We start from the raw sequence: 53,810 nt of genomic DNA on the forward strand, positions 1-53,810 counted from the left end.
CCCGGGCCGGCGTGGTGACCTCCAGCAGCCGCTGCCCGTCGAGCGAATCCACCTCGTGCATCACCTTTGTAAACAGGTCGGCCAGATACTCCGCGTTGCAGCCCAGCGGGGCCGGCACCCGGCTGGTGGGCCCGGTAATTTCCTCCCCCTGGATGTAGTAGATGATGGGCTTTCCGCCCCACCGCTCCCCTTCGGGGTAGGCATACACCAACAGACGGGACTGGGTGGGCGTGCTCACCCAGTAGTAGCGGTAGGTCGGCTCCAGCGTGTGGCCCGCCCCGCCGCTCAGGATACGGCCGCCGGCTGCCAGCCGCGACAGAGTGGATTGGCAGGCTTCCATTCGGGCACAGACGGCGTTCATTTGAGCTACAGTTTTCATCGTATTTCGAGCGGCTGGTTACTACTGATTATACGAACTTCCCCCTGCTTTTGATTCAATAATTAAATCAAAAACCGGGGGAAGTGCCTTATTTCACGCAAAAAGTTTACCCCTCTTCCGGCACCGCTTCCACCGCCTTTCCACAACCTGGGCACCAGGCCAGCCCCTGGGGAATGTCCAGTGGTATTTCCGTGTGGTTTTCGACCTGGTGCGCAGCCTGCGCGGCCTCCGCCAAATACGCCTCCCCCTCACAGAAAGGGCACGTACCGCAGATGGGACTGTCTATTTCATCGTACACGAAATAGATGTTTTCAATGGGGGGAGCTGCTTTCTGTTCCATGGGAAAGGGGGGCCGCTTAGCGGCGGTTAGAGTTGCGGCCGGTGTAGCCGGCATCGTTAATGGTTTCCCCGCGCAGCGTGCGCAACTGCCGGGTGGCGTGGTAGATATCCCAGCCCATTGCCTGGCTGCGCTTGCGCGCCTTCGGCGTTAGCAGGTGAATGCCCTTGCCCTGCTGGCGGTTCTCCGGCTGGTTCTCGTACTCGACGAGCCGGGCCGCGAGCTGGCGCACATGCTCGGCCAGCTCCGGTTCCGTCATCTGGAAAATATCGGGAGCCTTCTTGCTTCTGCGCATGGCTAGAAGGGGTAAAAGGGGGCCTGCTGCAAGCGTTTCCGGCGGCGGTTTTCGCGGCGTAGAAACAGATACTCCGCCTTCCGGGTGAACTGGAACTCCACCCGCCGGTACACGGTGCTGCTGAACTCGTCATACTCCACGTCCCAGCCGTAGCCGTACACGTAATAGTCCTTTTTTCGCCAAGCCTTCCAACCCTCGGTAGCTTTCAACCGCTTTTTGAGCTTACGCGGTATTTTTACGTGCGGGCGGTACCATTTCGGGCTGTCGGGATGCAAGTAGTCGGGGTGCATAACCTGTCTTTTGTTATACTTCTTATACGATATAACGCCGGGCATTGATGCAGTAATTACATCATCATTTCGATCCACCCACCTTTCTCCCCCACGGCCCCGCTTTCTGCAACTCCCCTGGCCGGGGCGGGGCTCGATGCCCCGCCCCGGCCAATCGCGGAACCGCGCCCGGCCCCTTTCGGAGCCGGGCCGGTGCCGGCCTACTCGCCGGCCTCGCTGCTGGTCTGCTCTTGGTCCTCGTCGCTTTCGGCAACCTCGGGGGCCAGCATGAACCGGACGGCCTTTTCTGCTTGCGAAGCGGCCTGAATCACTAGCTTGTTATCGTTGCGCAGGGCCTGCAGCCAGTTGGCGATATAGGCGGCATTGTGGGCCATAATGCCGGGATCAATGCCGGCCATCCCGCACAGAAACGACGCACCCATTTCTGCAATCAGTTCCTCCTTGGCGTAGTTCTCCGCGCCGAAGCCTACCCAGTTTACGATTCCGTCCCGGTTCAGGCGTTTCTGGTGGCCGGTGCTGTGCACCAGCTCGTGGTACAGCGTGCTGTAGTACGTGCCGGAATTTGTGAAGCTCTCGCGGGTGGGCATATTCACGTAATCGAGGCCGGGGGAGTAGTACGCCCGCTGCTGCATGAAGCGGATAGCGGGCTTGGTGGTGTAAGCATCAACCAGCGCCTCAGCCTGCTCAATGGTGGGTACCTGTGCTTCTTCGCGGGGCTGGGGCAACTCGAAGTCGATCCCGTCAATCTGCGAATAGTGGAAAACGGTAAAGTATTGCAGAGTTCCGCGCTGCTCCTTCTTCTTGCCTTCGGGCTGGGGCTGGCCTTCGGCGGCGGGCTTGGTGCGCTCGGCCGGACGGAAAAAGGTAATCAGGTGGCCCTTCTCGCCTCGGCGAACCTGCCCCCCGAGTGCCTTTGCCTGATTGTACGTCAAATACAGCGCTGGGCGGCCGGCGGCTACCAGATTCAGGTAAAACGCATTGAAGCCGGAATACTCGCGCTTAGTGGCGTAGTTGCTCGGCCAGATGCCGTTGGCCCCTTGGCTCCACGGCTGTTTCCATGCTACCACGCCCTTTTCGAGCTGGTCGATAATCAGGTTGGTTACAACCTCATACACATTGCGCTTGGCAGTGGTGGCGGCGGGGGCGGTGGCGGGCTTCTTGCTCATCGGAGTAGGGGATTAAGAATCGGGCTTTGTTGCCTGATTTCTAAGTATATATACGTCTTACCCCGTCTTTTTGATGCAATGATTAAATCAAAAAAGTGACTTTCTCGTCCGGCCCGATCTTTCTCCCCACTGCCCCGAATTTTGGATCCCCCCCCCCCCCCCCGCCAGCCCGTAAAAAGCAATGAGGTGGCCCGCCAGATTCGGCGGGCCACCTCGCCCTGAGTATTCCGTTCCCGGCCCCGAGCCGGCCGCTCAGACCGTGCGGCGGCCCGTGCGGGCGGCCCACCCGAAATAGTAGTTGTGCGTCCGGGCGGCCAGATGCTCGACGATGGCCTCCACGGGCCAACCCATCTGCTCGCGCGACAGGAATATTTCGAAGGTGGGTTTGTCCCGGTACTCAATCAGGAAGTAGCCGCTTCCGTCCAGTAGATGTTCTTTCGCTACCAGCCGGTAGCCGGTGCGGGCCTGCAGCCGGGTAGTGATCTGCGTAATGAGGGGGACGAGGGGGGCAATAACAGGGGCCATATTCAAGTCATTAATCAGCCGGCATGTATCCGCTGGCAGCTACGTATATATACGGATTTACGCCGTTTTTGATCCACTTATCAGATCATTCCGCCACCTACTTTAAGCAGCCGGGCCTTTCCCCCTTACCGCCCGATATTTCATCTAATCAACTCGGTAGAAACGGACGCAGCATGGCACTTTTTCAGTGCGATGCTGCGTCCGTTTCGGCCTTGTTTCATCGGGGGGGGGCTAACCCGGCCACGGTGGCGTTTTCAGCCACGGTGGCCGGGTTGTGCGGGGGGGCGCGGTGCCGGGGAATTTCAGGGCTTACCGGGAGGGTATGTCGCGTGAGATACTGTGATGAAATGCAAGCAAAGACTGCGCTTTAGCTTAAAAAGAAGAAACTTTTTATTTTAGCAATTGCTTAAATTCGCAAGTAGTACCTTTGCATAACCATGACTAAAAAAGCTACTGCCTGCATCCGGGTATTCGCTGATACGGCCCGTATCGAGCAGTGCCAGGCGCGATTGGCGCACGTTGAGCCGGCCCTTCAGTCCCTGGCCTCGGTCCTAGCCCTGGCCGGCAACGAGGTGCGCCTAAAAATTCTGCTGCTACTGGCCGACGAACAGCAGTTGTGCGTGTGCGACATCGCCGACGTGCTGCAAATGACCGTCTCGGCCGTGTCCCAGCACTTACGCAAGCTCAAAGATGGGGGCGTGCTGCACGCCCATAAGGTCGGCCAGACCGTGTTTTATGCCCTCAGCCAACCGCATTTACCCATTCTGCAACCGCTATTGGCGGGCTTAGCGGCCACTCCTTCGCTTCAATCGGCCTTATGAATACTTCCCCTTCTTCCAACAAACCCCTGCTCGGGGCCGGCTTGGTGGCGGCGCTGGCCGCGTCGCTGTGCTGCATCACGCCGTTGCTGGCGGTCCTGGGGGGCCTGGGCGGCGTGGCCTCGGCCTTTGCCTGGCTCGAACCCCTGCGGCCCTACTCAGTAGCCCTTACCGTGGGTGCACTGGGCTTTGCCTGGTATCAGCAACTCAAACCAGCGCCGGCCGCCGATGCCTGCGGCTGCACAGTGGACACAAAACCCACCTTTATGCAGTCCAAGGTCTTCCTAGGTGTGGTAACGGTACTGGCGGCGCTGCTGCTGGCCTTCCCTTACTACGGGGCAAAGTTGTACCCCACCCCAGTCGCACCCGTTCCAGTGGCCGCAAGTGCAGCCGGACCGGTCTGGCAAACGGCGAACTACCGCATCGGGGGCATGACCTGCGACGCCTGCGCGAAACACGTCGAGCACGCGGTGCAGCAGCTGCCGGGCGTGCAGGCCGTGACCGTTTCCTACGACCAGGGCACAGCGCAAGTCCGCTTTGATGCGGCCAAAAGCCCCGCCGCGCAGGTCGCCCAAGCTATTAACGGCACTGGCTACAAAGTGCTGGCCACGAACTAACCTCCCCCTGCTCCATGCTTACGCTCGAACCAAAGGCCCCGTTGCTTACTTCCGTCCTAACGTGCCCGGTATGCGGCCACGCGCAAGCGGAGCAAATGCCGACCGACGCTTGTCAATATTTCTACGAATGCACGAGTTGCCACACGGTCTTGAAACCGCTGGCCGGTGATTGCTGCGTGTACTGCTCTTATGGCTCGGTGCCCTGTCCGCCCATTCAGGAACAAGGTTCAGGAAGTTGCTGCGGCTAAACTGGTGCTTTCTCGTTGGTTTCGGGGTGAACGGATTCGAGCGCTGCTGCTAATTCGTTAACTGCGGGGTGGTACTGCGGGTCGTACATCCGGTCATTTTTCCACAGAGAGTAGCAAAGCAGGAGGAGTTTGCGCATGACCGCAATCACACCAGGCTTGCCGTTGGGGTGTCTCGCCCGCAGTCGGGTATAGAAGGCCATCTGCTGCGGGTTGTAACGCAAGCTGCTGATAGCCGGTAGATAAAGGGCCGTACGCAAGCGTACGTTCCCTCGGCGCGAGATGCGCGTGGCTCCGGCAAACAGCCCACTTTGGCGTTGCACTACATCCAACCCGGCGTAGGAAGCCAGTTGCCGCTCGTTATCCACGAGCACGAAGCCGCTGGTTTCGGCGACGACCACGATAGCGGTGGTCAAACCGATGCCAGGCACACTCGTCAGCTGTCTCAACTTGCGACCAAGTTCGGGTTCCGCTTCCAGCAAGGCGGCGAGGTCCTGGTCAACGGCGAGCAACTGCTGCTGAATAAGTGTTTGTTGGGTGGCCAAGCGGGACAGGGAACGGGCATCGGGTTGATAGCTGTGCTGATAGGCATGGATTTTCACCTTGAGGCGTGCCCCATGTCCGGTTAAGCTTTGCCGCTCGCGGGCCAGCGCCCGTAATTGCCGTAAGGCTGGTGAGGGCGGTTGCCAGGCAGGCAAGGCACGCTCCAACCCGAGCCGGCAGAGTAAGCGCGCATCAAGTTGGTCCGTTTTGCTCTTTTGCTCGGTGCTCTGTGCAAAATGCTTCGCCTTGTTGGGGAGGAGCACGCTGAGTGCTTGCGCCTTATCACTTAGAAAATAGGCCAGTTCTTCGTAGTAGACGCCTGTGGCCTCTACTACAAACCAAATGGGAGCCGGCAGCACCGCTTGTTTTTCAGTCCAACTAAGCAAAGCAGCAAAGCCAGTCAGCGTGTTGTCGAATGATGTCTGTTTGCCGAAGCGCAGGTGCTGGCGGGCATCAATTTGCCCAAAACAGGCGACGAAAGTATCTTTCGCAATGGCGATGCCCACGACAAATTTGAGTGGGCTGGTGCAGGGATGGGCGGTAGGCATAAGGAAATGAAAAAAGGGGAAGAACTAGCCAGTCCGGTTTTTACCGCAACTCTCCTTGCACAAATGCGGGATGCCAACGCCGGGCTCCCTCCATACTGTTCAGTCTTCAGGCAAAAACGGGAAACGAGGCACAGTCTCTAACGCGCAATGTCAGGGCCGAAGCCCCGCATTTAGGGATAGTTGGTGACCTCGTTTCCTTTTCTGGCTACCCTTCTACGAAAGGCACTGCAATCATACAAGGGATAGGAGGGGTTTAGTCCGAAGGACCGCAGCGGCAGCGGAGCCCCGGATAGCCCGGCCCGAAGGGACACGCCCGCCACGCACCGAAACCGCATAATCGGTAGCTACCTAAAGAAAAAGGCCCCCATCGTGCCGTGGGAGCCTTTTTCTCATTCAGGATGGACCCTTACTTAAAAGGGAAGATCATTGTCATCGTCGCTCCCGACGGGCTGGGCGGCAGGTTGAGCGGTCCGGGCGGGCTGCTGTTTCTGCTGCTGGGCCGGTGCCGCATTGGAAGTTTTCTCGATGCGCCAGGCCTCCAGGTTGGTGAAGTAGAGAATCTGGCCATTTTTGCTGAAGCCGCGGCCGCGAAGGTTAAAGGAGATCTTCGCTTCGTCGCCGATTTTGAAGCTATCGACCAGAGAGGTTTTATCCTGGCTCAGCTGAAACTTGATGTGCTCCGGATACTGTCCTTCAACAACTTCAAGCACAAATTCCCGCTTGCGGAATTTCTCGCTTACCTGTTGCTCGTCGAAGATTTCGTGAATGCGGCCAACGGCCTCGTAGGAACTGGTCATACAGAAGAAGGAAAATAAGGACGATTCGTCCGTGAAAAAAAGTTACAGGGTGAAAGCGGGTAATGCCCCGGAGCGGGGGCGCGGGCTGGGGCTGCAGCCCCAGGCCATTAGCAGCGGCCCGTTGTGGGCCTCAGTGCCGGCCTGGCCCCAGATGTCAAAACTGACCTCGACGTGCGTACCGATTTCGGGTAACACGATGGGGAGCTTATCGTCAACGTGGAATACCAGGTAGGGACGTGGGCTGTACGAGTCCGTAACGCGGAGGCGGAAGGCGGGCCGCTGCGAATCGGCGGCGGAATCCTGCCCGGCGGCGGGCGGACAGGGAAGCAGATAGCCATGCAGATGAAAGCGCATAAGATGGGCGGTTGGGAAGAAAGGGTTAGCGTTCGATTTCGCTGGCCTGCCGCTGGGGCTGCGCTTTCTCAGCGCGGGCGGCCGCCTGCTGGCGAAGCGTCTGGGCCTCACCGGTTTCCTGCACCTGCACGCTGTTGGAGCGGGCGGCCCGCTCGAACGTGGTGTTGATCTCGCGGATGCTTGGCGAATCCGTGCGGTAGCTGACATCGTATTCGGTACGCCGGATACCGTTGTCGGCCACTACGGCCTTGGCTTCCCCGGTCTTGGCTCCTGCGGCCTCGAAGGCATCCGCCACGCGCTGGGCCCGTTCGTTTGGCACGTCCTTCAGGGCCTGGTCAGGCTTATCCTCGACGACTACTTTGGCCTGCAGGCTGGCGCCACTCTCGGCCGTGCGGGCCTTGTCGGCGGCTTGCTGGGTTTCCTGCCGTCCTTCCGCTCCGTGGGCACTGGCCTGCAGCTGCTGCTGATCGGCTTTGGAAGTGAGCGTACGGCTTTCCTCGGCCTGCTGGCGGGCATCTACCTGCTGCTGGGCTACTGCCGGGGGGACGGGCTGGCCCGGGCCCTCGGCGGTGCGCTGCTGGTCGTTCTGCCGGTTTTCCACCTCGCGTCCCCGTTCCCAGCCCTGGCCGTTGCGCTCCCGGATCAACACGACGTCCTGGCTGCGGGCGTCGCTGAGCTGCTGGTGAATCTGCGGCAGCTCCGGTTGATCTACGCGGTAGCCGACCATCATGCCCAGGCGGGGCTGGTCGGCCACGCCGGCCACGGGCCGGATTTCATCGACCGTCGCCCCGGCCTCCTGCAACTGCTTGCGCAGCAAGCGCAATGTATCCTCATTGTAGCCGCGGTCAAGTACCGAAATCTCCGTGTAGCGCACCTGGTGGCTCGTGTCGGGCTGGCGTAGCGCCTCGGAGGCCTCCGAGTACAACGGAGCCCGCAACGGAGCGGCCGGGGCTTCGTTCGGGGCGCTGGCCGGGGCGGCAGTTACCTCAGCGCCGCTGCCCTGCGCCCGGGGCGCGGCTTCCGCAGCCGGCGTGGCCACGTCGGCGTAGCGGCCCTGCTGCTGCTGCTGAGCCTGCTCCCAGTTCACGCCTGGCTCGCGCTGCAGCCGGGCGGCTTCTATCGTGCGTTCCGCCACCTGACCGGCCCGGTCTTTCACCTGCACGTCGTCCGCGCCCTGGGCCAGCTGCTGCAGCTGCTGGTGCACCTGCGGCAGCTCGGGCTGGTCGATCCGGTAGCCGATGCGCAGATTGAGCGTAGCCTGCTGCTCACCGCCTTCCGTAATGGCACCCGGCGTTGCGCCGGCGGCCTGCAATTGCGCGGCTGCTTGCTCCAGACGCTGCCGGCCGGCAGGGGAGTCGGCCACGACCAATTCCGTGTAGCGTACGGGATGATCCGCCGCCGGGAAGCGCAGGGCCTCCGGCGCGGCTTCGAAGGCAGGGGCGCGCAGCCCCTGGCCAGCCTCCCAGGGTAAGGGCTCCTGCTCCCGCTGCGGCGCAGCCGGTGCCAGCGGAGCCAGATTGGGCACAACTTCGTGCAGCTGCTCTCGCTGCTGGATGTAGGTGCCCGTCCACAGATTCAGGGAGCCGTCGGCCGGGGCATTTCGACTGATGGTATCGAAAGCCTCCCGGATACCCTCGATGCGCGGGCTGTCGAGCTGATACGTGACGGGCACCGTAAACCGCTCCGGTCCGGCATATACACCCTCCACCCGTTCGGGTACCCCAACGATAGCGCCCTGCGCTTCCAGGGTCGTGCGGATTGGTTCGAGGGCGGGCAATTTCTCTTCCGTCACCGTCAGCACTGCCTGCCGCTCCAGCAACGGCCGGTCGCGCTCCGGCAGATTCTCCCACGGCATATTGCCGGCCGGATACCGCTGGTCGATGTCCCGCCAGGCATGATCCGGGGTGGATGTTTCGAGCTTCACGCCGGGCTGCTGGGTTATCGTATCCAACAGGTTGACCAACTGGGCCTCGTGCCGCCCATTGACGGGAATGGCAAACTCAATCCGATTTTCCACGAGCCCGGCCTGATGAGCGGGGGAGCTGGCTGCGGCCGTGCCGGCAACTACCTCCGTGATGGCTCCCAGCTCTGCCAGCTTGCCACTGAGCTTCTCGGTGTATTCCGTGCGGGCCGGATCATTAAGGCTGGCCGTGCGGGCTTCCTGCACCGTGATAACGCCAAGGGCCATTTCCGGCCCCAGCTGCTGATCAGCCATATGCTGACGGGCTTCCCGGGCCATCGAGTTTTCGTAGACAACACCGGCTTTCAGTACACCCACACCGCTGCCGGTTTGATCCTTGTACTCCTCTTCTACCTGGCGGTCCAGGGCGCGGCTGACCAAGGCGACAACCTCCGGCGCATTCAAGGGATACTTAATCAGCAGGGCCTGCTCCTGATCAGTGGTGCGCACGCCTTCTACCCGGGCCCCGGCCCGCTCGAACGACTCCCGGTTGTCCGGCGTGTCGCGCAGCAGCACGACGGCCGTCCCCTCGTCCCACTGACGGCCCCGCTCCGGCATCTCCACGGCCACGGTCGTACCCCGGGCCGTGGCTGCGGCCTGCCGCTCAGCGGTTCCGTTATCGGTCACGGTTACACCTGGTTCTTTTTCCAGCCGCTGCAGCAGTTCGTGCAGCTGCGGCTGCCGCTCATCGTCGATTTTGTACGCGAAGTGAACCCGCGTTGATTCCAGCCCGGTCCGGACCATGTCACGTTCCGGCCAGTCGGTATTCTTCACCTCGGCCCCGTATTTCTCCAGCGAATCCAGCACCTTATTGGCGTAGGAGCTGCTTTCCCGCTGGCCAGCCGGCCCCTCGATGATGAATGAGGGGATGGCCGGGGCCTCGCGCACCTCCACGATGCCGACGCGGGTATCCCGTTCGTTGAGCCGGGCGGCCAGCTGAGCGAGTGCCTGCAGGTCATCGGCCGCCTGGACCGGCGCAAAGGCCTTTTCTACCGGCGAAACTTCCGGCCGGCTACTACGTGCAGCCGTTTCCGCCAGGGTTTGCGCCAGCGCGGCCCCGTTCACCCCCTGGTACGCGCCCTTCAACTGGTTGTATGCTTCGTTAGCGCCCTCGGAAACCTCGGTGCCCGCTGCCGAACCCACTTTACCGGTTCCCGCAACACCTACCTCCGCCTGGGCCTGCGGCCGGGGCGTCAGCGCATCGGCAACCGCAATGCCCAGCAGGGCGTTGCCGAAGGCCTTGTCCTCCTGCTCGTGCTGTTTCTGGGCCTCGGGCGTGTTCTGCTTCCGGGCTTCCTCTTCCTGGCGGCGCTGCTCGGCCTGCTGGCGGCGCTCTTCGTCGCGGGCTTCCTGCTCCTTCTGGGCCTGCAGGTTTTTCTGGCGGGTCATTTCCTCCTTGTGCTGTACCTCCAGCTGGGCCTGGGCCGACAGCTGCTCGCCTTTCAGCCCCTGGTTCATCAGCTCCAGGTCCCGGGTAAAGTCCTTGCTCTGCGGGTACTCGATGCGCAGGAAGCCCGGATTACGCGCCGGGTCCAGCTGCTGCAGCTTGTCCTCCCGCTGCTGGTGCAATTCCCGCGACAGCAGCTCCAGGGCCGGCATATCGGCGTTAAGTGCCGTCACGCGCACGACCGTCTGCGTGGACGAAGTGCGGATTACGTCCATGCTCAGCGGGGGCTGATCCCGCTGCTGGTCGCCGCTGTTGAGCTGGGCAATACGGTCGGCCAGATTGCTTACGGCCGTCCGGCCCTCGTGGGCTTTTTCGGTATTGAATTCAATTTTCAGGTTGGTCGAGTACTTGCCCGAGGTGCCGGCGTGCCAGGCTACCGGCGGGGCCAGCTGCTCAATGAGCGGCAGCTCGTTGGTGCTGCCGGGCTGCCGGGTGCGCGGGGGCTGCAGGTCGTTCAGGTAGTTGATGTTGAAGCGCCGCCCGCCCGGATCATTGTCCTGGCCCAGTACCACTTCCTTTGGCTTCTGGCGGTCGATGATGAGCTGAATCAGCTCAACCTGCCGCTCGGTGACGGTGCCGGCCGTGGCCAGGTACATCGTGTTGGGCTGGGGCTTGCCGTCGCGCCGGTCCAGCTGGTGCTTGCTCAGCGCGTCGATGGCGGACTCCGTTACGACCAACCGATCCAGCGGTTTGCCCGGCTCCGTCATCTTGCTGACCCACAATCCCTCTTTGGGCAACGGCAGCATGTGCTTATAGCCCGTGTTCTTCTCCTCGACCGAGATGATACCGGTCTGGTTATAGAGGGGAAAGGCCGTGTTTTCGTATTTGCCCCGGGCCGTGAACACGCGGCCCTGAAAGGCGGGATTGTCGATGGTCTGGTCCGAGATGCCGCGCGAGTGCAGGTAGCTGCGGTTTTCCAGCTTGGGCTGCACGCCCAGCGCGTCGGCAATGAGCACGTTGCGGCGCTCCTCCAGCGAAAGACCCTGGGGAATCTCCTTCAGCGACGCGATGCGTTCGGGTTTGGGAGCTTCCGCCAGGGTCTTCTGGTCACGTTGCGGCCCATCTTCGTTCAGGTACTGGCGCAGCTGCTGGCGCGTCTGTCCCAGGTTCAGGCCCTGGCCGTACGCGCCGCCCCGCGATTTCACGAAGTCGATGATGGAGCCCCGGTCGTTATCGTCACCGGTATTCATGTACACCTGGTGGTCGCCCTTGCGGGTAACAATCAGGGTTTCGCCCTCCTTGGAGAGCTTCTGCCAGTCGCCGCGGCGACTTTCTTCCTTTACCTGGTAGCCGTGCTGGGCAACGGCATAAGCGGTCAGGTCAATGTTGCGTTTGAAATGATCCAGCTCACCGGAATCATTCGGTCGGTTCTGTTGGGGGTTGTTCGACATAGAGTTTTTTGAGTGCATCGAAGGCACCCGCCTGCTCTTTGTCCTTGAACTGGTACACGTACTGGTCGTCTTCCCGGTGATACTCCGTTTCCAGGCCCATACCGTCGCGCAGAATTCGCTGGACAATGAGGGGGGCTGGACGCTTCGCTTTGTTGTTGCGCAGGGTGATCAGGGCCTGGTAGTTCATGCCCCGTTCACCCTCATTTTCCTTTTCCACCTCTTCGACAAAGGCTTTAAGGCGGCCGTGGCCTAGTTTTTTCAGGAAGCCCTGAGCCAAACCAAGCACCTCCTGGTAGGAAACGGTGAGTTTGCCCAGCTCTCCCTGAAGGAGTGCTTTTCTGAGTTTCTCGTTCATGCTGCGTTGGATTTTGAAGAGGTCGGTTGTGCTCTGAAGGACGCCCAGCTACATGGCCAGTTGCACCCGTCGTTTGCAACAACAAATTAAACATGATTTTTTGATTATCTACGAAATAGCTTTTGGCGCTATTCTGATTATGTCTTCAGACCTCTGCCAGCACACCCGGCCGGCCGGTAAATGTACTTGGAAACTCGATGAAAAATTAACTTTGGGTGAGTTTTTGAAAATTTAATTATGATATAAAAACGAATTATTGATTAAGTTTGGCACCGCTGAGCCGGACGAATGAATCGCCGGTATGCTTTGGTGCCACATGGTCTGCTTTACCCTCCTGCATGCGTTACTTCTGGCGGCTTCCCTAATGGGAGTGCTGCGCGTGTTGATGGTGGCAGCAATCGCTGGCTCCCTGGCACTGGTGGGGCTCTGGTACCGCCGCCGCCGGAAAGAGGCCAGCCCAGCAGCAGCCTCCGATGCCCCGGCCCCGTCGGCTCCCCTTAAAGTGTATTCGGTTGAGCAAGTAGTAGGCAAGACGGGCACGCCCTATGCCCAGCAGCTACAGATGACGCTGCAGCAACTGCAAGCAGCTCTCGGGGAACCCAAGCCGCTGTCGCTGCCCACTGCCCCGCCCGATACTGACGCAGCTGCCGACGCAGCTGCCGAACAACCCGAGCAGCCGGCTACCGCCGTTTCCGAAAGCGCCGAAGCAGCCCCCTGCCCGGCCGACGCACCCACGGCCGACGCACCCACGGCCGATACCGGCTCGGCGGAAGCGGCCGAAGCAGCTGCCGCTCCGGCTGCCCCGGCCCAACCAGCTGCGGCCCAACCAGCTGCCGGCGGCAGCGGGGATCAGCAGATCCAGGAATTCTCCCAGCAGGTCAGTGCGCCCCCGGAGCTGCGCCTGGCGCCCGCAAAACGCTTCTCCTCCCGCAAAGCCGCAGTCAATCCGGCCGCCCTGGCCCAAGTGCAGAAGTCCCGCACCACCATGTTCGTCGAAACCGATACGGGCCAGCACATCCCCCTGCTCCAGCAGCAGATGGCCTGATATGCGCCCTCACTTTTTGCGCAAACTCGGGTGTAGCGCGCCCGGCTTTATTCACCCTTCACCACTTTTTTATGCTTACCAAATCTAAAAAACTCGTCGCAGCCCTCTTCGGCCAGGCCGTAGCCCTGCGAAACGCCACCACGATGGCCGTGGTGCAGGCTGACGCCGCCCTGGACAATGTGGGCGACAAGCTCGCCCACATGAAGCAGTCGGAGCGCACGTTCTGGATGGCCTTCTTCGCCCTGGCCGCCGCGCACGGTGCCAACGCCCAGAGTGTCAAGGCCAAAGCCGCCATGCAGAACGTGCAGGAAACGGCTATCGGCATCGGTCAGGTCGTCTTCTTAATCTTCCTGATGGTAGGTCTGGTGCGGACCGCCAAAAAATTCATCGACGGCGCTCCCGATGCCATGACCAGCGGCCTGTGGCTGCTGGGTGGCATCATCATCTTCGCGGGCTTCCAGACCTTCAAGGATGATATCTTCTCCAACATGGGTGCCACTTCCGGCGGTGGTGTGAAGTAAGCCCCACTGGCTCGCTGCTTTTCTTGACGCCATGCGCACGTTCAAAAGCATTGAGCGCCCGGCCCAGGTCCTGGGGATTCCCATCCAGGATCTGGGCTTTGTTGCTCTCTTACTCATCGGTGGCGGCATTCTGCTCGGCGTGCTGAGCATGCTGCTGCCCGTCCCCAGCAAGTCGTACCTGGTCCTGCTGCTGCTGACAGCCATCCTCTTTTTCGGCTTACGCTGGCTGGCAAAACATAAGCCACCAGGCTACCTCATGGGCTGGATTTCCTACAAAATCCGCCAGCCCCGCCGCCTGACGCTCGGTCCGATTCACTCGCCTGTAACCCCTCAGACTCATGAGCAAAACAAAACCGCTGATCACCGCTAGTCCGGTGCATCAGTTTCTGGATAATTGCCTGGTATTGCGCGACGGCCGCGTGGCCATAGGCTTTGAGCTCCGTAACCCGGAAATGGAATCCTGGAGCGGGGAAACGTACGAGCAGGCCTTGAGCACGTTTCAATCGGCTCTGCGTCCGCTGCCGGCCGGCAGCGTGCTGCAGAAAACCGATGTGTATTACGAGCGGCCCTACCTGCATCCAACCAAGCCCGGCGCCTACATTGATCAGCGGCGCGCGGCCTTCCATGACGGCAACCTGGTTCTGTTTCACAAGAGCTACCTGTTTCTATCCATTCCCCCGCAAAAGCAGGCCAAGCAGCAGCCCAAGCGGGTGAATCCGCTGAACGCGCTGATCAATCAAGCCGCTTCCGCCCTGCTGCCTGACAATCCCTTTCCCGGCATTCAGCTGTCCTTGGAACGCATCGAGCGCGTGGGCATGGAGCTGGTCCAGACCATGCGCAGCCTGCCCGGTCTGGATCTGGAACGCCTGCGGGATGAGCACTTAATGCAACTGGTGCACCAGTACTTCAACCTGGAATTCTCCACTACGCCTACTTCCTTCGAGCGGGAGATTCTCAACGAAGGAGGCATTGTTTCGGTCGGGGAGAAGCAGCTCAACATCGTCTCGCTGTCGGGTCAGGGCACGGAAACTTTCTCCCACGTCACCAACAGCTACGGCGTGGCTTCGCCCCTGGTCTACCCGCTCACGCACTTCCTGCAGGCCCCGCACATTCTCACCCAGTCGCTGTACGTGCACGACACCCGGGAGCAGCTCAAAAGCTTTACCCGGGACAAAAAGCTCAATTCCTCGCTGAGCACGTTTGCCACCGCCGACAACCACCTGCGCGTGGCCGAGCTGGAGGAACTGGAAGCCGAAGCGGTGGCCGACAACAAGCTGCTCGTGGATATGCACCTGTCGGTGCTACTGTGGGACAGTAACGCCGAACGGCGCATGGAAGCCGTCCAGAAAACGACGGCCGCTATCCGGGCCATGCTCGGGGCGGAACCCGTCGTTGAATCGCACCTCACCTTGCCGCTGCTGATGGCTTCCATGCCTGGCAACGGAGCGCAGCTGCCGGAACGCTGGCTGCCGACGCTGGCCGACCGCGCCGGCAGCTACTGGCACTGGACGACTACCTACCGCTCGACCAAGTCCGGTGAATACCTGGCCGACCGCTCCCGGAATCTGGTTCTGGTCAACCTGTTTGATACCAACCAGGACAACCAGAACACCCTGACCATCGGTCCTTCCGGCACCGGCAAATCGTTTACCATGGGCAACTTCATTGCCCAGCGGTACGAGAACAAGGCCCGGCAGATAATCATCGACGTGGGCGGCACCTACGAGGGCGTTGCCCGTTCGCTCACCGGGGCGGACTTCGAGAATTGCTACTTCAAATACGATCCGCAGAACCCGATTGAGTTCAACCCCTTCTTCATGATGCGTGACCCGGAAACCAACCGCTGGATTCTCGGGGACGACAAGCTCAACTTCCTGCTGGAACTGCTGCAAGCTATCTGGAAAGGCGGGGGCAATGGGGGGAAAGAGGAAACGCTCGATAAGGCCGAACGGACGCTGCTCACCCGTTTCCTCCGCAATTTCTATCGCAGCCTCAACGAGGACCCACAGCTCGGCCACGACGCCATCGAACGGTTCCCGCGAATGCAAACCTTCGTGGACTTCATCCGGGACTACCACAACCGTATGCACACGCCCGCTTCGCCCGACTTCAGCCCCGCGGAGCTGGCCGAACGGAAGCAGTACGCCAAGGACATTCAGTTCATCGACATGGACCAATTTTTCCTGGTGCTGAGCGAATACTGCAAGGGCGGGCGCTACGAGAAGGTGCTGAACGCCGTGCGCGACCGGGACTTGTCGGAATACCGCCTGATCGTGTTCGATATGGTGAACATCAAGACTGATCCGACCCTGTATCCGGTAGTGGCCATGCTCATTACCGAACTGGCCATGGACCTGTTCCGGAAATACCCCCGCGACATCAAGTATATCCTGATGGATGAGGCCTGGTCTATGATGACCGGCGGCCTGAAAAACTTCATTGAGCTGATGTACCGCACGATCCGCAAGCTCAATGGCAGCATCGGGATCATCACGCAGGGCATCCAGGAAATCGAGTCCTCGCCCATCGGGTCGGCCATTATCAACAACACCAGCACCCGCATCATTCTCAGCCACGCCGCCGTGCCCGGCGTACTGCCGCAACTGCAGCGGGCCTTGTCGTTCACGTCCCATGACATTGACCTGATCCGCTCGCTGCGCAAGGCCAATGGCCCGGACGGCAACTACCGGGAGTTCTTCATCAAACAGGGGGACCGGGGCCGCGTGTACACGCTGGAAGTGTCGCCCGAGCTGGCCGCTATTCTGTCCTCGACGCCGACTGACCGGGACTATCTGCAGGCCCTGGTAGAAATGTACCAGTTTGAGGAGCGCGTACCGGAGCGGGACGAACAGGGCAAGCTGCTGCTCAATGAGGACGGCACCCAACGCTTCGTGCTGCGGAAAGTCCCCCGGCTGGCCCCGGCCGTAGATGAATTCGTGCTGCGGAAAAAGGCCGGCCTGGTTACCCAGGGAAGCATCCCGACCAGCCTGGAAATGTCCGCACCGCTCGGGGAAGCGGTACTCGCCTGATCATGGGCCTGCTGATGACCCTGCTGCTGCAAAGCGGCATCGGGGGCTCCGACCTGGTACCGGCCATGTCTAGCGGCGCGTATGATGCGGCCTATAACATCATCGTGCTGTGCCTGACGCAGATCCTGCCGACGCTGATGATGATGACGCTGACCTACACGGTTTCGCGGGGCTACCTGCTTTCGGGCTCCCTGCAGATCGACCTGGGCGCATTGTTCAAGCTGTTCTTCATTGCCATTGCCCTGGTCAGTTACCGGGAGCTGGCCCCGATGATCGGGGGGATGGTGGGGGCGGTTACGGATCTGATCCGGGAACCGCTCAAAGGCAAAAGCGCCTACGACACGCTCATGCTCATGCAGAACGCCATGACCGGCACGCCCACCGGCCCCACGGCGGAAGAAGTGCTCAACGGGGATGCCAGCCTGACCGACCTGCTGACCGACGCCAAGCAGCAGTTCTCCCAAATCGTGGATGCGCTGACCAACTTCAGCATCGAGAGTCTGCTCTACCGCTTCGTGACCCAATCCACGGTGCTGCTGGTGCGCAACATCATGCTTTACATCCGCATGTTCGCCCTGGGCTTCCTGTTCTGCGCGGGGCCGATTTCCATTGTGCTGTCAGCCATTCCCCCGTTCGGCTCCCTCTGGCGCCACTGGCTGCAGAACTACATTACTATCCAGCTCTGGTCGGTCACGTTCGCTTTGCTGGATGTGCTGTTTAACGCCTTTTCCGACGCCAAAACCATTGGTACCGGCGGCTTCAACAACGTGCTCTCCGGCCAGAATAACGCCGAATACCTCATTGCCTGCATCGTGTTCATCATCATGTATTTCATGGTGCCCTCGATGACCAGCTGGGTTATCGGCTCCTCGGCCGTGCAAGGCTTCGTCGGAGCCGTGGCCGGCGCGGCATCCGCCGTGGCCTCAACGGGCGTGAGCGTGGCCAGTCCGATGGCCGCCGGCGGCGGCATGGCCGATGCGGCCGGCCGGATGCTGAAGCGCGTTGGCGGCGGTGGCGACAGCGGCGCAACGGCCGGGGCCCCGGCCGCTCCGGCGGCTATGTCCTCCCCCCCTCCGGCTGCCCCCTCGCAAGTGCCGACCGTCAATGCGGCCATTAATAATTCTGTCCGGCGGGCTACCGTCTGATTCATCCTTTTTTCTCTCTCCACGCCATGAGCAAAAGCAAAATCCAGGACCTGGATAAAACCTATTCCACGATGCGTACCATGACGATGGCCAGCCTGGCCATCGTGCTGGTAACCTCCATTTTCTTCGTCCTCACCCTGCGTCACGCCTACGGCACAGTCGGCCAGCGCGTGTACGTGGTCGGCTCCCTGGGAACCCAAGCCGCTGTCGCTGCCTCCCCGGATGAACATTCCGAGTTCGAGTACCGCAACCTGGTACGCACCTTCGTCCAGAACATGTTTCAGCACGACGAGGCCACCTTCACGGACCACATGAATACGGCCCTGAGCCTGTCGGATGCGCTGAGCGGCCGTCGTCTCTACGAGGAATTCAAAAAAGGCCAGGTGTACGAGAACTACCGCAAGTTCGGTTCCCGCACGATGGTCAAGGTAGACAGCATCGTGCTGCGCAACGACGTGCGCCCGCGCACCGGGAAAGTGTACATGAAGCAGAAAACCTTCATGGCGGACCGGCAAAGCACCCCGATTTCCATTGCCGCCGCCTTTACGCTCGTCGAGACGGACCGCTCGGAAAAGAACCCATACGGCATCCAGATTTCCGGCTTCGACTTCATCCCCTACAGCGCCCCGCTCTCGGCCGCGGAGCAAGCCATTCAGGAGCAGCAGGCCGAGCGTGACCGCCAGCAGCTGCGGGATGCCCAGCAGGCCGCCGCGCAGGCCGCCCAGACTGAAGCCGCCATTCGTTAACCGCCCCTACTTACTACTTCCGTCATGAAACGTCCTCATTCCTATCAGCTGGTCCTGACCCTGAGCCTTTCCCTGCTCTGCTCGGCCGGCAGCTACGCCCAGCGCCTGAAGCGCGTGCCGGTAACGCCCCCACCCGCCTCGTTGCCGGCCTACGCCCCGGCTTCGATGGACCGGGCTTCCACTCCGGCCCCCATCACCCCGGGTCCGGCCCCGGCCCACGCCGGCGGCTACACGGATACGGGTCTGCACTACACCATCGAGCGCCTGGCTCCGCCGCCGCCGCCGCCGCCGCCCGGCTCCCAGCCGATGCTGCTGGACGTGGCCGTGTCGGACTCGTCCACGACCTATATGGTGTTTGCCGGGCCGGTGTCGCTGGTAGACGTAGGAATGATGGACAACTACCTGCTCAAGATTGAGGCCAACGCCGTATTTGTGCGCGCCCGCAAGAAATCCGCCCCGCCAACCCCCATCATGGTGCGTTATGGCTCGAAGTACTGGATGGGCCGGCTGGTGACCGTCAAGCGCCCGGTAATGGCCCTCTACGACCTGACCAAGCCCAACCAGCTGCCGCCGGTACCCAACGGGGCCGCCGCCGCGGCCGCCGCCTATTACAATACGGCGGCTGCTCCGGCATCCCAGTCATCGGTACACTCCTCCGCCACGGTCGCCGGGGGGGGCATGAGCCCCGACGGCTCCGCCAATCCGGACGGCAACCTGGCCGACGTGGACGCGCCCACTACCTCGACGGGAGCCGTCATGCCCACCTCCAGCACCGGTGTTGCCCCCGATAACCCGCTGGCCCTGGACCGGGAAGCCCACCGCAAGGCCTTCGTCAATGCCAAGCTGCGCCGGCTGGATAACCAGCGGGTCGAGCATCCGGGCGTGGCCGTGTACGAAAACCGCGTGGCCGTATCGCTGGCCAACGTCCGCAACGACAAGGAGTTCACCTACCTGCGCCTGCGCGTGGATAACACCAGCTCGATTGACTACCACATCGACTTCGTGGATTTCCAGCTCGTGGAGAATACGAAGCGCCGCTTCCTGGGCAAAAAGCGCAATGAATCCCGCCGCCCGCTGACGCCCTCGGGCGGCCGGGCCAACCAGGTAATCGCCGGCGGTACGACCGGCTACCTCTACTACGCAGTGCCGCTCTACGCTGCCACGGATCTGGGCTACCTGCACGTCGAGCTGCACGAGCTCAACGGCGCCCGTACCCTGCTGCTGCCGATCCCCGCCAAAGTCATCAACACGGCTCCTACCCTCTAAGCACATGCAACCTCCCGTAACTACCCCCGTGGACCCGGCCGCTGCGGCTTCCGTCTCCACTTCCCCGGCCGCTGCTCCCCGTAAGGACTGGAAGGCCTGGGCCAAGAAAAACTGGATGCTTTTGGGTGCTGGAAGCCTGGTCGTCGTGTTTGTCGGTCTGTACCTGTGGGTGCAGTCGGCCGTGAACGATATGGCCGGCACTGGCCCGACCGTGGCCGGGTCCACCGAGCACATCGAGGGCGAGGTGCTCAACAACGAGGTCGTCATGCCGCAATCCGGCGACAAGACGAAAAGCTACGATGACCTGGCCGCGCAGGAATACAATGCCTCGCCGGCTCAGCAGGTAACGGTCGATGAGCTGCAGGCCCAGCAGCGGGCGGCCCTGGGCCTGGACTCGGTTGAGGCCCGCAAGCAGGAAAAAAAGCGGATTTCGGCGGAGCAGGCCATTGCCCGCGATGAGATTGCCCGCACGGCCCGTAACCGCAACATGGATACGGTGGTCGTGACGGCCCGCGACCCCCACACCGGGCAGTACACCCAGCGCCGGCAGGCCTACCACCGGACGCCCGCGACCAACAGCGCCGGCTTCGTCGGGGGAAGTGGCAGCGGCGGTGGCAGCTACAACGGAGGCAGCAGGTACGCGCGCCCCACGGCTGCCCGTACCGCCCGCCGGCCCTTGCGTGACCGCGACGGCGCCCTGTATGAAACCAACGACGAGGTAAACGCCATGTTGCGCGAGGGCGGCCCGGACGTGCAGAAGGCCTACGAGCGCATGACCGGCCGCCGGTACCGGCCCCTTGATTCGGACGTCGAACTCTCGGAACAGAACCGCAAGGCGATGCAGTACGTGCCGGGGATGGATGGTTTCTATACGGTGAAGTACCGGGGCCGCACTGCCTCACCGGCCGATGACGCCGAAAACGCCGTGGCCGCCGACCCCTTTTACCGGGCCGTGATCAGCGGGACGCAGAATGTGCGCTCCGGCTCGGTGGTGCTGCTGCGCTTCGACGAGGACGTGACCCTGCAGGGCGTACCGTTCCCGCGCAATCAGCTGATGGCCGCCGTGGTCAGCGTGGAAACCAACCGCGTAACCTTCCAGATTGACCGTATCGGTCCGTACCGCATTGCCGCGCAGGTCTACAACACCTACTACATGCCCGGCATCATGATCGACCCCTCCAAACGGGCTCCGGCCGAAAGTCAGCAGGGCTTTGGCCAGACGGCCATGAGCAGCGGGCTCAACGACCTTTCCTCCAGCATTGACCGCAGCCAGTCGGCCGCCAACAGCGTGCAGGGCATCGCCGGCCGCATGGGCGTTACCATGCTGCAGCGCATGCCGCAGCGCGGCCGCAAGCTGCGTGAGGTGCTTCTTCCCGACGGCTACCCCGTCCTCATCACTGTTGCTTCGCAGGACGCGGCCGGCTCACCGGCTCAGCGTTCGACCGGCCCGATAGGCCAGGACGGCAACCCCCTGCAATCCAGCTTTATGAGCGGGAACGGCCAGGGCGGATACGCCGGCCAGGAACGGGGCAACCGATAAGGGCATTTTTTTCACTCACCCTAACCCTTACCCGTATGCTTAACCGATTTTCGAAGTGGGGAATCATGGCCGTGGTACTGGCCGGCGCGCAGCTGGCTCCCACCGTCGCGCAGGCCACCGGTGCGCCCGTTGTGGACGTGGGCCACATCGCCATGCAGATCAATAAGTTCGTGAAGGAAACCTCGAACTGGGCGAAAACCATCCAGAATTACCAGATCGTCAAGGATGGCCTCAGCGTGGCCCAGGATGCCCGCAACATCACCAACCAGGTGAAAAGCCTCACCGACCAGGTGCGCAGCATCTCCCAGGACGCGCTGAACCTGAACCGCAAGATTCAGGACGACCTGCGGAAGGTAGCCAGCCTCAAGGATATGAAGCTGGCGCAGGTACCCGAGCTGATGGGCACGGCGCTGGACGCGACGACCACCAAAGGCGGCCTGCTCAATCACCTGGGCAGCTACTCGCTGGCCCAGCAATTCCAGCGGGATCTGCTTGCCGGCAGCCAGCAGGGCTACGAGCTGGCTTCTTCCCGGCTGGACCGCTACCGCCTGTCGGGTTCGACCCGTCAGGACTACAAAACGATCCAGCAGCAGGGCCATGAGCAAGCCTTCGCCTCGTTGGCCGTCTCGGACCTGCTGCAGCAGCAGCGGGTGCAGCAGGCCGGCGAATACAAGCGCATTGCCGACGAGATGACGCGCCAGGCCATTGAGGCCCAGGCCTCGCTGCGCAACGAGGGCCGCTACGCCATGACGGAAGGGGAGCGAATGTCGCGCCTGCAGGAATGCGCCAACACGTTGATGCAGGCCCAGCAGATGCGCCAGCAGGCAGATGAGCTGCTGCAGGCCGCCACGCAGCCCACCCCGGCCCGCCAGGCGGCTAACCTGGTCATCGCCGACCGGCAGTTCTCGGCCTCGCTGGCTCAGGTCGGCCGCCAGTTCAATTAATCTTCATTTGTAATTCCGTACTCCAATGTCCCGTCTCTTCCGTCATTCACTCGTTTTGCTGGCCGGCGCCCTGACGCTGGCCACCACTGCTTCCGCACAGCGCCATATCCGCCACCTCAACAGCCTGACCGGGAGCTACGGCTCGACCGAACCGGGCCGCCTGCTGGGGCTCAGCTATGGCCGGTTTCTGACCAATACCACCCGCCTCGACGTACTGGCCACCCGTGAGCGGGGCCAGGGCCGGGCTGGAATAGGGGAGTTCTCCGCGTATGGGGTAGCCGTCGGCGGCTCCCGCCAACTATTCCGCGTCGGGTCCAGCGTGTACGTGCACGCGCAGGGCCTGGTACTGGGACGCTACGAGCGGAAGCAGGAAAACAACACGGGCGGTCGGGAAGGAGGGAAGGCCCCCCAGGGCGCGGCAGTAGGCCCGCTGCTGGGCCTGGATACGGATGTGTACCTGGCAGACGCAGTTTCGCTCGCGCTGACGGCCCAGAAAGGCTACCTGTGGCTTAATCCGCAGATAGACCGCTGGCCCGGTTTCTACTCGGCCGGACTACGTTTCCACTTCCGCTGAGCCTGACGGACTCAGCCCCGCCGGCAGCCCGGCCCCCCTGGGGCCGGGCTACTTGTTTACCGGCCTGTTTTTTGCCGTATGTTCTCAGTCAGTTTTTCACCTTACGCCCCACTGCCCATGTCGCTTTCCGCACAGCAACCTTCGGCTTTTGCCGCCGCCCTGACCCTTCCGGAATCGGTTCAGCAGCAGCTCTACCACCTGATCTATCAGCAGGACATTACGCCGGCTACGTTGCCGGCGCACGTACCACAGCTGGCCCAGCAGCTGATGCCTCTCTACGAGGACGCATACGGCGTAGCCGTGACCGACCAACGGGAGCTGGAAGCACTGATTTTGTCCGACGCGCAGCGGTACCTGCAGGACCGAAAGTAGACCCTTCGGGATCAACAAAAAGCCCCCGCTACAAGTAACGGGGGCTTTTTCATGGACTTACGCAGCATTACTCCGCCCGGCTTATCACCCGCTCGATAGCTGCTTGTAGTCCTGGGCCAATAAAGGGCTTGCACAAAAAGTCATGCGCCGCACCCGCCTTTACATGGGCCTCCAGTAGTTGCGGGGGATACCCAGATACCAGCAGAACGGGTATAGCAGCGAATTCCTGCCGGACCTGCCGGCCCAGCTCTATTCCCGTCATTTCACCGTCCAGCCGTACGCTCGTCATCACCAGCGCCACGCGGCTCGTTCGCAGCACGTCCAAGGCTTCCTGACCCGAGCGGACACATTGCACCGCCGTGTAGCCTATGCTTTGCACAATGCGCTGCATCTCGTCCGCGATAATTATCTCCTGCTCGACGATCAGAATACTGCCGTCAAGGGCAACGTCGGGACCGGGGGCCGCCACAACGGCTTTAGCCGGTTCCGAGGCCTGCCGGGAACACTGGGGTAGTCCGATGCAGGAAACTAACAGGGCCAGGGCCGTCATTATCAGGGTCAGGTATTCCCGATACGTCTTGCCGGCATCATTGCCCTGCGCCACCAGCTGTTCGAGCAGCCGGCCATGCTGTTGCTCCAGATTCACGAGCTGCCCCAGGGCCACCTGCATAGTTTCCAGGGTACTATCCGAGCGGGTTGGCTCTACGATGGCCGCCGTGATGACGCGTAGCTCCTGTAGTTGCTGCGAGTCGTCCGGCAGCTGCTCTATTTCCTGCAGCAGCTGCTGGCCATAGGCATCGAGCACCGGCAGCTCAGCCGCAAACGGCGCGGTTGTCTCGCGGAGCCGGTGCATAATCGTCGTCTGCCACCCGGCCATATCCTGAAACCAGTGCGACAGATTGCCGAAAGCCGATACTACGGGCTGGGGCCAGGACACCATACCGGCCGCCAGCACGTTCTGGCTAACCTGGCTACTGATGGCGGCCACTAAGGCACTGTATTGGTGATCAATGACAGCGGGCGGTAGTGCGGCCGTTATCTGCCTGGTGAGATCTTCCAGTGGTTGTAGCTGCTGGCGGTAGACTTCGGCCCATGCCGGCGTCAGACCGAGCGGATTTACCATTTGTTGGATGCGGCGCAACGGCTCCAGGGCATTGAGTAACCCGGAGAAATGGCCGGTAAACTGATTCTCGTTCATAATTCTGTCAGTTAATTATCTTCTCTACAGACTGTACAGCCCTTCCTGTTCCAACTCCCGCACGATACTGAGCGACGCCAGCGTTTCCAGCAACGGCGCGATGGTTTTTGCCTTGGCGCCTCTGATCTGGCTGCTCACATCAGCCACTGAAACAGGCCGGCCGGCCTGCTCGACCAGGTTACGCAGCAGATTCATCTGGTTAGCCAGTCCTTCGGGCCAAGCCCGAAGGTTAACCGCCTTCTCAACCGTCTTCGTTGCGGTTGCCGCCGGCAGGGCCAGCGCCGACTGCTGCAGATCGGGGGCCTGGTAGGCGGGGCGGAGGTAGCGCACATGGCCAGCGGCCTCCTCCTGAGCACGCTCGTGGTTGAGCCGTACCAGGCGGGTAAGTATTTCCGCGTCGGGAAGGTCGGCGGGCCAGCCGTAGGCGGCGGCTACGGCCGTATCGAGCTGCTGATGCAGGCTCAGGACGACGGATGCCAGGCCCTGCTGGTTGATGGTTTGCTCTTTGGCCGTGGTGAGGGGCTGGCCGGCGCGCAGCTTCTCCACCACGTTATAGAGGTCGGTGAGGGTGAGGGCTGGGTGCTGGGCCTGCTGACGCTTGCGGTGGGCGTCGAGCTGTTCGGCCAGCTCTCGGATGCGTGCCTGCTGCTCCGCTGTGGCCGCTGGGAAGGGGAACGGGTCGAAGGTGCGGGAGTTATTGTAACGAGGGTCGTTACCAACACCCATTCGACCTCCAGACGCTAGCGCCCAAGTGATATGAATTCGGCTAGAAAGTATACCGAGTACAACTGCGTCATCTGAAGCTATTGCAACTAAGCCATCATCAGGAATTACAGAAGCATCGACAAAAGTAAAAAAGCGGTGCTTGGCTACATAGACTGTTGCTATATATCGTGTTAGATTCGCCAACGCTGGTCTAAAATCCACTCGTCCCCTTGCATGTAGCCACCAGTTTGTTCTTATCGTCTTATCATTATTTACGTCTCTTTCAGGTTTGACGTGTTCAAGAATATGCTGATAAACAATTGGGAAGCGCGACAGAACCTCATTCTCTGTCAGCCCCAGAAGGTCAATAATCATGACATTCCTTGAGCGCGCAGTTATATCTTTTCCATTTCGGTAAGGACGTATATGATTCTCGATTCCATCGACCGTGCCCAGGCCAAGTATTGTAGCCCTTTCGGGAGTTACAACGAAACCCATTCCCAAGGGTATTACACCTCGGCTACTTATTCCCATATTAGCTTTTAGAGCAAGTGAGCTAGTGGAATCCGCACCAATCGAGAGGTCGGAATTGATTACACCTTCAATTTCTTGAAGAATGACCTCATGTGCATCATCATCAACAAGTGCTATTTCACTTGCAACTATACCAAGCGTTCCTAGCATTTGCCCAGGCTGAGCAACTGTCATAGCAACACGAACAGCCGCACCTGCTGCGGCATCAACCCACGGGTGGTCTGGAATTGCGAAGGATAGTGAAATTGGATTGCCATCCGCTTCCATGTGCCGCTGTAATACCCGACGGTTGAATGTTTGGGTTAGGGAGTTAGTAGTAATAAAACCAAACCGCTCTGTCTTACCGCTTCGCAGTGCTTCGGCGGCATTGTCCCACCAATACATTACCAAATCGGCTGAATCGGGCACTTTGCCTTTATATGCTTTGCGTAGGGCATCGGCGTATCCGTCCCCTAGCAAATCCCGCATCCGCTTATTGCCCACAAACGGCGGATTACCCACGATGAAATCGGCCTGGGGCCACTCGGCGGGCTGGGGGTCGGGATAGTCGAGAACGAGCGTGCGGGCGGTTTCGTCAGGTACGAGCTGGCCGGTGGCGGGGTGCAGCTTGGTGGTGCCGTCCCAGCGCGTCACGGGCTGGCCGTGGGCATCGAGGCGGGGCACGGGCGGGCCGTGCTGCAAGGCCGCATCCTGCTGGCGGATATTCTGGTACTCATCCAACAGCGGCTCCCGCAGCTCGGAGGGGCCGTAGGTGCGCAGGTGCCACTGCAGGTAGCCAATGCGTAACACCACATCGGCAATGGCCGCCGCGCGCGGGTTCAGCTCCAGGCCTAGCAGCTGGTGCGGGCTCACGGTAGTACCGCCGCCTAATTCCAGTAGGCCCGTCTGGCCGTAGCTGTTGATGGCCGTTAATACTTCGCCTTCCAGCCGCTTGAGGTGCTCCAGCGTCACGTACAGGAAGTTGCCGGAGCCGCAGGCGGGGTCCAGGATTTTGAGGCTGGTAAGACGGGTGAGGAAGCGCACCAGCTCGGCGCGGGCGTCTTTGGGCTGGCCTTCGTCGAGGCGGCGGGCGGCGGCAGCCTGCGCGGCAGCCCACTCCCGGCGCAGGGGTTCCAGCACGGTGGGCAGCACCAGGCGCTCCACGTAGCGGCGTGGGGTGTAGTGGGCGCCCAGGCTGTGCCGCTCCTTGGGGTCGAGGGCGCGTTCCAGCAGCGTGCCGAAAATGGCCGGCTCTACCTCCGTCCAATCCGCTTTAGCCGACTGTAGCAGCAACTCCATCTGGTCGGACGTGAGGGGCAAGGCAGTAGCATCGTGAAAGAGCTTACCGTTGAAGCGGCGAAGGCGGGCCGTCAGGTCGGGGGAATAGCCCCCAGTGTCCATCGTACGCCACAACGAGTTCAGTGCATCAGGTAGAAACTCCCGCATTTCCGGCGTGGCGTAGCGGACCAGCATGCCGGTAAAGCTCTCCTTCGGTATCAGATTTACGTCCTCGCTGAACATCGTGAACAGGCAGCGCATCAGGAATTGCGCCACCACGTCGGGCGCGTGTCCGGCCCGTTCCAGCTGCTCCGATAGTTTGGCCAGGCGGGCGGCCAGCTCCCGCGTCACGCGGGCGGCCCGGCGGCTGGGGTCCAGCTCTTTTGGGTCGAGGAAGATTTGGCGGAGCATGGCCCGCGTCTTTTCATCGGCCAGCGCGGCCAGCGGCAACCGGAACTTGGTCTGGTCGGGGAAGGGTACGAATTGGTGGCTACTCTTGCGAAAGTGCATTTGCAGGCCGTAACGGTAGTTTTTGGGCTTGCGGCGATGCAGGTTTCAGTCACAGGTGTGATAAAATTGTGATGCTCTCACAACCCGTTCTCAGAGCTGCCAGCTGCAATAGTAGCACCCAGGCCGGCAATTCACGCAAATACGATGGCAGCGTACTACGATGCGCGGTGCGGGCCGGCGGCGGTCCGGGTACCTGGTTGGCGACGGAGTGTAAAGCTGCCCCTACGTTACGTTCATAGTAAAGAGAGGGGTGGGTGATAAGGGAAAACAGCAGTGGCCTGCGTAGTACGAAGCTACGCAGGCCACACCAAAACCGATAGAATACCGGGTTCAGTTACCGGGTCCGGCACTTGAGAATCCCATAAGGGGCTGCCTACGGTTTAGCTTACACCGGGAAAAACTGGCAAGTATAGCGGATAAGGTATTTAAGATAAGGCCTTTTCCCAGAATGGGAATGGCTGTTTGTCTTGTAAAATCTACGTTTTAACTGGTAAAAATGCAGAACCAACGAAATTGTGCTGGCGTACAAATGCCGTTATGGTGCATAGGAAGCAACTTTGCACCTAATTACTATCTAGTAAGACCTTTACGGCTTCCCCTACATACCACACTTCTACCATCCCAAAATGAAACTAAGTGCGACTCCATTTCACCCGGTAACGGGGAATTTGCTGCCGGCCTATAGGGACGCGTATCTACGCGGTGACCTATCCAGCCAGAATACGGAACTCGTTGACGCGTTCCTTAAAGCAGATAAACAAGTGGCTGATGAAACGCTCAGCCGCTTTTACGAACTCAAACAAAAAGGCCACCAGGTAAAGCCCGTGGGCTGGGTGCAGCGGCAGTTCGAGCTGATGCGCACCGAGCCGGAGCGGTTTCGCCGCCGGGCGGCTTCCCTTATCGTGGGCAGCGCCCTGGTAAGCGGGGCCGTCTTCGCCGGAGCCAACCTGCCCAACACGCCCACGGAAGCCGTGCCGGTTACGAGCGAACTGGCCGAGTCGGCCGCCGAGGCCAGCGCGTTGCGCGTTTCCACGGTAGCGGGCCGCATTCTGGATGAAAATGGCAAGCCCCTGGTGGGCGCTACCGTGTGGGTGAAAGGCACCCGTACGGGCGTCAGCACGGATGCTGAGGGCCAGTATACGTTGCGCATGGCAGCCGGGCAGCCGGCCACGCTGCAATACGCTTACGCGGGCTACAAGGAAGAGGAAGTGATTCGCTCTAAGGGCGGTACGGCCAATGTCACGCTGCTGCCCCGCACCGGAAAGGCTGCCACGGCTAAAAAGCGCTGGCTGTTTTTCTAACACGCTAACCCAGCGCGCCGCCAGCTCCGGTAGTTTGTGGGAAGCCGACCGGAACCGGCGGCGCGCTGTGAGCCCGGCCCTTAGTGCGCCGGGCATGCACTTTTCCGTCGCCGCGTGCACTCACCGCTACCTCCAGCAGCTGCACGCGCGTCCCTTATCTTAGATTTAGCGGGTGGTGAAAAAAAACAAGAGAAATGCCGCCGGAGCCACGTGCTCCAGTGCGGAAACGCTCATCCAGCACCTGCTGCGGGAATTACCTAGCCTAGTGGCCGTAGCCGTGATAGATACCGGCTCCAGCAAAATGGTGGCCGCTTACACGGCGACGCCCAAATTTGACCCCTACAAGCTCACGGGGCGCAGCACCGCCTTGTTTCGGGGGCTGCGGCGGATGCTCGCCGCCCCGTGGCTGCAGGGCCAGCAGGTAACCGATCTGGTGGTGGTGCTCGATGAGCAGCTGCACTACCTGCGCCCCGTGGGCCAGGGCCGGCAAATCGTCTACCTGGTCGTTCGGTTGGCCGATACCAACATGTCGCTGGTGCGGGATGTTCTGCGCCGGCACGCCTTTTAACGTTTCTTTTTTACACCTTCTTTTTTCGCGTTCATGTCCACGTTGACCCCCAACCAAGTAGTACAAAATATCCTGAAGGAACTGCCCTCGCTGGTAGCCGTAGCCGTGGTGGAAACGGAAACGGGTATGCCCCTGGCGCACCATTCGAACCTGGCTTCGTTTGATGCCGAAACGGCTGCCGCCTACAACACGGAGGTAGTAAAGCAGAAGCTGAAAGCCATTCAGGCCCTGAAGCTGAACCAGACCATCCAGGACATCCTGCTGACCCTGACCGACCAGCTGCACCTGCTCAAGCTCTCGGCCGACGGGGGCAAGTTCATCTACCTGGCCGTGAACTCGGCTGATACGAACCTGGCCATGGCGCGTCAGATTGTAAAAAGCCAGGCTGCCGTTCTCAACTAGGGCGCCCCACGCTTGCACTATCCGCAGAAAGGGCCCGCCGACCAGCTGTTACCAGCTGCCGGCGGGCCCTTTCTGCGGATAGTGCAGCACAAAACCCGTTGCGCCGACTACTGGGCTACCGGACGCGGTGCAGAAGAGCAGGAGCGAATTAAGGGGTAGCTGGCGGGCTACAGGCCCAGGCGCGGGCGGACTGCACGTCGGTGAAGTAGCGCAGTTCGACGGCTAGATTTTCGACCAGGTAGGTGTACTCCTCCTGAATTAAGGCGCGGTTGAGCCAATCCTCCGATTCCAGCATGGCCAGGCGGCGCAGGCCCCCGGCGGCCAGGGCCGGCAAGATGTGCGTGCCTACCCAGGCCAGATCTTCGCGCTCCATGGGCCCTAGCCGCCGGTCGTCGGCAACCCACCCCGTAACCTGGTACTGTTGCACGTAGGTGGCGGCCTGCAGGACGGCCTCCCGGAAGAAGGAACTGCTTACGTAGTCTCCCCACACCGCTTCCAGGGCATTGCAGCCAATATCGTGCAGGTAAAAGGTGACGAAGGGGAAGGAGGCAAGGTGGACCATCGAAAAGGCGTGTAAGATGATATATAAGCTGCTTAAATAACAGATAGTCAAGCTGAAATTAGCATTGAGACGTTATACGCTCCACTCTTTGTGGGTGGTTACCATGCCGCCCGCCGCTCAGCCGTTACCCAAGCACCGCTGCCCCCGCCGCACCGGAGCCAACTCGGCCGGCTTCTCGTGACAAGCCGCCACCAGCAGCGGCAGGCTCAGCAGCAGCAAGGTGTGGAGGAGCATCGCAAATTATTTACTACTGTTATTGAGTAGCATACCATAACAAAATGATATTGTAAATTTTGTCAATGATGTTTTTTTGATAAATGAGACATAATGGAAATATTTATAGCATTTCTTAGGATAGATAAATTTACATGTTCCTGGTCCAATTCGTAATAGCGTATCACATCAATCATTAAATCATCTAATACTTCTATAAAATCACTGATTCCCTTTATTGGATTTTTTGACAATTGATTTGAAATGAAGTCTTTTATATTTTCTACTACTTGGTATTCGTTAAAAGAACCTGTTTCTTCTGTGTATAAATATTTAATAAGATTTTGTTTTTGCTCTTCTTTGACGAGTTGATAATATTTTTCCGGTTTTATATATCCATATTTTGTTGCAAATCGTTTGTCGCTTAAATCAATAGTAACCTTGCTGGAAGCATAAGTAGGATGTGTCTCGGGAATTTGTTGTAAGTCTTTAACTAGCCTGATACTTTGATCGGTTACTTCAGAGTTTAAGAACTGTTGAGCATATTTAAGAAATATATTAGAATTGTACATATGAAAATTATTTATTTTGCCTGTATTATGCATATCCTCGATTAATTCTGGTCTTGGGCCAATAGTCTTTTTCCCGTCTGAATATACGATACGCCACCAATCTGACTTCTTGTCATCTGTTACAAAAACAACAGATTGAGGCTGATCGAATAATCTTACCTTTAGCAAGAGTTGTTCCCATAGAATAGCGTCTCCATATTTTGCGATAATCTTCTGGTCATTATGATAGTAGTTTTGATCATCATCTTTGTCTATATCTTCAAAGCCAGGAGGCTTTCCATTTGCATACTCTTCCGGACCTCTTTTATAAAGAGCTTTTATCTCCGAATCACTTAAAGCATCTCCAACTTTATCTTTAAATAATTTATCTAACGTGTCTCTTATTGAATCTTTATGGCTATATACATCTGTACTAGCCTTTTTTTGACCTTCTAAATTATGTATATATGTATTAGCTATTTCGTTAATCTTGCTTAATGTTTCATCTGGATCTATTTCGGAATGTCTTAATTTTAGATTTAAATTATTTATATTTTTGGATAAATCGGATGTGTATTTATTGAAAATATCAATAACTTCTGAATATTTTTTCTTTTGTCCTGCGATAACTTGTAATCTGCCTCTGTTAAATTCCAATCCAACTTGATGTGGAATCCAAATTCTGTCTTGTATAGACTCAAGTACTTTAATAAAATCATTATTCACTGATTTTGGCCATCTGTATAAATTGAAAAGTATGTTAGTGTCAAACACAAAAAAAGCATTTTTCCATATTTTGGAAATGCTATGATCTTCAGCTGAATAGTAGCCTTTGAATTTGTTTTTCATTGAATATCAAAATGCTTTGAAAGGCTTGAGTTATTGCATAATAATATTAAACATATATTATGTATTCAAAGAGGTAGTTGAAAATACAGTCATTTGTATGGAAATTAGGGGCGAAGCAGATTTTATGGTGAGTAAAGGCAGGAGTAATGGCCTATGCTTCATGTGTAGTGCTGGAACGCTGAAACGACCACAAGCTCAAGAGCAGCAGGACGCTGGCAGCCAGGTACAGCAGTTGTTGCGAAAGGAAATCAAAGGTTTTGAGTGGGTCTTCGCTGGATATGAAGCTATAGGAGCTGGTGAGAATATTCAGCAGAGTAGCTCCATAGAGTGCAAGAAATAAGGTTTTTACCTCACGAATGCCCTTTCGGATGTAGTAATACACTACCAGGAGCACGGGGGCAATTAGGTAATGCATGATGTAATCCTGTGTATTTAAATCGGGGGCGAAGTAGTCTCTCTGCCGCAGATAGCCCATCAGTACGCTTAGGCCAAAGGCAAGAAACAGCAAGTTGGATGCCCAGATATCGTATCGGTGCTTTTGGATGGTAGTCATATGTTCTTAGTCAAGTAAGGTACGCCCGCCCACAGCTACACCCGCCTCCCCAGCCATCGGCCGGCGCAGCAGGTCGCGGGTGATGATGAAAATGGAGCTGAGCTGAAGAGCCCCAGACAGTAGGTTAAGGGCCGTCTGGGGCCAAGGTGCCACAACGGAGGGCAGACGTATCAGGTAAAATAAATGGCTCGGGACGCACAGCAGCAGCAGCACTATCTTAGCCCAGCGGCGACCTGCTCGCACTGGCCAGCTTAATCCGGCCATCAGCAGAAACGATCCGATGACCGAGAAGTCAAATATGTTCTGACTGAGATAAGGCGTTGGGTGCAAGGGCTTGCGGTAAAGGAAGAAGGATAGGAAAGCCACTACAACGCTGAGCAGATACAGGATGGCCGCCTTGCGGTCATTGGCGGGGATGGTAACTGCCATATCAATTAGGCCGGTTATGCCCCCCACGGAGCAACGACAGCACTTCCTCCTTGGCGGCGATAAGGGCATCTTTCGATTCAATCAACGCATCCCGGCTGGCTACAAGCGTCCAGAGCATCTCGACCTCTTTCTGAGCAGACGCTAGGTCGCGGCGGCATTCCTCCAGCGTGACGTTGTTGGTGATGGTGTTGTGGCTGCCTGTGTTGGTCTGGACTTGGCCCTTGTTCTTATGCGCCGTGACATTCGCATCCTGAGAGGCCGATCCGTCATTAAGGAACATCTCGCCTCGGCCGAGTAGGAGCCACAATGGATTCAGGTTCTCAATTGTAGCAAGCAACGCACCGATATAATCGGCGCTAGGAACTGAGCCACGATCAATGTAGCCTCTCGTCGTGCTTTCATTGACGCCATACTTCTGACTAAAGCTCCTGGTATTCAAGCCAAGGGATTTAATCAAAATTTTAAGCCTTTGACTTACAGTTTCTTGCGACATATATAACCCGATTGTGTATTTATTTTAAGCCCAATTGTATACTAGTATCTCAATCGGGCGTATGTTTGTACGTACTCGCTGCCCAAGTAAAGCATCCGGCAGCCAAAGCGTCCAAACACGATGGAAGACTTCGCCCCGTACTGCCCCGACAACGTCCGCCATTTCAGTCAGCCGATTCTCGCGGTGCTGCGGGAACACGGCTTCACCAGCTCCGAGCTGTTTTCCCCGAATGGCCTGGTCGGCGTGCAGGGTTCCGGCGTCAGCGCGGGCTTGGAATCGTTTCTAGTGTTCTACCAGCACGACACGCGCACCGGCAAGAAAACCCTAGAACTCCAGGCGTACTACGGGGCCTTTCGGGCCGGCACGGGCCGTCTGCTCGTGCGCGATGCGCAGGATGTGGTCTTTCTGCTCCAAAGCTGGGAGCCGCTGGCCGAGGCCCGCCTGCTTACCGCCAAGGAGGCTTCGGCACTCAGCGCTAGCGCTGCCACACTTGCTGGAGCAGCGTCAGCCCCTCCAGAACCAGTTGCCGCTGCCACGCCCACGAGTGGTGCACGTGGGGCGAGGGAGCCAGCAGCTCCAGCAGCTCATCCGCCCGGTAGGGGGTAGCGGGCTCCTGGGGCAGGTAGGTAAACAAAAACCGCTGCGCCGCATCCAGTGGCCCCCGGCCGCCGGCTTCCTCCGCCTCCGTGGCTTCGACCAGGCGCTGGCCGAGGGTCTGGAGTTCAAGAAGCAGGGCAGGGGCTACCATCGGGCAAAGACATACATACGCGTTCCAAATCTACTCTTTTTCCCCATTGCCATGACGGAGAAGCAGAAATACTATGCCCTGCAGGCCCTCGTGTGCGAGGAGCTGCCCCATTTCGCCGTGGATCGGGCCATTCGCGCCGGCTACGGCCAGCAGTACGCCTCGGCCTCCACGCGCCTCGCGCACGTCAAGCAGGGCAAAGTGGCCAGCCTGCCCGATCTGCTGGCCCTGGTGGAGTATTCGCTGCCCGAGTTCCGGATTCCCGCCCACCTGCGCCCCGAGGGCACGGCCGCCCCCCTGTTCGAGAAGTAGTCTCCGTTTCCCTCTCTATACGCTTTGCTATGCACCTCAATACCGACCCCACGGAGCCGGCCCGCAAGCCGTGCCTGCGCGATTTGGCGCGCCTGACCACCACGCTGCTGCCGCCCGCCCTGGTGATGCTCACGCCCCTGCAGGAGCTGGAGCGCCGCTGTCAGGAAATCGATCAGACGCACCCCGAGTACCGGGAGGAAACGCCCCTGGTGCACGCCTACGAGCTGCGGCGGCGCGCGCAGCTGAGCGGCGCGCTGCGCCTGGTGCGCACCGGCACGGCCGCGCCCGCCTTCACGGAATCCGTCACGCGTGCCTAACTGCCCCGGCCATGTCCAGACAGCTGTTTTTCCCGCCTATTTCCCTCACCGATGCCCGCACCGGCAAGCGCGTGCGGGTGCAGGCGCTGCCCGAGGGGGCGGCCCTGGTGCCCATGCCCGAGCCCATTCTGGGCTACAGCTACCAGCAGGGGCACTTGACGGTGTACGTCAACGGCTCTATGCCCCCGGAACTGCGCACGGCGCACCAGGAAGGCACTACCGCGCAGGAAGTGCTGCTGGTAGCCCAGCTGCCGGCCGGCATCCGCGAAATCGACCTCACCGACTGCCGGCGCGAGTTCCGCCTGCTCTTGCCCCAGGCTGCCTGATGAACGCGCCCTGCTTTTTCTCGCTCCTGAGCCTAGGCTACCAGCCGGGCCACGGCCAGCAGCCCGGCCTGCACCTGCTGCCAGGGCAGGCCGTGGGCCAGCCGGCTCAGCGCCTCCAGCTCCGTGAGGGCCTGCGCCACGCGCGGCTGCTGGTGGCGGGGCAGCGGCAGCAGCCGCGCCTCGCGCAGCAGGCTGGTCCACTCGCGCACGTACATGCCCAGCTGCAGCTGCTCCAGGTGGGAGCCGGCCGCAATGCTGGCCACCAGCTGGGCCTGCCGGTGAATGGTCACCAGCTGATACATCGTCCCCATTGGCCGGAGCTAGGAGCGCTGCCGACGCGGCGGTGGAGTAGACGGAGCCGGGGGCGGGGCGGGCGTATCGAGCGCCAGCAGCACGTCCCCGGCCTGCTGGGCCTCCTGCAGCAGCTGCGCGCGGCTGCGGGCCGGAAAGGTAGCTGCCGCCCGCAGGGCGCTGAGCACGGCCTCGAAGCGGCGCTTGAGCGCCGGCGAGCAAGCCTGCAGGGTCGGGTAGGGCACCTGGAGCAAATAGCGCAGCAGCTCGCGGCGCACGGCAAGGAGGACCGTTGGGCCGAAGTCGGCCGACGCGTCGCTGGCTTCCAGCTCAGCGCGCAGCTGCTGGAGGCGGGGGGAAAGGGCAGTCATAGGAGCGGGTTGTGCCCGCCTGTACGGTTCAGTTTAGCCCTGGGTTGCCATTTTAAGCCCGTTTTAAGGTCCGCTTGCCCGGCTGCCTGTTTGGTGCTGCGCCCCCGCTCAGGTGCCTGCTCAGGACCGCGCCGGCGGGGCCAGCGCCTGGCACAGACGCAGGGCCTGCTGGGCCAGGCGCTGGCGGGCCCGCACAGGCTGCGGGCTCAGATCTTGGGCGTAGGCTTCGAGCAGGAAGAAGAACTCCTGCACCTGCCCGGGCGTGGCCGCTACCAGGCGGTAGCTGGCCACGTTCTCCAAGGTAGTGCGGACGCAGCTTTCCAGGTGCAGCAGGTCAACTTCTGTAACGGCCGGGGCCAGCGCTACCGCCTGCAGGCGGGGCAATTGCGTGAGCAATGTGGTGAGATGCATAGGGTTGTGGTAGAAGGTGCGACATGCCTCAAGGTACGCACTACGGTGGCGCTTACAACTACTGTTGATCGAAGAAAATCTGTTTTCGAACGGTTGGAACGATCTCCTTATTTCTGCCGGCCATGAGCGCGCCCACGACCACCGTCCCCTTGCCCGGCCCCCGCGACTTGGGCCCCTCGGTGGGCCAGCTGCTGCGCCGCCTCGGCTTTACCGTTTGGGAGCAGCCCACGCCCACGCCCAGCCTCTCGCTGGTCACCGGCACCTGGACGGGGCTCACGGGCGAGCAGTTCCGCTTCCAGTACGCCCACCATCACCCCGCCGCCGGCCCCGTGGCCTGGGCCGCGTGCCAGATGAGCTGCCTGCCGCCCGGGGCCCGGGAGCCCCAGGTGTGCTTTGCCAACACCCAGGTACGCCGCCTGCGCGAAGTGCGCCTGCTCGTGCTCGGCAACGACCATTTCGCGGCGGCCCGCCAGCGCCTGCAGGCGGCCCGGCCGGCCGCCACCTTCTCCTCTGACGTCCACCCTTCGCTGCCATGAACCGTCTGGAATCCACCGCCCCTGCTACTTACACCCTGGCCCACGCCCTGGCCCTGGTCTTTGGTACGCCCCCCTTCAGCGCCGAGTACACGACCGACCACATCCGGCGGGTCCTCTCCAAACTGCTGGGCCAGGAGCTGAGCGAGCCGGCCGTGCTGGAGCAGCTGCGCACGGCTCCCTACGCCACCCCGCGCCCGGGCCGGGGCCGCCACCTGCTCAAGTGGCGCTTCTCCCGGGCCGAGGTAGGGGACGGGGCCGCCCCGCCGCCGCCCCGCCGCCACAAGCCCCCCCGGCAGGAGCGCTCCGTGGCGCAGTCCATGGGCCTCAAGCGCTGAGCCGGCGGCCCCGCCAGTCTTCTCTTTTACTTCTGCTTAGCTCTCTTTCTCTCATGGAAAAGCCCGCTTTTGCCCTCTACACGGCCAATCCGGCCGATGCCGGTTTCCGGAGCCTGGCCACGCTGCTAAGCCAGCAGCAGCCGGTCACGCTCAGCCCGCTCACCGAGCTGCCGCCGCCCGACCGGCAGCGGCCCACCCGGCAGCAGCTGCGCTCGGAGCGCGCCGAGCTGACCCGGGCCGTGGAGCAGGACCGGCGCCTGCTGCGCCTCACCGGGCCCCACGCCGGCCGCTTCCCCCAGGAAGTAGCCGCGCTGCACGCCGACATCACGCGCTGTGAGCAGCGGCTGCAGGCCATTGCCGCCCAACTGGGCGAGGAGGGAGGGCTGCTCGATGGCTAAGCCCTTACCCGCTGGCGCTCCTGCCGGCTGGCGCTACCGCCTGCTGCTGCGCACCGTGCGGCGCTAGCCGGCCCGCTTTCCATCCCCCACACCTACCTGCACCACCGCCCCCGTCGGCGCGCCCTGCCCAGGGCGCACGAAGCCGACCGTTCCCACCGGATGGGAATGCACTTCGGGACCGGGCCAGCACGCGCTGGCCGGGGGCACGGAGGCCCAGCAACCCTGGCGCCGGCCACTAGCCCACCGGACGGGAATACCCGCCCTCCGGCGCAGCTATGGCCACTTTTTACCCCGCTCTACCTCACCGTTCTCTCGCCCTCTCTTTTTTGCATGTCCGCTCACCCGATTCACCTGCTCCCGCTCAGCCAGTGCCTGCTGCACTGGCACCTGAAAGTAGACGAGCTCTGGCACCGTACGCCCCCCATTGAGGTGACGCGCACCATCACCCGGGGCCAGCGCGCCGGCGTCACCGAGACGCTGCTGCGGCGCGGCTCCCGCGCCGTGTGCGACGGGGCCAAGGCCACGGGCGAGGAGCTGCTCAAGCAGTACCGCCGCAAGGTGGAAAAGCTGCTCCAGCAGCCCTTTCTCTTCGGCCTGCTCGTGACGGACACGGGCGAGCTCACGCTGCCCAGCATCCTGGTGGATGCGCGCCAGCTCATGCAGAAGCGCAGCCTCACCGAGCGCACCATGCGCAACCACCTCTCGCAGCTGTTGGCCGTGGGCTTTATCAGCCGCAAAAAGTGGCACGGGCGTCAGCGCAGCTTCGAGCTGTGGATACACCCTGACTACGTGTGCAAAACCCCGCAAAATGCCCCGGAAACGCCCGTAGCCCCCGTTTCGGATTGCACCACCATTGCCTCCGCGTTATCCACAAACGGTACAAAATTTCCGGTTATTAAGCTTCTAGAAGATCCTAAAGATCAGACATTAGAAATCGGGCAATGTGGAGAAAATGCCTCTGGCGGTATTTCTGAAAGACCCTTTCAGGAAGCGGAGGCCAGCAACCGGGCTCCGCGCGCCGGCCTGACGGCGAAACAGGGGCAGGGGGGCGGCGCGGCGCAGGTAGCCACCGAAACCCCGCCGCCGGCTGAGCGGCCCGCCCAGCCCGAACTGCCGGCCACCTACGCGGCCTACGTCCTGGAGGCCTGGCTCATGGCCAAGGCCCTGCTCTACGCCGAGCAGCGGTTTACGCCCTTCCAGGAGGAGCTGGCCCGGCAGGCCATCCTGCGCGGGGTGTACCGTGGCTTTACCGACCAGCACTTTGATTTTGCGCGCTACCACAAGGGCGTACTGCGCCGCCTGGAGCTGGTCGAAAAGCACTTTACCCGCCATGCCGGCCGCTTCTGGGCCCCCATGCCCTGGGCTGAGATGGTGACGGGCCGGGGCTACTTCGACTGGGAAAACGAGCAAGGCTTCAAGGGCACTATCAAGTGGCTGGTGGCCGACCAGCGCGCCGAGCAGCTGGCCCGCGTGAACCGGGCCGTCAGCAAGGCCATCGGGGAGCTCAAGCTGCGCCGCAAGATCGAGCTGGGAGAGAAAGTGCCGCTACGCGTGCCCCGCCGCCTCGTGGAGCTGGCGAACCGCCGCACCCTCTACCACCAGCACATCGCCGCCCTCGAGCAGCTAGGCGGCACGCTGGCCACCGACAAGTATAACAAGCTGGCAGAGCCCCTGCTGCGCTAAGCTGCTGCTGCGCTACTGTTCTGCTGCGCTAAGTTGCTTTCTCTCACCTTCTTCCTTCTTTTTCTTCTCATGGCCCAGCCCACCGAACCCTTCAAACAGCGCGCCCTGTTCAAAATGCGCGTGTATTTCACCCACGTCAAACCCGGCACTGCCGGCCAGTTCGACATGTACAGCTTCGACACTTCGGGTCGCTACCGCGTGGCCGACCCGGCGGCCTACGGCCTGCGCCATCTGAAAGGGGAAGCTGAAAAAATGGGCGGCCGCATTGTGCGGGCCATCATTTACGACAACCAGGCCTCGGGCAAACCCGAGTACACCCGCCTGGAAAAAGGCGTGTGGACCCGCTGATGCTCGACCTCACGCACCTCTCCCAGCAAGTGCCGCTCTGGCCCGGCCAGGCCCGCGTACTGCGCCTGGCCCTGGAGCAGCACCTGGCGCAGCTTAACGGCCGCAGTGCCCAGGGCCAGCTCACGCTGCTTGATGCGCTGGCCCTCAAGCCGCTCGGCCGCCTGCACCAGCAGCTCACCCGCCTGCTCTGCGGCCCGTGGCCCCGCCACGAGCGGCGGCCCGGCCGGCCGCCCAGGCAGCGCCAGTGGCGGCTGAGCTTTGAGGAGCTGCTGCTGCTCAACCGCCTCTACTGCGAGGGCACGCTCAGCCGCTACCTGGCGGCGGAGCCCGGGGCGGAACTAGTGCCGCTGGGAGGGGAGCTGCACCGCGCAGCCCATGGATGAGGGGCTCTACAAGATGGAGAAGGGCATCACGGCGGCCCGCAAGCTGCTGGGCTCCGAAGAATTCACAGCCCTGACTGAGCTATTGGGTAAGAAAACGCTGGTCTACAAAGCGGCCATGGCGGCGCAGAAGGCCCTGACCATTGCCGAAATCGGGATGGGCGTAGTCAAGCAGTTTGCCTCTAATGCCGAAGCAGGGGCCAAGATTGCCGCCATGGCCCCGCCGGTATCGATTCCGCTGGGCACGGCTTATACGGTCGGGGCCAACATCCTGGCTTCCGCCACGGCCGGGGCGGCGGTGGCCAAGGTGCTGGGCATCGGCTTCCGTCAGGGCGGGGCCACCGGCAGCGCGCCCGCCGGGGAGGGTGCCGGGCTGGCCGGCCTGCGCATTGGCTCCAGTGGCAAGCTGCTCGATGCCGAGGGCTTTGCCGTGGCCGGGGTGGTGCACGAGAATGAGTACGTGATTCCCGAGTGGATGCGCGCTGATCCGAAGGTGGTGCAGATCGAGCAGTTCCTGGAGCAGAAGCGCCTGCGCGGGTACATCGAAGGTGGCGCCACCAGTGGCGACGTGGCCGTGCCGGCCGCCGGCACTGGCACCGCTCCGGAGGCGCAAGTGCAGCTGCTGCTGCTGGCCGTGCTCGGCCGCCTGGACTTGCGCCTGGCCGATGTGGAGCAGTGGGCCCGCGAGCTGCACGTGTATTTGGAGGTGCATCAGCTGGAGGATGCTCTCAGTGAGCGAGAGCAAACCAGGAAGGCAGCAGAAATCCGCTAAAGTTGCGCTACTACTTCAGTGAGCTTTTCTACAGGTTTGACACATAGTAAAGTAATAGGCAAGAGCCCTAACGAGGTTGAACTTTTCAACTAAGTATGAGAGCTATACTAGTGTGGTTAGAAAGTAAATAGCAGCGTATGACCTGTTTGCGTTTTGCATAATTTGTGACTTGGCCTATCTTGCTTAGTAGCATAATACCCTATTAAAAAAGAAAGAGAGGTGTTTAGCATGCGTCATGTGCCAGGACAACATGTCCAGTTAGTAGTGTGGAGACCAAGCCGGAGTGGTATTTATCCTTCCGGTCTTTTCCCCGTTGCCATTGAAGGGCAAACAGAGTTAATACTGCTGCTGGCAGCGTCAGCAACCACAGAAAAATTGGAACAGTGGTCTTTTAGATCCTACCACGGAATTACGCTACCTTCCCCATGGCGGGACCAGTTCAGAACGAGAGTGTACGAATTGGATATCGTGAGCATTGGGCCGGTGAATGATCCGCAGCGGCACTATATTGTTCGCTACTGGGGAATGGCTCGTGGGTTTGCGCTTCACCGAGGAACGGAGCGGGTGGAGTGGACAGCCGAGCTGGCGGCGGAGTGCCGCCGGATAACGAGTTATTACGAAAACCCCACGCAGTACTTGCCTTTGCTGCAATCCTCCAGTAGTAACCGCTGATTTCCTGCTCCTGGAAGGTGTCCAGAAAACGGACCTTTTGTGGTCGGTTATTTGCTTCGGTTGTAATAATTAAACATAACTAGACTTATACCCGACTTCTCACAACGGTTTTTCTCTCCACGGCCCTTTCGCCTGGCTATGGTACTTTTCCGGTTTGGGGCCTCTCTCTGGGGTGTAGTTTTCGACATTCCAACCAGCTGCGGGCTTCGCGCTCGACTTGGTGGTGGTCTGCCCGCTGCGGGTCGTCCGTTTACAAGTCGATAAAAAAGGTTGTACCCTCGTTTTCTCGGCTTTCCACCTGGATACGGCCGCCGTGCAGGCGCACGATTTGCTGGGTGATAAACAGTCCTAGGCCCGTTGTGTACTCACCGGCCAAGCCCTTGCGAGTGGCCGTGCTGAATTTGTCGAAGAGGTGCGCGTGGTATTTGGCGGGAATACCGATGCCCGTGTCCTGCACCACGAGGCGCGGTCGGCTGGCCAGCTCCTCTAGGCAGACCGTCACCCGGCCCCCGGCTGGCGTAAACTTCAGCGCGTTACTTACTAGGTTATCCACCACACGACCAAATTTATTCGGGTCGAGGTTCGCCCACACGACCTGGGAGGGAAGTTCCAGCACCAGGGACACCTCCTTAGCTTGAGCGGCGAGCCGATGGGTGTCCAGGTACGCGTCCAGGTAGGCCGAAAAGTCGAGGAGCTGCTTGTGTAATTGCCCCTCGTCGAGCTGGCCGAGGTAGAGCACGTCTTTCACGATGGCCTCAGCCTGCGCAGCGGCTTGCTCAATGATGGCGAGATACGTGGACGTTTCGCCAGCTTGCTCGCGCCGCAGCAGTTCCACTGCTAGTTTGATGTTGGCCAACGGGTTGCGCACGTCATGAGCCGCCATATGCAGCACGGCTTCCTGCGAGTCGTAGAGGCGCTTGAGCGAGGCTTGCAGCTTCGTGTGCTCGGTGGTGTTGATGAGCGTGGTATACCCCAACTCCTGGCCCTCATTGAGAAACAGCACGGAATGGACCTGGCACCAGAGCGGTGACCCGTCCAGCCGGACCAAGCAAGTATTCAGGGTAAAATACGGCACTTCGTGCGCCCACAATTGCTGCTGCGCGCGGCTCCAGTCGGCGCGGTGCTGCGGGTGAGCAAAGTCGAGGATGCGCCGGCCTTTCACCTGGTCGGCATGCGTGCTGCCCAGCATAGCCACCAACGCCGGGTTGGCCTGGCGAATAGTCAGGTCGGAGCTGGTAATTTTTTGGCCCAGTGGCGAACTGTCGAATACGGTTCGAAAGCTCACTTGTTGCTGCTGGTCGTCGTCAGCTGTTTGCTGGCTCCCCGCCGTCCGGTTGGCGCGCACCCGCCGGGCTTGCGCGCGCAGGGCGGCGTTTTCGGCGCGGAGCGAACAGTTTTTAGCAGCAGATGGGTCCCGAGACAGGGTGGCAACTTCCTGGCTGACAGGTGAGCCCTCACTCCGCAGCCACTCCACGGCCTCGGCTTCGGTGGTGAAAATGCGGGTATGGTAGGGGTGCGGGTTGGCGAAGGCCTCGGCCACGGCTTCGCCAACCACGGCGTCGGTGTGCAGCTGCTCCAGACGGGCAGGCGCGCAAAGGACGGCCAGACGCAGGACTTGGGGCGCCAGCTGGTCGGCCGCCCACGGCAAAAAGACTTGGGTGAGCCACTGCGTCACCTGCAGGTCAATCGGGCCGGCGCGGCGCGAATCAAGCAGCCACCGGGCGCAGCCGTGGCGGCGGGCTAAGATCAAGGCGGCATGGTAGGACTCCTGCAATTCCTGTAGCCCGTAGGTCTTCAACCAGCGCAGGGCCAGAGCGTGCTGGCGGGGGCGGTACTTCACCGAATAAACCAGGGCAGTGCCAACGCGTGCGTCCTCCATGGTCAGAAAGGTAATTATTCTTTATATATAGTATAAACAATATAAAACAGGCGGTAAGTTAACTAACCAGTTTTTGCGTAATAACTGAGCGCTTCAACAAACGTGGATAGCCATTTTTTTTGATTGGTCTATACAGAAGCCTATAGGCTGGCCATTCGTTCAATACCTTGGCTGCGCCACACTTTTTGAGGTACTCAGTTGCGTAACGTTTTCCAGACAGTCGTTTGTAGGAGGTTACCTCGCATTTGACGCTTTGCAAAGAATAACAACTCCATCGGAACAGTGAGAGCATGTAGCTCAAAAAGGTACACCTAAGTGAGCCGGCCCGAAGTGGGGTAAGCTCACGGGAAAATAACGGCTCATTAAGTCGGCTCACGTTGTTATCTTCGTGAGCCGTACTTAATGAGCCAATTCTTATGATTTTCGGATACGCCCGGGTCTCTGCCAAGGATCAGAACCTCGATACCCAATATGAGCAGCTGAAGGCTGCAGGTTGCGACCAGGTCTTTCAGGAGAAGATCAGCGGCACCAAAAGCAGCCGCCCCATGCTCGACTTGATGGTTGAGGGGTTGCGGCCTGGTGACACGGTAATGGTAGCCCGGCTAAACCGACTCGGCCGCAGCACGCGCCATGTGCTGGAGCTGATTGCCCGGTTTGCTGAGTTGCAGGTGCGCTTCGTGTCGCTCGACCTGGGAGTCGACACGGCCACGCCCGCCGGCAAGATGATGGTCGGCGTGTTTGCCGTACTGGCCGAGTATGACCGGGAGATAAACCGGGAGCGGCAGGACCACGGACGTGAACTGGCCAAAGCTGCCGGCACCCATATGGGCCGCCGGGCCGGCCTCGACCCGAAGCGACTGGAGCAGGTGAGTATGGCCATGAAGTCCGGGCACACCAGTGCCGGTGCCATTACCAAACTTACCGGCCTACCTCTGGCCACGGTGAAGCGCTATAAAAAAGTCGTCGAGAGTAAGGATTAGTGTCCTTTTTGCCGGCTGGGCTGAGGGGTTGATTTGGGTTCATTTCACACCTACCCCAATCAACCCCTCAGCCTATGAGACATTACCTTGTGCTGCTACTTGGCAGCTTCGCCCTGTTACTGGCCACTGCGTGCAGCCGGCCGGCCCCGCCCGCGCTGCAGCCTGCGCCGGCTGAGTACTGCTACCAGCAGCGCCGGTGCGCGCCAGTGGAGGACGCCGCTAGTGCTCCTACCCTGCAGCAAGTCCGCATCAGCCACGTGGCCACGCCTACGTCGGGAGGGGAGGTGCCGCGTCCCAGGTTCTACACCCGGTGGCGAAGAGTGCATGGGCGCTGGTATCATTTTACCTACCGGCTGTAGGTCAGCCTAAAAGTCCGGCATCTTGGCCAGCTGCTCATCGTCATCGAACATACCCAGCCGGCGCAGGTAAGTCGCCGTGATGCCGGCGTGGGCGTGCCGGCAGTGGCGGCGCACCAGCTCAATATCCTTGGTGGCTAGGTACAGGTTGATGGCCCCCGTGTGCTTGTAGCCATACACGGTATGCTCCCCGTCGTTCAGGCCCACGGCCGTCAGCACTTTGCGGTGGCGCTTGGCAAACCAGTTCTTGCCCACCGGCACCGGCCCGGGCTTGTGCTCCTTGGTGAACACGTACGCGTCGAGCGGATAGGTGCGCAGGCCGGCCTTCTCAATCAGGGCTTCGAGCTGGCGCACGATGGCCACGTGCTCGGCCTTGCCGTTCTTGGCCCGGGCGGCCGGGACCAGCACCGTGCGCGGCTTGAGGTCCCGCACGCGCAGCAGGCGCAGCTCACTGCCACTGCGGATGAAGCCGTAGTAAATGAAGCTTATATATAAGAGGAGTTGCTCGTCGCCGCGCGCGCGGATTTCCGCCGTGATGGCCTGCCGCTCTGGCTCCGTGTAGGGCACATGAATAGGGGAGGCCTCCACCTTGCGCAGCTCGGTGGGGGCGCAGGGGTTGCGTAGCAGGACTTCCTGCTTGACCAGGTAGTTGAAGGACGCGTTGAGGCTGTTGCGATAGTTGTTGTAGGTTTTAGCCTCGATGCCGCGCTTGCTTTGCTGGTCCAGAAAGTTGGTGACGTGGGCCAGGGAGAGAAATTTGAGCGGTAGGGTGGCAAACGGCGGGTACTCGCGAATGCGGCGCAGAGCCACGTTGTAGAACGCGGGGCCCACGCCGGCCGACTTCTTGCGCTCTACAACCCATTCGATGGCTTCGCGCACGGTGGCCTTTTTAGGGTCGATGCCCATGGATACGGCGGGCGTCTCACCGGCCGTGTAGCCTTCCTCGAGCAGCCGCCGGATTTCGGCCAGCTTCTCCTTGCACACCCGCCGCCGCTCCCGCAGCGTGGTGTACTTATTCATACCCGTGTATTGCTTGCGGACGAATTCCTGCTTGTCCGTATTCCAGATCCGGTAGTCGATATACCACCGCTTGGACATGTCCCCATCCGCATCAAATAATCGGGGCTCGTACTCGGGGGCGTACATGGAGGTGTGATAAAATTGTGATAAAAAACTAACAAGCACAAAAAAACGGCCTTTCCGCAATGGAAAGGCCGTTTTTGTAAGTAGCGGGGACGAGAGTTGAACGAATCCCCGACGCCGGCAAAGTTGCTGTATACGTCGATACAGTAGCCCACATCGGCCACCAGCACAAACAGCGGGCGGGGCTCGTCGGCCGGCAGGGCACGCACGTAGCCCAGGGCCTGCTGGCGGGCGGCCTGCATCATTTCGGCCCACTTGGCAGAGCCGCGTACGGCGTGGCCTTTGCGGCGCTTACTGGGCTCTAATCCCAACTCGGCGCGTTGCTGCTTCTGCTGCTGATCGGCGGTGTCGGTGCCCTGTTTGGTTTCCAATACAAAGCAGCCGCGCTTATACAGGTCAATCCGGCCGGTGCTTTTCTTGGGGCCGTCGTTGAACTGTACCGCCCGTTCCAGCACGTACTGATCCTGGGTAGGGTCGTCGGTGGTGGGGTCGGGGCGCGGTACCTCCAGCAGGTCACAAAGGTCTTGCAGAAACAGGCCGTAGTTGGCCCGCTCCGCACCGCCGGCAGGCTTCCAACGGGCTTCAAAGTCAGAGTATGTCACGAATAGCTATTTTCAGGGAATATGCAGCAAATTAGCACGCAGCGGCCGACAATGCCTGCCCGGTTCCGCTGATCGGTTCTGTCCGGAGCATGCGGCTTTTAGTTAATGAGCAATAAATCCTCTAACCGGGTCGTAAACGCCGGGCTGCGCCATTGGCTTTTACTCTGCCATGGCGCTCCTTCGCCCCCGGACGGTACGGCGCAGCCAACGGTGACTTTCCCCCGGCCAAACCGGGCATTCACCTGGTCGAGGCATTGCATCAGCTCCGGCCGGCCCTTCGGTGTCGGGCCTGGCTCCGGGGCAAACAGCTGCAACTGCCGGGGCCGCTCCCGGGACTCCAGCCCGTCGAGCACTACCCCGGCCTTGGTGTAAGCGTTACCTGGCTCCCATAAGCGCCCGAACAACTGACGGCCGTAGTGCAGCAGCTGGAGCGTGTCGGCCGTTGGACCCATCGGCAGGGTCAGGGTCGCGGTTCGGCCCGCCGGGCCCTGTAATTGCGGATCAAACCGGTTTTTACTCAGGTAGATGCTCAGGATATGGGCCTCATCACCCTGGGCGCGGAGCTTCTCGGCCGCTTTGATCAGGTAGGTACTAACGGCTCCCCAAACCGCATCAAAGAGCTGCAGCGGCTGCCCGAAGGTGCGCGAATAGCTCAGGCTCTGCCGGCGTAGCGTACCATCCTCACTGGGTAGCAATCCCTGGCAGGGTTGGCCGCGCAACTCCTGCACCAACCGCCACCCGACAACGCCGCCCAGATGCTTCCGCGCCCAGGCTTCCCCCACGCCGGCCAGCTGCCAGGCCGTGGCCACGCCCTTCTGCTGCAGGGCCAGCGCGTACTGCCGCCCCACACCCCACACATCTTCTACCAGTAAGGCCCGCAGGGCTCGTTCCCGCCGGCTCTCCGTATCGAGCACCAGCACCCCCTGCAGCTCGGGGTATTTCTTGGCCAGCCGGTTGGCGGCTTTCGCCAGCGTCTTGGTAGGCGCTACCCCCACACACGTCGGCAAGCCGGTGCAGGCCAGCACGTCGCGTTTCGCATCCCGTCCTATTCCGCCCGGCGCCTGGATGTACCGCTCCATGCCGTGCAGGTCCAAAAATGCCTCGTCGATGGAGTAGATTTCAATCGGCGCGTGCGCGGCCAGCCGCCGCATCATCCGGCCACTCATGTCGCCATACAGAGCGTAATTCGAGCTGAGGGCCTGGCCCTGCCGGTGCCGCAATAGCTCGCGGATCTCGAAGTAAGGTACTCCCCGCCTGATGCCGTACGCCTTGGCCTCGGCCGAAAGACTCACCACCGAGCCATCATTGTTGCTCAGGATTACAACGGGTACGCCTTCCAGTCGGGGTTGAAAGACCCGCTCGCAGGAAACGTAGAAGTTGGTACCATCAACCAGCGCGAACATGGGCAGTCGGGAAGAAAGGTGAAAAAAAATGCCGCGTCAGCGGGAAATCCTACTGCGTCCGGCGTGATAGGGGCATGATGCCTCTTTTCTTATTCCCTGGTGCGCAGCAGCGCCGTGAGCTTTCCTGGAATCAGCTCGTGCACGACGTGGGTGACGACGCCCCAGATGCGCAGATTTTCCGGCTCGGTGATTTCGTAGGGCTCATAGGCCGGGTTCTCCGGCTTCAGCCACCAGCTGCCGCCTTGGCGCACCAGACGCTTGACGGTGCATTCTCCCTCGATGACGGCGACCACAATATGGTTATGGTCCGCCTCCAGGTGCTTATCGACGGCCAGCAGGTCGCCGGCGTGGATCTCGGCCCCGCTCATACTCTCCCCGCTTACCCGCACCAGGTACGTGGCCTCGGGGTGACGAAACAGCATGCGGTTGAGGTCGAACAATTCCGCCACGTCTTCAGACGCCGGCGACGGAAAACCGGCCGGTACCAACGAGCTGAAAAGCGGAATCCAGTGCGTAGTGGTGGGTTCAGGAACGGGGATGAGCGAGACGGTGACCATGGGCGGTACTACGGGCAAAAGCCCAACTTAACTAAAAATTATAGCAAAGCTATATCCTGGCTAATGAAACTGGGCAAACCCATGTTTGAAAATAAAATGGCCGGCCACCACTAACGTCCCCTATTTACTCGTGTTCGTGTCCGCACAACCAACCTTACTGCCTTGCTCATTTCCGCTCTCATGGCATCTACTCCTACTCATTTCTCGCGCCATTGGCCTACTTGGCTGCTGCCAGGTGCTACCCTATGCTCCGCTCTAACCAAGCTACCGCTTTCCTGTATTTTGCTAGCTGCCCCGGATTGGATGGTCGTGAGCCTACTCCTGCTCTCAGCCCTGGCACTGCTGCTGCGCTACTTGCCCGAGAATATGCGCGCCTGGGGCGAAATGCACCGGAACATCTGCCAGGGCGAAGCGCTGATACTCCGCGCGGGAGAGACTTCCCCCCCCACTGCCCAGAAAAGGCTTCAGTCCAGAAAGCGTCGTTGAAGAAGGTAGCCTCGCGCTCTATTGGCCAATCACACCGTAAGCTTCGCCCTCATAAGGTAAAAAGGGACCTTTTGTCCGCTTGATCTTACTGAGCCCTAACAGGTCGGGTAGTGCAACCCGCCCTTCGTACAACCCATTTTCCAGAGCTGCTAGAATATGCTGCAGAGCGCCCACAATCAACTGAGCCTGGCTTACCTGCTTACTGGTTGTGCGGCGCTGCAGCACCTGTAATAGTGCCCCCAACGGAATATCCCCGAACCGGCCTTCCGGCTCCCATACGTCGGCTAAACTGGCCAGACACTTCGGAAGACGGGTTGCGGTATCCCAGGAAGTGAGCTTGTCAAAGGTGAAGTGAACCACGGGCGGGCGGCGTACCCCCTCGACGCTGCTCCGGCCGGTTGCCGGTTCCTCTAGTGGCCGCAGTATCAGGAGCACTTCCAGCGCACGCCATGAAGTAGTGCGAATAAATGCGCCCTCCAGATACGTGGCAAATGCACCGGGTTCATCCCACCCGTAACGCCGCGCAGCCAGGTCTGCCGGCAGGCACACGGACCGGATCAATCCCCAATGCAGATACACACAGTCCCCTGGAAGCTGGATGCTGTGCCAGAGCATATCAGCTATGACGTTAAGCGGTAACGGGTGCGGTTGGTGCTTATCCATGATTACTACCTGGGAATTATTCCGGCAGAACTCCAGCATCATCCGCAGTAGCAACACCTCGTCTTCCAGGGCTGGGTGGGTAGCGGCCTCCAAGGGCCACCCGGAATTAGTTGCCTGAATGGCCGCCCTCAACTCGTTGGTAGGATCAGCAAACTTGTCAAAATCTGCCTTGCGCAACTGATGTAGGATTTTTTCCACGTTGGCATATTCAGCCAACAGTCGTTCCGGGAAATACGCAGAAGTAACGGAGTAAGCCATTCAGTTACAGTTTACGACCTGCCCGCAAGGCCGCGGCCCGCTCCACGCGCACCGGGTCCCGCTTAACATGGAAACGGAAAAGGGCGTCTTCGAATATATACAATTTCACTGTTTTTCCTGGTCGCTCACCACCCTGAAAGAATATACTTGGGTCTGGTTATCGGTGAAAAGATGGAACATCGTAGCATCCCACGCTGACAACCCGGAGCTTTGAAGAAAAACACTCTGTATGAGCCTCCATCTTCGCCTAAAGCACCTGCGCGGACTGCGCAAGCTCAATCATCAGCAAATGGCCGACCGTCTGCACATCTGCCGCTCCGCCTACACCAAGATGGAAGCCAACACGGCCAGCATCAGGCTGGAGCAACTGCATCGTATCGCGGCTGTGCTGGAAGTATCGCCGGCATTGCTGGCGTCTGCCCAGGCCTCCTCCAGTGACTCTCAGACCTGGAACGATTTTGATTTAATGTTGGAAACGGCTTTCTATCACCTGAGCCAGAAGTTCACCGTTGTTCCCTACGATGAGCTTACCGAGCAGCAGCTCTCCCTGGTCACCAGTAAGGGCTTTGGTAGCCGTGAGGCCTACGAAGACACCCCACTGAACGGCCGTCTGTATACGTATGGGCCACGGCAAGCTATTGACGAGTTATTCCGTGGACTGAGCTTCGCTACGCTATTCGAGTATCAATTGATTCAGAACCCTACCTGGCTCACTCGCTGGCAGCGACACCAGACAGCACCAGCTCGTGCAAAGCTTGCTTCTGCTTTACCGCCAGAGCTTCAGGCATTACTCGTGGACGAGCCGGAAGTAGATGAAACTGATTATCTGGTCGTATTGCTGATAACCTTAACCATGCCCGATGGCAGTGAACAGCATGTGGAGCTGGCTCACCGGGATATTCCCGATGGCATGGATGAACAGCAGGCGCTGGAGCAGCTCATTACTTCACGCGGTGCCTCGGATGGGGAGATTATGGCCTTTACTTTCGATGGCTACACGACATACGAAGAAATCGTTACGGACATTTACGCATCCTGATTGCTACGGCCTTTAAGGCAGACGTCCACTGACTTTAGGATGTCTTACTTCAACAAATACCCTCCTCACAGTTCGCCTCTTCTTCATGCCCGTTACAACCGAAACATCTAAGTTGGTAAAGTTTTACGGCGATACCCGCGCTACAGAAGCTTTTTTGCGGACCCACCACGTCTACTACTACCGCCAGACCGGCAACCATTGTTTGGTTGCCGAGCAGCTTCCGGGACAGGAACCCCGTGTTTACCTGCTCGGCTACGGGGATGATCTTCGCCTATTGCCCACGGCCGAGCTTGCCACTGCATTCCGGATAAACGATACATCGGCTGCCTCCCTGCAGAAGTTTCCACTTGCCACTTATTCGCGATACGATCAAGAGCCCGTAGCAGGAAGCCTAGTATTCAGACTCTTTTCATCCGAATCCTACGATACCATCTCTTATCATGCGCATACGACAGCTCTCGATGCTGGTGCTACTAACGCGACGGCTCGCTGGTTTTCCGACTTTGTGGACTTTGCCTTCGCTGGTTTATCCATGAGGGCTTACGATTACCAGGTGCAGCTAACGGACGAAGGGATGTTGCTGACCAGCAGCGAGGATAAAACCTTTCCTGATACCCCGAAGCGTCAGCTGCGCAAACTGCAGAATCTTCACTTGCTGGAGTTTGCGCCCGTGCGCGGCTTGCCGTCGGTCCGGATAAAATTCAACCGCAGTAAGCTGAATGGATTCCGCGCAGAGCTATTACCCGATTTTCTGCAGACCGTTTTCTACTAACCGAACCATCTGTTCCTGCCGGCACTGCTAGCAGGAACAGATGGGCTGTGTGGTCGCTATTCATCATCAAACAGATCGGTATCTTCTTCATCGTCCAGTTGCTCCAGCACCTCGTCTATCTGACTACGGATACTTAGTAACTGCTCACGGATACTGACCCGTGCGGCAGGTCTGCGCCGGGTCACCTGGCTCCGGAAATACTCTTCCTCCATTTCTCTCTCCATTCGCCGATGTGCCACGTTATACGTGTGTAGGTCAGGCAACGGGCCACGAAACCAGCTAGCCTCTTCTTCTTCGCAGTAATGGTAGGTAATACGGTTCGGGTAGCGACTCCCGTCGCCGAAAGTAACGGGTCCCTTCCAGTCAGCTATGACATCCGGGGCCGGTTTATCGAGAAAACGCTGGATTTCTTCCAGCTTGCTCTTAGCCCTTTCTGTCGCATCAACAAGTTGCTGACTATGTTTTTCAAAATTGCCAGGGCCGGTGCCTCGCAAAAGCGACAAAAACTCACTCCAGTTGAGCCGTTCGAGTAAAGCTTCCGCCTCCTGTTGCCAAGCCCAGGCTTCAACCAAAGGAATGCCCTGCGTATCGTCTAGCCGATAAAGCCCATCAAGCAACTGCTGAACGGCTCCACTGCCTCGGTGCCACAGTTTGGTAGCCTGTAACTTTCGCTCCTCAATCGCCTCGTAGTCGTCGTATCGATAATTTTCCAGATGAGGTACTGAGAATTGTACTCCTTTGCTAAGTTGACTTACTAGACTGGGATACGTGGTGGGATGGATCAACCACGTCCTGCGCGGCTTTCCCGCCTCCTGCACTACAAATTGTGCCCGTCGACTCCACTTTTGCTGCCCATTCAATTCGTACCAAACGACCAGCCACCAGCGACCGGTCAAGTCAGTCTGCTTTAACACATCCGCTACTTGCGTCTTGTTGAGAACGGCGTTTTCTGTCATTTAGTAAAGATATACTTCAAGGCCCTCAGAAATTAAAATAAGAAACTTCAAACTAAACCTACTATAAAGCATACCTGCGACTGCGCCTTCTTCGAGTTCAAGAACTTGGTTACGCTGGTCTTGATCTGCTCAACGAGCACAGCATTTCAGCAGCCAGTTGTTGATCTATTTCAACATGAGTTAACCGTGGTTTACTTATTGTGGCCCCAAATTTTATAGCACTATGCATACTATCTATTGTCCTATCTTCGTTGCCAAGCCTCCTATTAGTTCCGGCGAATTATTTCTCTTCATTTATTGACAATTGCAAAATGACTACTCTTTCTCCATTGCCCGCCTTCGTGGATTTACTGGTTGAGGGCGTTGAGTTCGTGAACGAGTTTGATGGCTACACCGTGCTCAAACGGAGCGGCAACAGCGTGTTTGAGTACGATACGCGCTGGCCGGAATCCGTGACGGAAACACCCTATGAGTCGCCTCAGGCGGCGGAAACAGCGGCCTGGAAGCTGTGTAAGCTGGCGCACCTCTGGGTTACGGCCACTCGCCCTGCAGACCCTATGAACCAACCGCCAGCTGCTGCCGCCGTGCCTCAACCAGATACTGCTGGCCAACCGCCTTTCTGGCCAACCAGAACGTAAGTATGGGTTACCATTACGCGAAAGAGCCACTTCCCTTTATCGGGAAGTGGCTCTTTCGGTTATTGCTGGCAAGCGCCAGGTCAAGGCTTGTTGTCAGTTTTCTTCGCTTCTACTCGGTGACCAGGTGCTCATCTTCTGACTGGTTCATAGGGGAGAAGTAATAGACCCAAACTGCCATTACTCCACCTACTCCTATCGCAAATAAGATACTGGGCAAGAAGCCGATTAGGCAGAATATGATGAGGCCAGTTCCGACTATTGCAGCCAACCCGGCATCCAAAGCAGTCAACCTAGCTCCTTTGAATCCGGTAATTACTGCAGCTATTCTGCAGATAGCCACCGATAGCGCGAATTCCCAGAACAGTATGAGCAGAAAAAATGGATCAGCCAGGTTTCGCCCGATTGCCGCCCATTGTTCTGGTGTTTTACCTAACCGCAACACTTTGGTGATAAAGTAGTCGGGGTTCGCCACGTATAACTGGATCAATCGACCAAGTGTGATTAGAACGAGCAGCACGACAAAGATCTCATAGACTTGTCGTTGCTTTCGAGTGGCTGCGAATTTCATGGCTTTAAGAATGAGGCGTTTTACAATGAAATTAAAAGTTAATCAATATATCATTTAAAAGCATCTTTGCCTACAACCCCAGCTTCTTGCCGGCATTGTGCTGGGTAACATTATCGAGGCGGGTGTAGCGCCGGATCATGGCCGGCGTCTTGTGCTTGGTCTGGTTCATCACTTCGCTGTCCTCGGCCCCGTTGAGCTTGGCCACCGTCACAAACGAAGCCCGCAAGGAGTGCGCCGAG

General features: G+C 59.7%; 62 protein-coding genes (2 of these 62 running past the window's edge). 32 read left to right on the top strand and 30 right to left on the bottom strand.

Annotated elements, in window-relative coordinates:
* The 6 genes from ROI90_RS16830 to ROI90_RS16855 form a co-directional block, all read right to left on the bottom strand.
* Positions 1-361: the 5' portion of a hypothetical protein gene (locus ROI90_RS16830; RefSeq protein ID WP_315999524.1), read on the bottom strand. The gene continues 206 nt to the left of window position 1, outside the view; the window shows 361 of its 567 coding nt (coding positions 1-361); the start codon lies at positions 359-361; its stop codon lies beyond the left edge, outside the window.
* Between the two features lie 124 nt (positions 362-485).
* Complete coding sequence (locus tag ROI90_RS16835) at positions 486-719, bottom strand: hypothetical protein (protein ID WP_315999525.1); 234 nt, start codon at positions 717-719, stop codon at positions 486-488.
* Positions 720-735: 16 nt separating this feature from the next.
* On the bottom strand, positions 736-1,011 hold the full coding sequence (locus ROI90_RS16840) for a hypothetical protein (protein ID WP_315999526.1): 276 nt from the start codon (positions 1,009-1,011) through the stop codon (positions 736-738).
* 2 nt (positions 1,012-1,013) lie between these two features.
* Complete coding sequence (locus ROI90_RS16845) at positions 1,014-1,301, bottom strand: hypothetical protein (RefSeq protein ID WP_315999527.1); 288 nt, start codon at positions 1,299-1,301, stop codon at positions 1,014-1,016.
* A 200-nt stretch (positions 1,302-1,501) separates the two neighbouring features.
* On the bottom strand, positions 1,502-2,467 hold the full coding sequence (locus ROI90_RS16850) for an ArdC family protein (RefSeq protein ID WP_315999528.1): 966 nt from the start codon (positions 2,465-2,467) through the stop codon (positions 1,502-1,504).
* A 252-nt stretch (positions 2,468-2,719) separates the two neighbouring features.
* On the bottom strand, positions 2,720-2,992 hold the full coding sequence (locus ROI90_RS16855; RefSeq protein ID WP_315999529.1) for a hypothetical protein: 273 nt from the start codon (positions 2,990-2,992) through the stop codon (positions 2,720-2,722).
* A gap of 437 nt (positions 2,993-3,429) precedes the next feature.
* Here ROI90_RS16855 and ROI90_RS16860 point away from each other — a divergent pair, with 437 nt between their 5' ends.
* From ROI90_RS16860 to ROI90_RS16870, 3 genes are read left to right on the top strand one after another with little or no spacing between them, the layout of a single operon-like run.
* Entirely contained in the window at positions 3,430-3,813 is a 384-nt protein-coding gene (locus ROI90_RS16860; RefSeq protein WP_044017964.1) for an ArsR/SmtB family transcription factor, read from the top strand.
* Positions 3,810-4,427 carry a mercuric transport protein MerTP gene (merTP, locus tag ROI90_RS16865; protein ID WP_044017963.1) on the top strand — a complete coding sequence of 206 codons (618 nt, stop codon included), beginning with the start codon at positions 3,810-3,812 and terminating at the stop codon, positions 4,425-4,427. The genes ROI90_RS16860 and merTP overlap by 4 nt, the downstream gene beginning before the upstream one ends.
* Positions 4,428-4,441: 14 nt before the next feature.
* Positions 4,442-4,675: a GDCCVxC domain-containing (seleno)protein gene (locus ROI90_RS16870; protein WP_071884577.1), complete on the top strand. Its 234-nt coding sequence runs from the start codon at positions 4,442-4,444 to the stop codon at positions 4,673-4,675.
* Here ROI90_RS16870 and ROI90_RS16875 read toward each other — a convergent pair.
* The 5 genes from ROI90_RS16875 to ROI90_RS16895 form a co-directional block, all read right to left on the bottom strand.
* On the bottom strand, positions 4,672-5,763 hold the full coding sequence (locus tag ROI90_RS16875; protein ID WP_315999530.1) for an IS110 family RNA-guided transposase: 1,092 nt from the start codon (positions 5,761-5,763) through the stop codon (positions 4,672-4,674). The genes ROI90_RS16870 and ROI90_RS16875 overlap by 4 nt on opposite strands.
* A 410-nt stretch (positions 5,764-6,173) precedes the next feature.
* Positions 6,174-6,560, bottom strand: a complete 387-nt coding sequence (locus ROI90_RS16880) for a DUF3127 domain-containing protein (RefSeq protein ID WP_315999531.1) — start codon at positions 6,558-6,560, stop codon at positions 6,174-6,176.
* Positions 6,561-6,602: 42 nt separating this feature from the next.
* Complete coding sequence (locus ROI90_RS16885; RefSeq protein WP_315999532.1) at positions 6,603-6,914, bottom strand: hypothetical protein; 312 nt, start codon at positions 6,912-6,914, stop codon at positions 6,603-6,605.
* Between the two features lie 25 nt (positions 6,915-6,939).
* Entirely contained in the window at positions 6,940-11,712 is a 4,773-nt protein-coding gene (locus tag ROI90_RS16890; protein ID WP_315999533.1) for a toprim domain-containing protein, read from the bottom strand.
* Positions 11,678-12,067 carry a hypothetical protein gene (locus tag ROI90_RS16895; RefSeq protein WP_315999534.1) on the bottom strand — a complete coding sequence of 130 codons (390 nt, stop codon included), beginning with the start codon at positions 12,065-12,067 and terminating at the stop codon, positions 11,678-11,680. Before ROI90_RS16895 ends, ROI90_RS16890 begins: the two co-directional genes overlap by 35 nt.
* 385 nt (positions 12,068-12,452) lie before the next feature.
* Between ROI90_RS16895 and ROI90_RS16900 the strand changes: the two genes are divergently transcribed.
* From ROI90_RS16900 to ROI90_RS16950, 11 genes are all read left to right on the top strand, one after another.
* Complete coding sequence (locus ROI90_RS16900) at positions 12,453-13,112, top strand: hypothetical protein (RefSeq protein ID WP_315999535.1); 660 nt, start codon at positions 12,453-12,455, stop codon at positions 13,110-13,112.
* Positions 13,113-13,183: 71 nt separating this feature from the next.
* The gene (locus ROI90_RS16905; protein ID WP_315999536.1) at positions 13,184-13,633 is read left to right on the top strand and encodes a hypothetical protein; all 450 of its coding nucleotides are present in this window, start codon (positions 13,184-13,186) and stop codon (positions 13,631-13,633) included.
* A gap of 31 nt (positions 13,634-13,664) precedes the next feature.
* Positions 13,665-14,003, top strand: coding sequence for a hypothetical protein (locus ROI90_RS16910; protein ID WP_315999537.1), 339 nt, complete (start codon positions 13,665-13,667; stop codon positions 14,001-14,003).
* Complete coding sequence (locus tag ROI90_RS16915; protein WP_315999538.1) at positions 13,972-16,662, top strand: VirB4 family type IV secretion system protein; 2,691 nt, start codon at positions 13,972-13,974, stop codon at positions 16,660-16,662. Before ROI90_RS16910 ends, ROI90_RS16915 begins: the two co-directional genes overlap by 32 nt.
* Before the next feature lie 2 nt (positions 16,663-16,664).
* Entirely contained in the window at positions 16,665-17,807 is a 1,143-nt protein-coding gene (locus tag ROI90_RS16920; protein WP_315999539.1) for a hypothetical protein, read from the top strand.
* 26 nt (positions 17,808-17,833) lie between these two features.
* A complete protein-coding gene (locus ROI90_RS16925) occupies positions 17,834-18,553 on the top strand; it encodes a hypothetical protein (protein WP_315999540.1) in 720 nt (239 codons plus the stop codon).
* Between the two features lie 24 nt (positions 18,554-18,577).
* The gene (locus ROI90_RS16930; protein WP_315999541.1) at positions 18,578-19,819 is read left to right on the top strand and encodes a hypothetical protein; all 1,242 of its coding nucleotides are present in this window, start codon (positions 18,578-18,580) and stop codon (positions 19,817-19,819) included.
* 4 nt (positions 19,820-19,823) lie between these two features.
* Complete coding sequence (gene traM, locus ROI90_RS16935; RefSeq protein ID WP_315999542.1) at positions 19,824-21,359, top strand: conjugative transposon protein TraM; 1,536 nt, start codon at positions 19,824-19,826, stop codon at positions 21,357-21,359.
* A 35-nt stretch (positions 21,360-21,394) separates the two neighbouring features.
* Positions 21,395-22,303 (top strand): hypothetical protein, encoded by a 909-nt coding sequence (locus ROI90_RS16940; protein ID WP_315999543.1) that lies wholly within the window; start codon positions 21,395-21,397, stop codon positions 22,301-22,303.
* Positions 22,304-22,328: 25 nt separating this feature from the next.
* A complete protein-coding gene (locus tag ROI90_RS16945; RefSeq protein WP_315999544.1) occupies positions 22,329-22,877 on the top strand; it encodes a hypothetical protein in 549 nt (182 codons plus the stop codon).
* Between the two features lie 117 nt (positions 22,878-22,994).
* Positions 22,995-23,249 (top strand): hypothetical protein, encoded by a 255-nt coding sequence (locus tag ROI90_RS16950; protein WP_315999545.1) that lies wholly within the window; start codon positions 22,995-22,997, stop codon positions 23,247-23,249.
* 67 nt (positions 23,250-23,316) lie between these two features.
* Here ROI90_RS16950 and ROI90_RS16955 read toward each other — a convergent pair whose 3' ends face one another.
* Both ROI90_RS16955 and ROI90_RS16960 read right to left on the bottom strand, forming a co-directional pair.
* On the bottom strand, positions 23,317-24,447 hold the full coding sequence (locus ROI90_RS16955) for a response regulator (protein ID WP_315999546.1): 1,131 nt from the start codon (positions 24,445-24,447) through the stop codon (positions 23,317-23,319).
* A gap of 24 nt (positions 24,448-24,471) precedes the next feature.
* Positions 24,472-27,453: a class I SAM-dependent DNA methyltransferase gene (locus ROI90_RS16960; RefSeq protein ID WP_315999547.1), complete on the bottom strand. Its 2,982-nt coding sequence runs from the start codon at positions 27,451-27,453 to the stop codon at positions 24,472-24,474.
* A 626-nt stretch (positions 27,454-28,079) separates the two neighbouring features.
* Between ROI90_RS16960 and ROI90_RS16965 the strand changes: the two genes are divergently transcribed.
* The 3 genes from ROI90_RS16965 (at position 28,080) to ROI90_RS16975 (ending at position 29,724) form a co-directional block, all read left to right on the top strand.
* The gene (locus ROI90_RS16965; RefSeq protein WP_315999548.1) at positions 28,080-28,754 is read left to right on the top strand and encodes a carboxypeptidase-like regulatory domain-containing protein; all 675 of its coding nucleotides are present in this window, start codon (positions 28,080-28,082) and stop codon (positions 28,752-28,754) included.
* Positions 28,755-28,929: 175 nt separating this feature from the next.
* Entirely contained in the window at positions 28,930-29,322 is a 393-nt protein-coding gene (locus tag ROI90_RS16970; RefSeq protein ID WP_315999549.1) for a hypothetical protein, read from the top strand.
* A gap of 33 nt (positions 29,323-29,355) precedes the next feature.
* The gene (locus ROI90_RS16975) at positions 29,356-29,724 is read left to right on the top strand and encodes a hypothetical protein (protein WP_315999550.1); all 369 of its coding nucleotides are present in this window, start codon (positions 29,356-29,358) and stop codon (positions 29,722-29,724) included.
* Between the two features lie 148 nt (positions 29,725-29,872).
* Here ROI90_RS16975 and ROI90_RS16980 read toward each other — a convergent pair whose 3' ends face one another.
* The 6 genes from ROI90_RS16980 to ROI90_RS17005 form a co-directional block, all read right to left on the bottom strand.
* A complete protein-coding gene (locus ROI90_RS16980; RefSeq protein WP_315999551.1) occupies positions 29,873-30,286 on the bottom strand; it encodes a hypothetical protein in 414 nt (137 codons plus the stop codon).
* A 296-nt stretch (positions 30,287-30,582) separates the two neighbouring features.
* Complete coding sequence (locus ROI90_RS16985; protein WP_315999552.1) at positions 30,583-31,899, bottom strand: PIN-like domain-containing protein; 1,317 nt, start codon at positions 31,897-31,899, stop codon at positions 30,583-30,585.
* Between the two features lie 151 nt (positions 31,900-32,050).
* Entirely contained in the window at positions 32,051-32,452 is a 402-nt protein-coding gene (locus ROI90_RS16990; protein WP_315999553.1) for a hypothetical protein, read from the bottom strand.
* A gap of 6 nt (positions 32,453-32,458) precedes the next feature.
* A complete protein-coding gene (locus ROI90_RS16995) occupies positions 32,459-32,881 on the bottom strand; it encodes a hypothetical protein (RefSeq protein WP_315999554.1) in 423 nt (140 codons plus the stop codon).
* Position 32,882: 1 nt separating this feature from the next.
* Complete coding sequence (locus tag ROI90_RS17000; RefSeq protein ID WP_315999555.1) at positions 32,883-33,374, bottom strand: hypothetical protein; 492 nt, start codon at positions 33,372-33,374, stop codon at positions 32,883-32,885.
* 475 nt (positions 33,375-33,849) lie between these two features.
* Positions 33,850-34,122 carry a hypothetical protein gene (locus tag ROI90_RS17005; RefSeq protein WP_315999556.1) on the bottom strand — a complete coding sequence of 91 codons (273 nt, stop codon included), beginning with the start codon at positions 34,120-34,122 and terminating at the stop codon, positions 33,850-33,852.
* Positions 34,123-34,173: 51 nt separating this feature from the next.
* On the opposite strand from ROI90_RS17005, the gene ROI90_RS17010 reads away from it, so the two are divergent.
* From ROI90_RS17010 to ROI90_RS17020, 3 genes are read left to right on the top strand one after another with little or no spacing between them, the layout of a single operon-like run.
* Positions 34,174-34,431, top strand: a complete 258-nt coding sequence (locus tag ROI90_RS17010) for a hypothetical protein (protein ID WP_315999557.1) — start codon at positions 34,174-34,176, stop codon at positions 34,429-34,431.
* 29 nt (positions 34,432-34,460) lie between these two features.
* Positions 34,461-34,748: a hypothetical protein gene (locus tag ROI90_RS17015; RefSeq protein WP_315999558.1), complete on the top strand. Its 288-nt coding sequence runs from the start codon at positions 34,461-34,463 to the stop codon at positions 34,746-34,748.
* Between the two features lie 11 nt (positions 34,749-34,759).
* Positions 34,760-35,074 (top strand): hypothetical protein, encoded by a 315-nt coding sequence (locus tag ROI90_RS17020; protein WP_315999559.1) that lies wholly within the window; start codon positions 34,760-34,762, stop codon positions 35,072-35,074.
* Between the two features lie 32 nt (positions 35,075-35,106).
* Here ROI90_RS17020 and ROI90_RS17025 read toward each other — a convergent pair whose 3' ends face one another.
* From ROI90_RS17025 to ROI90_RS17035, 3 genes are all read right to left on the bottom strand, one after another.
* The gene (locus tag ROI90_RS17025) at positions 35,107-35,385 is read right to left on the bottom strand and encodes a hypothetical protein (protein WP_315999560.1); all 279 of its coding nucleotides are present in this window, start codon (positions 35,383-35,385) and stop codon (positions 35,107-35,109) included.
* A gap of 9 nt (positions 35,386-35,394) precedes the next feature.
* Positions 35,395-35,736, bottom strand: coding sequence for a hypothetical protein (locus ROI90_RS17030; protein WP_315999561.1), 342 nt, complete (start codon positions 35,734-35,736; stop codon positions 35,395-35,397).
* Between the two features lie 120 nt (positions 35,737-35,856).
* The gene (locus ROI90_RS17035; protein ID WP_315999562.1) at positions 35,857-36,147 is read right to left on the bottom strand and encodes a hypothetical protein; all 291 of its coding nucleotides are present in this window, start codon (positions 36,145-36,147) and stop codon (positions 35,857-35,859) included.
* A 122-nt stretch (positions 36,148-36,269) separates the two neighbouring features.
* Here ROI90_RS17035 and ROI90_RS17040 point away from each other — a divergent pair, with 122 nt between their 5' ends.
* The 7 genes from ROI90_RS17040 to ROI90_RS17070 all read left to right on the top strand — a co-directional run bounded on the left by ROI90_RS17040 (position 36,270) and on the right by ROI90_RS17070 (position 40,599).
* Positions 36,270-36,683 carry a hypothetical protein gene (locus ROI90_RS17040; protein ID WP_315999563.1) on the top strand — a complete coding sequence of 138 codons (414 nt, stop codon included), beginning with the start codon at positions 36,270-36,272 and terminating at the stop codon, positions 36,681-36,683.
* The gene (locus ROI90_RS17045; protein ID WP_315999564.1) at positions 36,680-37,018 is read left to right on the top strand and encodes a hypothetical protein; all 339 of its coding nucleotides are present in this window, start codon (positions 36,680-36,682) and stop codon (positions 37,016-37,018) included. The genes ROI90_RS17040 and ROI90_RS17045 overlap by 4 nt, the downstream gene beginning before the upstream one ends.
* Positions 37,019-37,071: 53 nt before the next feature.
* Positions 37,072-37,416, top strand: coding sequence for a hypothetical protein (locus ROI90_RS17050; RefSeq protein WP_315999565.1), 345 nt, complete (start codon positions 37,072-37,074; stop codon positions 37,414-37,416).
* A gap of 330 nt (positions 37,417-37,746) precedes the next feature.
* Positions 37,747-39,099 (top strand): hypothetical protein, encoded by a 1,353-nt coding sequence (locus tag ROI90_RS17055; RefSeq protein WP_315999566.1) that lies wholly within the window; start codon positions 37,747-37,749, stop codon positions 39,097-39,099.
* A 69-nt stretch (positions 39,100-39,168) separates the two neighbouring features.
* Complete coding sequence (locus ROI90_RS17060) at positions 39,169-39,447, top strand: hypothetical protein (RefSeq protein WP_315999567.1); 279 nt, start codon at positions 39,169-39,171, stop codon at positions 39,445-39,447.
* Positions 39,447-39,830, top strand: a complete 384-nt coding sequence (locus ROI90_RS17065) for a hypothetical protein (RefSeq protein WP_315999568.1) — start codon at positions 39,447-39,449, stop codon at positions 39,828-39,830. The genes ROI90_RS17060 and ROI90_RS17065 overlap by 1 nt, the downstream gene beginning before the upstream one ends.
* Positions 39,823-40,599, top strand: a complete 777-nt coding sequence (locus tag ROI90_RS17070) for a hypothetical protein (RefSeq protein ID WP_315999569.1) — start codon at positions 39,823-39,825, stop codon at positions 40,597-40,599. Before ROI90_RS17065 ends, ROI90_RS17070 begins: the two co-directional genes overlap by 8 nt.
* 922 nt (positions 40,600-41,521) lie before the next feature.
* Here the strand turns inward: ROI90_RS17070 and ROI90_RS17075 are convergent.
* A complete protein-coding gene (locus ROI90_RS17075; protein WP_315999570.1) occupies positions 41,522-43,150 on the bottom strand; it encodes a sensor histidine kinase in 1,629 nt (542 codons plus the stop codon).
* A 416-nt stretch (positions 43,151-43,566) separates the two neighbouring features.
* Between ROI90_RS17075 and ROI90_RS17080 the strand changes: the two genes are divergently transcribed.
* Both ROI90_RS17080 and ROI90_RS17085 read left to right on the top strand, forming a co-directional pair.
* Positions 43,567-44,130 (top strand): recombinase family protein, encoded by a 564-nt coding sequence (locus ROI90_RS17080; protein WP_315999571.1) that lies wholly within the window; start codon positions 43,567-43,569, stop codon positions 44,128-44,130.
* Positions 44,131-44,204: 74 nt separating this feature from the next.
* Positions 44,205-44,489, top strand: a complete 285-nt coding sequence (locus ROI90_RS17085; RefSeq protein ID WP_315999572.1) for a hypothetical protein — start codon at positions 44,205-44,207, stop codon at positions 44,487-44,489.
* Between the two features lie 1,013 nt (positions 44,490-45,502).
* On the opposite strand, the gene ROI90_RS17090 is transcribed toward ROI90_RS17085, so the two are convergent.
* The 4 genes from ROI90_RS17090 to ROI90_RS17105 form a co-directional block, all read right to left on the bottom strand.
* Positions 45,503-46,231, bottom strand: a complete 729-nt coding sequence (locus ROI90_RS17090; RefSeq protein WP_315999573.1) for a type IIL restriction-modification enzyme MmeI — start codon at positions 46,229-46,231, stop codon at positions 45,503-45,505.
* A gap of 98 nt (positions 46,232-46,329) precedes the next feature.
* On the bottom strand, positions 46,330-47,634 hold the full coding sequence (locus tag ROI90_RS17095; protein WP_315999574.1) for a Y-family DNA polymerase: 1,305 nt from the start codon (positions 47,632-47,634) through the stop codon (positions 46,330-46,332).
* Positions 47,635-47,723: 89 nt separating this feature from the next.
* Positions 47,724-48,191 carry a LexA family protein gene (locus tag ROI90_RS17100; protein WP_315999575.1) on the bottom strand — a complete coding sequence of 156 codons (468 nt, stop codon included), beginning with the start codon at positions 48,189-48,191 and terminating at the stop codon, positions 47,724-47,726.
* 504 nt (positions 48,192-48,695) lie between these two features.
* Entirely contained in the window at positions 48,696-49,556 is an 861-nt protein-coding gene (locus ROI90_RS17105) for a hypothetical protein (protein WP_315999576.1), read from the bottom strand.
* 271 nt (positions 49,557-49,827) lie between these two features.
* Here ROI90_RS17105 and ROI90_RS17110 point away from each other — a divergent pair, with 271 nt between their 5' ends.
* Positions 49,828-50,637 carry a helix-turn-helix domain-containing protein gene (locus ROI90_RS17110; protein WP_315999577.1) on the top strand — a complete coding sequence of 270 codons (810 nt, stop codon included), beginning with the start codon at positions 49,828-49,830 and terminating at the stop codon, positions 50,635-50,637.
* Between the two features lie 85 nt (positions 50,638-50,722).
* Complete coding sequence (locus tag ROI90_RS17115) at positions 50,723-51,409, top strand: hypothetical protein (RefSeq protein WP_315999578.1); 687 nt, start codon at positions 50,723-50,725, stop codon at positions 51,407-51,409.
* Positions 51,410-51,465: 56 nt separating this feature from the next.
* Here ROI90_RS17115 and ROI90_RS17120 read toward each other — a convergent pair whose 3' ends face one another.
* Positions 51,466-52,365: a hypothetical protein gene (locus ROI90_RS17120; RefSeq protein WP_315999579.1), complete on the bottom strand. Its 900-nt coding sequence runs from the start codon at positions 52,363-52,365 to the stop codon at positions 51,466-51,468.
* Positions 52,366-52,676: 311 nt separating this feature from the next.
* On the opposite strand from ROI90_RS17120, the gene ROI90_RS17125 reads away from it, so the two are divergent.
* Positions 52,677-53,003, top strand: coding sequence for a hypothetical protein (locus ROI90_RS17125; RefSeq protein ID WP_315999580.1), 327 nt, complete (start codon positions 52,677-52,679; stop codon positions 53,001-53,003).
* 109 nt (positions 53,004-53,112) lie between these two features.
* On the opposite strand, the gene ROI90_RS17130 is transcribed toward ROI90_RS17125, so the two are convergent.
* Together ROI90_RS17130 and ROI90_RS17135 are read right to left on the bottom strand one after the other, a co-directional pair.
* Positions 53,113-53,571, bottom strand: a complete 459-nt coding sequence (locus ROI90_RS17130; RefSeq protein WP_315999581.1) for a hypothetical protein — start codon at positions 53,569-53,571, stop codon at positions 53,113-53,115.
* A 70-nt stretch (positions 53,572-53,641) separates the two neighbouring features.
* Positions 53,642-53,810 carry the 3' portion of a tyrosine-type recombinase/integrase gene (locus ROI90_RS17135; protein WP_315999582.1) on the bottom strand. The gene runs 824 nt beyond the window's last position, so only the last 169 of its 993 coding nucleotides appear in the window; its start codon lies beyond the right edge, outside the window — the gene reads right to left on this strand; the stop codon is at positions 53,642-53,644.

Origin of the sequence: Hymenobacter endophyticus, from assembly GCF_032464715.1 — a bacterium.
GTDB lineage: Bacteria > Bacteroidota > Bacteroidia > Cytophagales > Hymenobacteraceae > Hymenobacter > Hymenobacter endophyticus.

Bases quoted from the DNA above. Each gene is read 5' to 3' on its own strand.
- ROI90_RS16835 (WP_315999525.1), bottom strand. From the start codon at position 719: ATGGAACAGAAAGCAGCTCCCCCCATTGAAAACATCTATTTCGTGTAC.
- ROI90_RS16840 (WP_315999526.1), bottom strand. From the start codon at position 1,011: ATGCGCAGAAGCAAGAAGGCTCCCGATATTTTCCAGATGACGGAACCG.
- ROI90_RS16845 (WP_315999527.1), bottom strand. From the start codon at position 1,301: ATGCACCCCGACTACTTGCATCCCGACAGCCCGAAATGGTACCGCCCG.
- ROI90_RS16850 (WP_315999528.1), bottom strand. From the start codon at position 2,467: ATGAGCAAGAAGCCCGCCACCGCCCCCGCCGCCACCACTGCCAAGCGC.
- ROI90_RS16855 (WP_315999529.1), bottom strand. From the start codon at position 2,992: ATGGCCCCTGTTATTGCCCCCCTCGTCCCCCTCATTACGCAGATCACT.
- ROI90_RS16860 (WP_044017964.1), top strand. From the start codon at position 3,430: ATGACTAAAAAAGCTACTGCCTGCATCCGGGTATTCGCTGATACGGCC.
- merTP (WP_044017963.1), top strand. From the start codon at position 3,810: ATGAATACTTCCCCTTCTTCCAACAAACCCCTGCTCGGGGCCGGCTTG.
- ROI90_RS16870 (WP_071884577.1), top strand. From the start codon at position 4,442: ATGCTTACGCTCGAACCAAAGGCCCCGTTGCTTACTTCCGTCCTAACG.
- ROI90_RS16875 (WP_315999530.1), bottom strand. From the start codon at position 5,763: ATGCCTACCGCCCATCCCTGCACCAGCCCACTCAAATTTGTCGTGGGC.
- ROI90_RS16880 (WP_315999531.1), bottom strand. From the start codon at position 6,560: ATGACCAGTTCCTACGAGGCCGTTGGCCGCATTCACGAAATCTTCGAC.
- ROI90_RS16885 (WP_315999532.1), bottom strand. From the start codon at position 6,914: ATGCGCTTTCATCTGCATGGCTATCTGCTTCCCTGTCCGCCCGCCGCC.
- ROI90_RS16890 (WP_315999533.1), bottom strand. From the start codon at position 11,712: ATGTCGAACAACCCCCAACAGAACCGACCGAATGATTCCGGTGAGCTG.
- ROI90_RS16895 (WP_315999534.1), bottom strand. From the start codon at position 12,067: ATGAACGAGAAACTCAGAAAAGCACTCCTTCAGGGAGAGCTGGGCAAA.
- ROI90_RS16900 (WP_315999535.1), top strand. From the start codon at position 12,453: ATGGTGGCAGCAATCGCTGGCTCCCTGGCACTGGTGGGGCTCTGGTAC.
- ROI90_RS16905 (WP_315999536.1), top strand. From the start codon at position 13,184: ATGCTTACCAAATCTAAAAAACTCGTCGCAGCCCTCTTCGGCCAGGCC.
- ROI90_RS16910 (WP_315999537.1), top strand. From the start codon at position 13,665: ATGCGCACGTTCAAAAGCATTGAGCGCCCGGCCCAGGTCCTGGGGATT.
- ROI90_RS16915 (WP_315999538.1), top strand. From the start codon at position 13,972: ATGAGCAAAACAAAACCGCTGATCACCGCTAGTCCGGTGCATCAGTTT.
- ROI90_RS16920 (WP_315999539.1), top strand. From the start codon at position 16,665: ATGGGCCTGCTGATGACCCTGCTGCTGCAAAGCGGCATCGGGGGCTCC.
- ROI90_RS16925 (WP_315999540.1), top strand. From the start codon at position 17,834: ATGAGCAAAAGCAAAATCCAGGACCTGGATAAAACCTATTCCACGATG.
- ROI90_RS16930 (WP_315999541.1), top strand. From the start codon at position 18,578: ATGAAACGTCCTCATTCCTATCAGCTGGTCCTGACCCTGAGCCTTTCC.
- traM (WP_315999542.1), top strand. From the start codon at position 19,824: ATGCAACCTCCCGTAACTACCCCCGTGGACCCGGCCGCTGCGGCTTCC.
- ROI90_RS16940 (WP_315999543.1), top strand. From the start codon at position 21,395: ATGCTTAACCGATTTTCGAAGTGGGGAATCATGGCCGTGGTACTGGCC.
- ROI90_RS16945 (WP_315999544.1), top strand. From the start codon at position 22,329: ATGTCCCGTCTCTTCCGTCATTCACTCGTTTTGCTGGCCGGCGCCCTG.
- ROI90_RS16950 (WP_315999545.1), top strand. From the start codon at position 22,995: ATGTCGCTTTCCGCACAGCAACCTTCGGCTTTTGCCGCCGCCCTGACC.
- ROI90_RS16955 (WP_315999546.1), bottom strand. From the start codon at position 24,447: ATGAACGAGAATCAGTTTACCGGCCATTTCTCCGGGTTACTCAATGCC.
- ROI90_RS16960 (WP_315999547.1), bottom strand. From the start codon at position 27,453: ATGCACTTTCGCAAGAGTAGCCACCAATTCGTACCCTTCCCCGACCAG.
- ROI90_RS16965 (WP_315999548.1), top strand. From the start codon at position 28,080: ATGAAACTAAGTGCGACTCCATTTCACCCGGTAACGGGGAATTTGCTG.
- ROI90_RS16975 (WP_315999550.1), top strand. From the start codon at position 29,356: ATGTCCACGTTGACCCCCAACCAAGTAGTACAAAATATCCTGAAGGAA.
- ROI90_RS16980 (WP_315999551.1), bottom strand. From the start codon at position 30,286: ATGGTCCACCTTGCCTCCTTCCCCTTCGTCACCTTTTACCTGCACGAT.
- ROI90_RS16985 (WP_315999552.1), bottom strand. From the start codon at position 31,899: ATGAAAAACAAATTCAAAGGCTACTATTCAGCTGAAGATCATAGCATT.
- ROI90_RS16990 (WP_315999553.1), bottom strand. From the start codon at position 32,452: ATGACTACCATCCAAAAGCACCGATACGATATCTGGGCATCCAACTTG.
- ROI90_RS16995 (WP_315999554.1), bottom strand. From the start codon at position 32,881: ATGGCAGTTACCATCCCCGCCAATGACCGCAAGGCGGCCATCCTGTAT.
- ROI90_RS17000 (WP_315999555.1), bottom strand. From the start codon at position 33,374: ATGTCGCAAGAAACTGTAAGTCAAAGGCTTAAAATTTTGATTAAATCC.
- ROI90_RS17005 (WP_315999556.1), bottom strand. From the start codon at position 34,122: ATGGTAGCCCCTGCCCTGCTTCTTGAACTCCAGACCCTCGGCCAGCGC.
- ROI90_RS17010 (WP_315999557.1), top strand. From the start codon at position 34,174: ATGACGGAGAAGCAGAAATACTATGCCCTGCAGGCCCTCGTGTGCGAG.
- ROI90_RS17015 (WP_315999558.1), top strand. From the start codon at position 34,461: ATGCACCTCAATACCGACCCCACGGAGCCGGCCCGCAAGCCGTGCCTG.
- ROI90_RS17020 (WP_315999559.1), top strand. From the start codon at position 34,760: ATGTCCAGACAGCTGTTTTTCCCGCCTATTTCCCTCACCGATGCCCGC.
- ROI90_RS17025 (WP_315999560.1), bottom strand. From the start codon at position 35,385: ATGGGGACGATGTATCAGCTGGTGACCATTCACCGGCAGGCCCAGCTG.
- ROI90_RS17030 (WP_315999561.1), bottom strand. From the start codon at position 35,736: ATGACTGCCCTTTCCCCCCGCCTCCAGCAGCTGCGCGCTGAGCTGGAA.
- ROI90_RS17035 (WP_315999562.1), bottom strand. From the start codon at position 36,147: ATGCATCTCACCACATTGCTCACGCAATTGCCCCGCCTGCAGGCGGTA.
- ROI90_RS17040 (WP_315999563.1), top strand. From the start codon at position 36,270: ATGAGCGCGCCCACGACCACCGTCCCCTTGCCCGGCCCCCGCGACTTG.
- ROI90_RS17045 (WP_315999564.1), top strand. From the start codon at position 36,680: ATGAACCGTCTGGAATCCACCGCCCCTGCTACTTACACCCTGGCCCAC.
- ROI90_RS17050 (WP_315999565.1), top strand. From the start codon at position 37,072: ATGGAAAAGCCCGCTTTTGCCCTCTACACGGCCAATCCGGCCGATGCC.
- ROI90_RS17055 (WP_315999566.1), top strand. From the start codon at position 37,747: ATGTCCGCTCACCCGATTCACCTGCTCCCGCTCAGCCAGTGCCTGCTG.
- ROI90_RS17060 (WP_315999567.1), top strand. From the start codon at position 39,169: ATGGCCCAGCCCACCGAACCCTTCAAACAGCGCGCCCTGTTCAAAATG.
- ROI90_RS17065 (WP_315999568.1), top strand. From the start codon at position 39,447: ATGCTCGACCTCACGCACCTCTCCCAGCAAGTGCCGCTCTGGCCCGGC.
- ROI90_RS17070 (WP_315999569.1), top strand. From the start codon at position 39,823: ATGGATGAGGGGCTCTACAAGATGGAGAAGGGCATCACGGCGGCCCGC.
- ROI90_RS17075 (WP_315999570.1), bottom strand. From the start codon at position 43,150: ATGGAGGACGCACGCGTTGGCACTGCCCTGGTTTATTCGGTGAAGTAC.
- ROI90_RS17080 (WP_315999571.1), top strand. From the start codon at position 43,567: ATGATTTTCGGATACGCCCGGGTCTCTGCCAAGGATCAGAACCTCGAT.
- ROI90_RS17085 (WP_315999572.1), top strand. From the start codon at position 44,205: ATGAGACATTACCTTGTGCTGCTACTTGGCAGCTTCGCCCTGTTACTG.
- ROI90_RS17095 (WP_315999574.1), bottom strand. From the start codon at position 47,634: ATGTTCGCGCTGGTTGATGGTACCAACTTCTACGTTTCCTGCGAGCGG.
- ROI90_RS17100 (WP_315999575.1), bottom strand. From the start codon at position 48,191: ATGGTCACCGTCTCGCTCATCCCCGTTCCTGAACCCACCACTACGCAC.
- ROI90_RS17110 (WP_315999577.1), top strand. From the start codon at position 49,828: ATGAGCCTCCATCTTCGCCTAAAGCACCTGCGCGGACTGCGCAAGCTC.
- ROI90_RS17115 (WP_315999578.1), top strand. From the start codon at position 50,723: ATGCCCGTTACAACCGAAACATCTAAGTTGGTAAAGTTTTACGGCGAT.
- ROI90_RS17120 (WP_315999579.1), bottom strand. From the start codon at position 52,365: ATGACAGAAAACGCCGTTCTCAACAAGACGCAAGTAGCGGATGTGTTA.
- ROI90_RS17125 (WP_315999580.1), top strand. From the start codon at position 52,677: ATGACTACTCTTTCTCCATTGCCCGCCTTCGTGGATTTACTGGTTGAG.
- ROI90_RS17130 (WP_315999581.1), bottom strand. From the start codon at position 53,571: ATGAAATTCGCAGCCACTCGAAAGCAACGACAAGTCTATGAGATCTTT.